This window comes from Streptomyces sp. NRRL B-24484, assembly GCF_000717715.1.
In the GTDB taxonomy this organism is placed as follows: Bacteria; Actinomycetota; Actinomycetes; order Streptomycetales; family Streptomycetaceae; genus Kitasatospora.
The window spans coordinates 1-55,744 of the sequence record NZ_JOAI01000049.1; the positions used below are offsets into that span (position 1 = coordinate 1).

52 protein-coding genes and 1 pseudogene (1 of these 53 cut by a window edge) are annotated in these 55,744 nt (G+C 75.7%); 31 read left to right on the plus strand and 22 right to left on the minus strand.

What is annotated here, in order from left to right; genetic code table 11:
* Nucleotides 1–165: 165 nt before the first annotated feature.
* Nucleotides 166–1,686 (minus strand): long-chain-fatty-acid--CoA ligase, encoded by a 1,521-nt coding sequence (locus tag IE98_RS0133760; protein WP_030275599.1) that lies wholly within the window; start codon nt 1,684–1,686, stop codon nt 166–168.
* A 38-nt stretch (nt 1,687–1,724) separates the two neighbouring features.
* Nucleotides 1,725–2,567, minus strand: coding sequence for an alpha/beta fold hydrolase (locus tag IE98_RS0133765; RefSeq protein WP_030275600.1), 843 nt, complete (start codon nt 2,565–2,567; stop codon nt 1,725–1,727).
* A 573-nt stretch (nt 2,568–3,140) separates the two neighbouring features.
* Between IE98_RS0133765 and IE98_RS0133770 the strand changes: the two genes are divergently transcribed.
* From IE98_RS0133770 to IE98_RS0133790, 5 genes are read left to right on the plus strand one after another with little or no spacing between them, the layout of a single operon-like run.
* Entirely contained in the window at nt 3,141–4,391 is a 1,251-nt protein-coding gene (locus IE98_RS0133770; RefSeq protein ID WP_030275601.1) for an ABC transporter substrate-binding protein, read from the plus strand.
* The gene (locus tag IE98_RS0133775) at nt 4,388–5,248 is read left to right on the plus strand and encodes a branched-chain amino acid ABC transporter permease (protein ID WP_030275602.1); all 861 of its coding nucleotides are present in this window, start codon (nt 4,388–4,390) and stop codon (nt 5,246–5,248) included. Before IE98_RS0133770 ends, IE98_RS0133775 begins: the two co-directional genes overlap by 4 nt.
* Nucleotides 5,249–6,193, plus strand: a complete 945-nt coding sequence (locus IE98_RS0133780) for a branched-chain amino acid ABC transporter permease (protein ID WP_052391341.1) — start codon at nt 5,249–5,251, stop codon at nt 6,191–6,193.
* Entirely contained in the window at nt 6,190–6,903 is a 714-nt protein-coding gene (locus IE98_RS0133785) for an ABC transporter ATP-binding protein (protein ID WP_030275604.1), read from the plus strand. The genes IE98_RS0133780 and IE98_RS0133785 overlap by 4 nt, the downstream gene beginning before the upstream one ends.
* Nucleotides 6,900–7,631, plus strand: coding sequence for an ABC transporter ATP-binding protein (locus IE98_RS0133790; RefSeq protein ID WP_043175775.1), 732 nt, complete (start codon nt 6,900–6,902; stop codon nt 7,629–7,631). Before IE98_RS0133785 ends, IE98_RS0133790 begins: the two co-directional genes overlap by 4 nt.
* Nucleotides 7,632–7,759: 128 nt before the next feature.
* On the opposite strand, the gene IE98_RS0133795 is transcribed toward IE98_RS0133790, so the two are convergent.
* Nucleotides 7,760–8,920: a helix-turn-helix domain-containing protein gene (locus tag IE98_RS0133795; protein WP_159401156.1), complete on the minus strand. Its 1,161-nt coding sequence runs from the start codon at nt 8,918–8,920 to the stop codon at nt 7,760–7,762.
* Between the two features lie 620 nt (nt 8,921–9,540).
* Nucleotides 9,541–10,380 carry an alpha/beta fold hydrolase gene (locus tag IE98_RS0133800; protein ID WP_030275606.1) on the minus strand — a complete coding sequence of 280 codons (840 nt, stop codon included), beginning with the start codon at nt 10,378–10,380 and terminating at the stop codon, nt 9,541–9,543.
* A gap of 212 nt (nt 10,381–10,592) precedes the next feature.
* Between IE98_RS0133800 and IE98_RS0133805 the strand changes: the two genes are divergently transcribed.
* On the plus strand, nt 10,593–11,795 hold the full coding sequence (locus tag IE98_RS0133805; protein WP_078661517.1) for a PucR family transcriptional regulator: 1,203 nt from the start codon (nt 10,593–10,595) through the stop codon (nt 11,793–11,795).
* Between the two features lie 46 nt (nt 11,796–11,841).
* Here IE98_RS0133805 and IE98_RS0133810 read toward each other — a convergent pair whose 3' ends face one another.
* Nucleotides 11,842–12,684, minus strand: a complete 843-nt coding sequence (locus tag IE98_RS0133810) for an alpha/beta fold hydrolase (RefSeq protein ID WP_030275608.1) — start codon at nt 12,682–12,684, stop codon at nt 11,842–11,844.
* Nucleotides 12,685–12,913: 229 nt separating this feature from the next.
* Here IE98_RS0133810 and IE98_RS0133815 point away from each other — a divergent pair, with 229 nt between their 5' ends.
* Together IE98_RS0133815 and IE98_RS0133820 are read left to right on the plus strand one after the other, a co-directional pair.
* On the plus strand, nt 12,914–13,558 hold the full coding sequence (locus IE98_RS0133815; RefSeq protein ID WP_030275609.1) for a LysE family translocator: 645 nt from the start codon (nt 12,914–12,916) through the stop codon (nt 13,556–13,558).
* Between the two features lie 189 nt (nt 13,559–13,747).
* A complete protein-coding gene (locus IE98_RS0133820; RefSeq protein ID WP_030275610.1) occupies nt 13,748–14,554 on the plus strand; it encodes a class I SAM-dependent methyltransferase in 807 nt (268 codons plus the stop codon).
* A 30-nt stretch (nt 14,555–14,584) separates the two neighbouring features.
* Here the strand turns inward: IE98_RS0133820 and IE98_RS0133825 are convergent, their stop codons facing one another.
* The 3 genes from IE98_RS0133825 to helR form a co-directional block, all read right to left on the minus strand.
* Nucleotides 14,585–15,448, minus strand: coding sequence for a carbohydrate-binding protein (locus IE98_RS0133825; RefSeq protein ID WP_030275611.1), 864 nt, complete (start codon nt 15,446–15,448; stop codon nt 14,585–14,587).
* Between the two features lie 109 nt (nt 15,449–15,557).
* Nucleotides 15,558–16,493: a helix-turn-helix domain-containing protein gene (locus IE98_RS0133830; protein WP_106976790.1), complete on the minus strand. Its 936-nt coding sequence runs from the start codon at nt 16,491–16,493 to the stop codon at nt 15,558–15,560.
* Between the two features lie 75 nt (nt 16,494–16,568).
* The gene (gene helR / locus IE98_RS0133835; RefSeq protein WP_030275613.1) at nt 16,569–18,737 is read right to left on the minus strand and encodes an RNA polymerase recycling motor ATPase HelR; all 2,169 of its coding nucleotides are present in this window, start codon (nt 18,735–18,737) and stop codon (nt 16,569–16,571) included.
* 379 nt (nt 18,738–19,116) lie between these two features.
* On the opposite strand from helR, the gene IE98_RS0133840 reads away from it, so the two are divergent.
* Nucleotides 19,117–19,839 carry a hypothetical protein gene (locus IE98_RS0133840; protein WP_030275614.1) on the plus strand — a complete coding sequence of 241 codons (723 nt, stop codon included), beginning with the start codon at nt 19,117–19,119 and terminating at the stop codon, nt 19,837–19,839.
* Nucleotides 19,840–19,894: 55 nt separating this feature from the next.
* Here the strand turns inward: IE98_RS0133840 and IE98_RS43485 are convergent.
* Nucleotides 19,895–20,514, minus strand: a pseudogene (locus IE98_RS43485) (DNA alkylation repair protein).
* 239 nt (nt 20,515–20,753) lie between these two features.
* Here IE98_RS43485 and IE98_RS45330 point away from each other — a divergent pair.
* Complete coding sequence (locus tag IE98_RS45330; protein ID WP_052391343.1) at nt 20,754–21,164, plus strand: hypothetical protein; 411 nt, start codon at nt 20,754–20,756, stop codon at nt 21,162–21,164.
* On the opposite strand, the gene IE98_RS0133855 is transcribed toward IE98_RS45330, so the two are convergent.
* The gene (locus IE98_RS0133855; RefSeq protein WP_030275616.1) at nt 21,143–21,622 is read right to left on the minus strand and encodes a hypothetical protein; all 480 of its coding nucleotides are present in this window, start codon (nt 21,620–21,622) and stop codon (nt 21,143–21,145) included. The two genes, IE98_RS45330 and IE98_RS0133855, sit on opposite strands and share 22 nt — an antisense overlap.
* Nucleotides 21,623–21,919: 297 nt before the next feature.
* Entirely contained in the window at nt 21,920–23,398 is a 1,479-nt protein-coding gene (locus IE98_RS0133860) for an MDR family MFS transporter (RefSeq protein ID WP_030275617.1), read from the minus strand.
* Nucleotides 23,399–23,490: 92 nt separating this feature from the next.
* Between IE98_RS0133860 and IE98_RS0133865 the strand changes: the two genes are divergently transcribed.
* From IE98_RS0133865 to IE98_RS0133875, 3 genes are all read left to right on the plus strand, one after another.
* Nucleotides 23,491–24,051 carry a TetR/AcrR family transcriptional regulator gene (locus tag IE98_RS0133865; protein WP_030275618.1) on the plus strand — a complete coding sequence of 187 codons (561 nt, stop codon included), beginning with the start codon at nt 23,491–23,493 and terminating at the stop codon, nt 24,049–24,051.
* Nucleotides 24,052–24,255: 204 nt separating this feature from the next.
* Entirely contained in the window at nt 24,256–24,900 is a 645-nt protein-coding gene (locus tag IE98_RS0133870; protein ID WP_030275619.1) for a GAP family protein, read from the plus strand.
* A gap of 91 nt (nt 24,901–24,991) precedes the next feature.
* Nucleotides 24,992–25,852: a hypothetical protein gene (locus IE98_RS0133875; RefSeq protein WP_030275620.1), complete on the plus strand. Its 861-nt coding sequence runs from the start codon at nt 24,992–24,994 to the stop codon at nt 25,850–25,852.
* A 9-nt stretch (nt 25,853–25,861) separates the two neighbouring features.
* Here IE98_RS0133875 and IE98_RS0133880 read toward each other — a convergent pair whose 3' ends face one another.
* Entirely contained in the window at nt 25,862–26,581 is a 720-nt protein-coding gene (locus IE98_RS0133880; protein ID WP_030275621.1) for a TetR/AcrR family transcriptional regulator, read from the minus strand.
* Nucleotides 26,582–26,865: 284 nt separating this feature from the next.
* Here IE98_RS0133880 and IE98_RS0133885 point away from each other — a divergent pair, with 284 nt between their 5' ends.
* From IE98_RS0133885 to IE98_RS0133895, 3 genes are all read left to right on the plus strand, one after another.
* Nucleotides 26,866–27,801, plus strand: a complete 936-nt coding sequence (locus IE98_RS0133885) for an NAD-dependent epimerase/dehydratase family protein (RefSeq protein WP_030275622.1) — start codon at nt 26,866–26,868, stop codon at nt 27,799–27,801.
* A 57-nt stretch (nt 27,802–27,858) separates the two neighbouring features.
* Nucleotides 27,859–28,491: an AAA family ATPase gene (locus IE98_RS0133890; protein WP_030275623.1), complete on the plus strand. Its 633-nt coding sequence runs from the start codon at nt 27,859–27,861 to the stop codon at nt 28,489–28,491.
* A gap of 165 nt (nt 28,492–28,656) precedes the next feature.
* A complete protein-coding gene (locus tag IE98_RS0133895) occupies nt 28,657–29,616 on the plus strand; it encodes a D-2-hydroxyacid dehydrogenase family protein (protein WP_030275624.1) in 960 nt (319 codons plus the stop codon).
* 43 nt (nt 29,617–29,659) lie between these two features.
* Here IE98_RS0133895 and IE98_RS45335 read toward each other — a convergent pair whose 3' ends face one another.
* Nucleotides 29,660–30,154: an STAS domain-containing protein gene (locus tag IE98_RS45335; RefSeq protein ID WP_052391344.1), complete on the minus strand. Its 495-nt coding sequence runs from the start codon at nt 30,152–30,154 to the stop codon at nt 29,660–29,662.
* Between the two features lie 122 nt (nt 30,155–30,276).
* Entirely contained in the window at nt 30,277–30,603 is a 327-nt protein-coding gene (locus IE98_RS0133905) for a hypothetical protein (protein WP_043175777.1), read from the minus strand.
* 64 nt (nt 30,604–30,667) lie between these two features.
* Here IE98_RS0133905 and IE98_RS0133910 point away from each other — a divergent pair, with 64 nt between their 5' ends.
* Nucleotides 30,668–31,063, plus strand: a complete 396-nt coding sequence (locus IE98_RS0133910; RefSeq protein WP_030275627.1) for a hypothetical protein — start codon at nt 30,668–30,670, stop codon at nt 31,061–31,063.
* Between the two features lie 16 nt (nt 31,064–31,079).
* Here IE98_RS0133910 and IE98_RS0133915 read toward each other — a convergent pair whose 3' ends face one another.
* Nucleotides 31,080–32,183: a Ku protein gene (locus tag IE98_RS0133915; protein ID WP_030275628.1), complete on the minus strand. Its 1,104-nt coding sequence runs from the start codon at nt 32,181–32,183 to the stop codon at nt 31,080–31,082.
* Nucleotides 32,184–32,387: 204 nt separating this feature from the next.
* Nucleotides 32,388–33,344, minus strand: a complete 957-nt coding sequence (locus IE98_RS0133920) for a hypothetical protein (protein ID WP_052391345.1) — start codon at nt 33,342–33,344, stop codon at nt 32,388–32,390.
* A 195-nt stretch (nt 33,345–33,539) separates the two neighbouring features.
* On the opposite strand from IE98_RS0133920, the gene IE98_RS0133925 reads away from it, so the two are divergent.
* The 5 genes from IE98_RS0133925 (at nt 33,540) to IE98_RS0133945 (ending at nt 37,356) form a co-directional block, all read left to right on the plus strand.
* Entirely contained in the window at nt 33,540–33,989 is a 450-nt protein-coding gene (locus IE98_RS0133925; protein ID WP_030275630.1) for a MarR family winged helix-turn-helix transcriptional regulator, read from the plus strand.
* Complete coding sequence (locus tag IE98_RS0133930; RefSeq protein WP_052391346.1) at nt 33,986–35,449, plus strand: MFS transporter; 1,464 nt, start codon at nt 33,986–33,988, stop codon at nt 35,447–35,449. Before IE98_RS0133925 ends, IE98_RS0133930 begins: the two co-directional genes overlap by 4 nt.
* A gap of 71 nt (nt 35,450–35,520) precedes the next feature.
* Nucleotides 35,521–36,072 carry a cysteine hydrolase family protein gene (locus IE98_RS0133935; protein WP_030275632.1) on the plus strand — a complete coding sequence of 184 codons (552 nt, stop codon included), beginning with the start codon at nt 35,521–35,523 and terminating at the stop codon, nt 36,070–36,072.
* 40 nt (nt 36,073–36,112) lie between these two features.
* Nucleotides 36,113–37,003, plus strand: a complete 891-nt coding sequence (locus tag IE98_RS0133940; protein ID WP_159401157.1) for a hypothetical protein — start codon at nt 36,113–36,115, stop codon at nt 37,001–37,003.
* A gap of 23 nt (nt 37,004–37,026) precedes the next feature.
* On the plus strand, nt 37,027–37,356 hold the full coding sequence (locus IE98_RS0133945) for a hypothetical protein (protein ID WP_030275634.1): 330 nt from the start codon (nt 37,027–37,029) through the stop codon (nt 37,354–37,356).
* 61 nt (nt 37,357–37,417) lie between these two features.
* On the opposite strand, the gene IE98_RS0133950 is transcribed toward IE98_RS0133945, so the two are convergent.
* The gene (locus IE98_RS0133950) at nt 37,418–37,750 is read right to left on the minus strand and encodes an FAD-dependent oxidoreductase (RefSeq protein ID WP_030275635.1); all 333 of its coding nucleotides are present in this window, start codon (nt 37,748–37,750) and stop codon (nt 37,418–37,420) included.
* Nucleotides 37,751–37,893: 143 nt separating this feature from the next.
* Here IE98_RS0133950 and IE98_RS0133955 point away from each other — a divergent pair, with 143 nt between their 5' ends.
* Complete coding sequence (locus IE98_RS0133955) at nt 37,894–38,166, plus strand: hypothetical protein (protein ID WP_030275636.1); 273 nt, start codon at nt 37,894–37,896, stop codon at nt 38,164–38,166.
* Nucleotides 38,167–38,238: 72 nt separating this feature from the next.
* Here IE98_RS0133955 and IE98_RS0133960 read toward each other — a convergent pair whose 3' ends face one another.
* The 3 genes from IE98_RS0133960 to IE98_RS0133970 form a co-directional block, all read right to left on the minus strand.
* Nucleotides 38,239–39,564, minus strand: a complete 1,326-nt coding sequence (locus tag IE98_RS0133960; RefSeq protein WP_234443782.1) for a cytochrome P450 — start codon at nt 39,562–39,564, stop codon at nt 38,239–38,241.
* A gap of 128 nt (nt 39,565–39,692) precedes the next feature.
* On the minus strand, nt 39,693–40,712 hold the full coding sequence (locus IE98_RS43490; RefSeq protein WP_052391348.1) for an ion transporter: 1,020 nt from the start codon (nt 40,710–40,712) through the stop codon (nt 39,693–39,695).
* Between the two features lie 135 nt (nt 40,713–40,847).
* Complete coding sequence (locus tag IE98_RS0133970) at nt 40,848–41,441, minus strand: helix-turn-helix domain-containing protein (RefSeq protein WP_030275639.1); 594 nt, start codon at nt 41,439–41,441, stop codon at nt 40,848–40,850.
* Between the two features lie 83 nt (nt 41,442–41,524).
* Here IE98_RS0133970 and IE98_RS52355 point away from each other — a divergent pair, with 83 nt between their 5' ends.
* On the plus strand, nt 41,525–43,408 hold the full coding sequence (locus IE98_RS52355; protein WP_030275640.1) for an FAD-dependent oxidoreductase: 1,884 nt from the start codon (nt 41,525–41,527) through the stop codon (nt 43,406–43,408).
* Between the two features lie 80 nt (nt 43,409–43,488).
* Here the strand turns inward: IE98_RS52355 and IE98_RS0133980 are convergent, their stop codons facing one another.
* Nucleotides 43,489–45,579 (minus strand): SpoIIE family protein phosphatase, encoded by a 2,091-nt coding sequence (locus IE98_RS0133980; protein WP_030275641.1) that lies wholly within the window; start codon nt 45,577–45,579, stop codon nt 43,489–43,491.
* 202 nt (nt 45,580–45,781) lie between these two features.
* Here IE98_RS0133980 and IE98_RS0133985 point away from each other — a divergent pair, with 202 nt between their 5' ends.
* From IE98_RS0133985 to IE98_RS0133995, 3 genes are all read left to right on the plus strand, one after another.
* The gene (locus tag IE98_RS0133985; RefSeq protein WP_052391349.1) at nt 45,782–47,650 is read left to right on the plus strand and encodes a tetratricopeptide repeat protein; all 1,869 of its coding nucleotides are present in this window, start codon (nt 45,782–45,784) and stop codon (nt 47,648–47,650) included.
* Between the two features lie 362 nt (nt 47,651–48,012).
* The gene (locus tag IE98_RS0133990) at nt 48,013–48,648 is read left to right on the plus strand and encodes a hypothetical protein (RefSeq protein ID WP_052391350.1); all 636 of its coding nucleotides are present in this window, start codon (nt 48,013–48,015) and stop codon (nt 48,646–48,648) included.
* Between the two features lie 4 nt (nt 48,649–48,652).
* Nucleotides 48,653–49,000, plus strand: coding sequence for a hypothetical protein (locus IE98_RS0133995; RefSeq protein ID WP_030275644.1), 348 nt, complete (start codon nt 48,653–48,655; stop codon nt 48,998–49,000).
* A gap of 48 nt (nt 49,001–49,048) precedes the next feature.
* Here the strand turns inward: IE98_RS0133995 and IE98_RS0134000 are convergent, their stop codons facing one another.
* A complete protein-coding gene (locus IE98_RS0134000) occupies nt 49,049–49,864 on the minus strand; it encodes a hypothetical protein (RefSeq protein WP_234443783.1) in 816 nt (271 codons plus the stop codon).
* A gap of 127 nt (nt 49,865–49,991) precedes the next feature.
* On the opposite strand from IE98_RS0134000, the gene IE98_RS0134005 reads away from it, so the two are divergent.
* From IE98_RS0134005 to IE98_RS0134025, 4 genes are all read left to right on the plus strand, one after another.
* The gene (locus IE98_RS0134005) at nt 49,992–51,263 is read left to right on the plus strand and encodes an MFS transporter (RefSeq protein ID WP_030275646.1); all 1,272 of its coding nucleotides are present in this window, start codon (nt 49,992–49,994) and stop codon (nt 51,261–51,263) included.
* A gap of 526 nt (nt 51,264–51,789) precedes the next feature.
* A complete protein-coding gene (fusA, locus tag IE98_RS0134015) occupies nt 51,790–53,835 on the plus strand; it encodes an elongation factor G (RefSeq protein ID WP_030275647.1) in 2,046 nt (681 codons plus the stop codon).
* Nucleotides 53,836–54,048: 213 nt separating this feature from the next.
* Nucleotides 54,049–55,110, plus strand: a complete 1,062-nt coding sequence (locus tag IE98_RS0134020; protein WP_030275648.1) for a TIGR03617 family F420-dependent LLM class oxidoreductase — start codon at nt 54,049–54,051, stop codon at nt 55,108–55,110.
* A gap of 71 nt (nt 55,111–55,181) precedes the next feature.
* Nucleotides 55,182–55,744, plus strand: the 5' portion of a protein-coding gene (locus tag IE98_RS0134025; RefSeq protein WP_030275649.1) for a TetR family transcriptional regulator. The gene runs 169 nt beyond the window's last position; 563 of the gene's 732 nt are visible here — the first part of the coding sequence; its start codon is at nt 55,182–55,184; the stop codon falls past the right edge of the window.

Consider the following 55,744-nt stretch of genomic DNA (forward strand, 5'->3'; position numbering starts at 1 on the left):
TCCAGTGGCACGACAAGCAGTTCGGCCTGGAGACCATGTGCGTCGGCGGCGGCCAGGGCATGGCCATGGTCATCGAACGACTCAGCTGAACCGCAGCGCGGCCGGACGTGGCGAGGGGCGCCGACGGAGACTCCGTCGGCGCCCCTCGCTGTCGCGCCCGGGTGGTCAGTCCCGGGTGCGCAGGGTGAAGGCGTGGCGCAGCTCGCGCTTGAGGACCTTCATGCTGGGGCCCAGGGGCAGCGACTCCACGATCTCCACCTGGCGGGGGTACTTGTGCCGGCCGACCTGGCCGGCCGCCCAGGCGACGAGCTCGGACGGCTCCGGCGGGGCGGCGGGGTCGGCCGGCACCACCACGGCGCAGACCTCCTCGCCGTGGGTGGGGTGGGGGAGGCCGATGACGGCGACCTGGGCGACGGCCGGGTGGCGGATCAGCGCCTCCTCGACCTCGCGCGGGTAGACGTTGTACCCGCCGCGGATGATGAGGTCCTTGGTGCGGTCGACGATGCGGACGAAGCCGGCCTCGTCCTGGATGCCGAGGTCGCCCGTCCGGAACCATCCGTCGGTGAAGGCCGCGGCGGTGGCCCCGGGGAGTCCGAGGTAGCCGCTGAACACGTTGTGGCCGCGGATCACGATCTCCCCGAGGTCGCCCGGCGGCAGCAGGCGGAGCCCGTCGGTCTCCTCGCCGTCGGTGGCCGGGGCGGCGACGGCGACGTCCACGCCCCACACCTGGTGGCCGACCGTGCCGGCGCGGGTGCCGAACACCGGCTGGTTGGAGGTGGCGACGGGGGAGGTCTCCGAGAGGCCGTACGCCTCCAGCACCGGTGCCAGCCGCTCCTGGACCTCGTCCAGGACGGCGACGGGGAGCGAGGCGCCGCCGGAGACGCACAGCCGCAGGGCCGACGGGCGGTCGGCGCCGGCGCGGAGCGCGTCCAGCAGGGCGATGTACATGGTCGGCACGCCGTGGAAGACGGTCACCCCGTGGCGCCGCATCAGATCGAGTGCGGTGTGCGGGTCGAAGCGCGGCTGCATCACCAGCGTCGCGCCGACCCGGAAGGTGGTGTTCATGGCGACCGTCTGCCCGAAGGTGTGGAACATCGGCAGGCAGCCGAGCACCACGTCCCGGCCGGTGACGCCGAAGGTGTCGAAGGCGCTGACGGTCGCGTTCATCACCAGGTTGAGCTGGGTGAGCACCGCGCCCTTGGGCCGTCCGGTGGTGCCGCTGGTGTAGAGGATCACCGCCGGGTCGTCGGCGCGGCGCGGGAGGTGGGAGGCGAGCGGGGCGGTGCCGTCGCGGGGGGCGCGGGTGCTCAGCACGGCGGCACCGGCGATCCCGGCGGCGGCCGTGCCCGTCCGCGCGGACGCCTCGTCGACGACCAGGAGCCGGGCTCCGCTGTCGGAGAGCACGTGCGCCACTTCCTGCGGGGTGAGCAGCAGGTGGACGGGGACGACCACGGCGCCGGCCGCGAGGACGGCGTAGTAGCAGCGCGGGAAGTCGGCGGTGTTCTGGGCCATCAGGGCGACGCGGTCGCCGGGCCGGACGCCGGCGGCGACCAGAAGGCCCGCGAAGTCGAGTGCTTCGGACCAGAGTTGGGCGTACGTCAGTTCCAGCGCGCCGTCGACGACGGCCGTGCGGGTGGGGTGCCTGCGGGCCGGCTCGGCCAGGACGCAGGCGAGGGAGAGGGTCATGCGGTCTCCTCGGGGGACGGCTGGGACGGTGGTGCGGGTCAGGCGGTGACGCGCTCGATCCACTCGACCAGGTCCGCCTCGACGGTCTCGCGGTCGGTCTCGTTGAGGATCTCGTGGCGCGCCCCCGGGTACACCCGGTAGGTGATGTCCTCGATGCCGGCCTCGCGGTAGCGCCGGACGACGAGGTCCGACAGCTCCAGGTCGCGGTTGAGCGGGTCGCGGTCGCCGACGGCCACGTAGACCGGCAGGTCGGGCCGGACGGTCGTGGGCGTGGCGAGCCGCTCGCCGGCCGCCGCGAGGTCGGACATGCCCTGGTCGTCCAGGGTGAAGCCGCAGAGCGGATCGGCGAGGTACGCGTCGACCTGCGCCTCGTCGCGACTGAGCCAGTCACCCGGCGTCCGGGCGGGCTCGAAGGCGGAGTTGAAGGCGTCCATGACGTCGCCGTCGGCCTCGGCGAGGTGGGCCATGAGCCGGTCCAGCGCCGCGGTGCCGGACAGTGCGACCCCGGCCAGCAGCTCGGAGTGCCCGAGCACGTACTGCTGGGCGGCGAACGAACCGAGGCTGTGGCCCACCAGGACGAGTGGCAGCCCCGGGTGCCGGCGCTCGATCAGTGCGGACAGCGCGACCATGTCGTCGACCAGCCGGTTCCACCCGTCGTCGCCGAGGTGGCCGGGGACGTGGCTGACGGTCAGCCCGTGGCCGCGGTGGTCGTCGGCGTACACGGCGTAGCCCCGCCGGGCCAGCGCCCGGGCGAAGTGGTCGTAGCGGGCCGCGTGTTCGCCCATGCCGTGGGAGATCTGGACCAGGCCGCGGGGCGGCCCGTCCGGTGCCCACTCGTGGACGTGGATCTGCAGGCCGTCTTCGCTTCTGAAGGTGAACATGTGACGGTTCCTCGGGGGCTGTCGTGGGTGGCGGCCGGCGGCGCGGGCGGCGCGGGGAGCGCGGAACGCGCGGCCGGGGGGAGAGCGGGGGATCTGCGGCGCGCGTCGGGCGGTGGGCGCCGAGCCGCGGGATCGGGGCGCGGCGGGCATGAATGGCCCGGGCTGCCGAATTGCGCAGGTTCTGTTCTGACGCTACCGCATTCGACAATGTCGAACAATGGCTGGCGAAGAGTTTTTCGCGCAGATCCCCGGCGGTGCGCCGAGGTGGCGCCCGTTGCCGATTCGAATCCGAATCCGGCTGGTGCTACCGGCGAGTAGCGAGGTACGGTCCTGAACCTGCCCGCAAAGCCGACCGGAATTCACACTCCGGGCGTTCTCACCACGCACGGCCCAGGCGGGCGGATTCCCCTGCGGATGGCAGTCCGCGCGCGTTCCTCCCCATTTCCGGCACGGCCCCGAGCGGCGGCCGGACGGAGGACCGACCCTCCCGAAACACCCACCGGACACCCCGGGCACCGCCTCCGTGCCCCACGTGCACCCGGCCATCCAGCAACCCCCACCCCGGAGGTACCCATGCGTGCATCGCGCGCCGCGGCCGTCGTCCTGGCCGCCACGACCGTCCTGTCCTCGGCCGCCTGCAGCTCAGGCTCCGGCTCCGCCGGAGCGGACGCGGACCGCGTGAGGATCGGCGCCCTGCTGTCGCTGTCCGGCGTCTACTCCACCCTCGGTCCGGCCGAGAAGAAGGCCATGACCATGGGCGTCGAGGAGCTCAACCGGCAGGGCTTCACCGTCGCCGGCCGGCGGCACACGCTGGAGATCGTCTACGCCGACGACAAGTCCGACCCGGCCACCACCGGTGTCACCGCGCTGCGGGAGATGACCCAGGCGCAGCGGCTGCCGGTCGTCGCCTACGGCCTGGGCTCGGCGACCTACGCCCCGCAGCTCAAGCGCAAGCCCGTCCCGATGATCAACGTCCTGGACAGCTCCTACCCGAGCATCCTGGACCTCGACCCCCACCTGTACCTCACCCGCGGGGGCTCGCACACCTACGTGCCGGGCTGCCTCGCCTACGCGAAGCAGAAGCTCGGCGCGAAGTCGCTCGGGGTGATCACCGCCAAGGGCGAGCCCTACGGGGAGGGCCTCACCGAGCTGGTCGGCCTGGCGGCCCGCGCCAACGGCATCCGGATCGCCGCCTCCGCCGGCTTCCCGCTCGGCGCGACCGACTACGGCAACGCCGTCGGCACGGTGCTCGCCGCCAAGCCCGACGCGATCTACCTCAGCAGCGTCACCGGCGTGATCCTGCCCGTCCTCAAGCAGCTGCGGCAGGCCGGCTGGACGGGTCCCGTGCTGCACAGCGCGGGCGTCGGCCCCGACCAGGCCCGGGCGATCCTCGGCGACCAGTTCAACACCCTGATGACCGACAACTACGACTGCGCCGGCACCCTGCCCGGCACCTCCGCCGACCCGGCCACCGTCGCCTTCGCCAAGGCCTACGAGGAGCGCTGGAAGGAGAACCCGCAGGACCTGACCATGTGGGCGCACGACTACCCGTTCATCGTCGCCGAGGCCATGTCCAGGGCCGGCAGCACCACCGACCCGGAGAAGATCAACAAGGCGCTGCCCGGCATCGGCGTCCCGAAGGGCACCGTCAGCGGCTGGCTGCCGACCTACACCGGCCAGCTCTTCGACGAGCGCGGCGCCCGCACCACCTCCGAAGTGACCGCGTGGTGCCCCGCCAAGCAGACCGTCGCCAGCGCCATGACCTTCGACACCAAGCGCGGCGAGCTGGTCGACCCCGTCTTCGCGAAGGACGCCTGCGCATGATCCAGACCCTCGTCAACGGGGCCTTCCTCGGCTGCCTGTTCGCCGTGATGGCGGTCGGCCTGACCCTCGTCTACGGCGTGATGGAAGTCCCCAACTTCGCGCACGCCGGGGTCGTCGTCCTCGCCGCCTGCACCACCTGGTCGGCGACCGCGGCCGGACTGCCCTTCGTCCTCGCCGCCCTGGCCGGCATCGCCTGCGGCGGACTGGTCTCGGTCCTCACCGAGACCGCCGCCTACCGGTGGATCGTCGACAAACCGGCCGCCGCACCCGCCGTCGCCCTCGGCCTGCTGCTGATCCTGCAGAACACCGCGCTCCGGCTCTACGGCGGTGAGGGCCGCTCCCTCGACACCCCGTACGACACCGTGCTGCTCCGCTTCGGCGGGATCTCCCTGCCCGGGGTGAAGGCGGCGCTGATGGTGCTGGCCGGGCTCTCGCTGGCCGCGCTCCACCTGCTGCTGGCCCGCACCTCGCTCGGACGCCGGATGCGCGCGGTGGCGCAGGACCGGGAGGCTGCGGCGATGCTCGGCATCCCGCTGCGCCGCCAGTACGCACTGGCCTTCCTGGTCGCGGGACTGCTCGCGGGCGTCGCCGCGATCGCCTACGCCCCCACCTACCAGGTGTCGCCGTACATGGCCGACGAGGTGCTGCTCAGCGCCTTCGTCGTGGTCGTCCTCGGCGGCCTGGGCAGCGTCTGGGGGGCCGTCGCAGGCGGGCTCGTCCTCGGGGTGGTCGAGAGCCTCGGAGCCGCCTACGTGAGCTCCGCCTACCAGAGCGCCTTCGGCTTCCTCATGCTCGTGATCGTCCTCGTGCTGCGGCCCACCGGGCTGCGCAGCACGAACTCCCGAAGGGTGGCGTGAATGCGCACCTCCCGTATCTCCCGGCACGCCGGGCCGCTCGCCGGCATCGCCGCCGTGAGCCTCCTCGCCCACGCCCTGCTCGGCTCGCTGCAGGGCGACCTCGGACAGGTCGCCCTGCTGACCGTCTCCTGGACGGTGGCCCTGACCGGCCTCAACCTCGTCCAGGGCCTCGGCGGCTACCCCAGCCTCGCCCACGCCTCCTTCTACGGCGGCGGGGCGTACGTCTCGGCCGTCCTGCTCGACCACGGCGTGCCGATGGGCCTCGCGGCGCTCGCCGCGGTCGGCGCCGCCGTCCTCGTGGCCCTGCTCGTGGCGCTCGTCTTCAGCCGGACCCGCGGGCAGTACTTCGCCATCGGCACGATGTTCTTCGGCGCCGTGACCACCCTGGTGTTCACCAACGCCGCCGACCTGACCGGCGGCCCCAACGGCCGGCCGGTCGAGCTCGGCCTCCCGCTGGACACGACGCTGCTGCTGCTGTCGGCCTCGCTCGGCCTGGCGCTGGCGGCCTTCCACTTCCTGTCCGTCGGCCGGTTCGGGGCGCGGCTGCAAGCCGTCCGCGAGGACGAGGACCTGGCCGAGCACCTGGGCGTGCCCACGGCCCGGGTCAAGCTGCTGGCGATGGTCCTCTCCTCGGTCTTCGGGGCCTGGGCCGGGGTGCTGTTCGCCCAGTACAACGGTGTCGTCGCCCCGTCGCAGTTCACCTTCGTGCAGGGGTTCCTGATGTTCGTGGCGATCGGCATCGGCGGCGCGGGCCGGCTGTACGCGCCGCTGGTCGGCAGCCTCGTCGTGATCGGCTTCACCCAGCTGATCAAGCTCGGGCCGGGCGTCAGCCAGATCGCCCTGGGCGTGCTGTTCATCGCGGTGACCCTGCTCGTACCGCAGGGCGTGCTCGGCGGCCTGGCCGCCCTCCGCCGCCGGGTGCGCCCGAGGGGAGCCGTCGCATGAGCGCGCTGTTGCAGGCCAGGGGCCTGGTCAAGCGGTTCGGCGGCGTGACCGCCGTGGACGGGGTCTCCTTCGAGCTCGACGGCGGGCAGGTACTGGGCCTGATCGGCCCCAACGGCTCCGGCAAGACCACCCTGCTCGGGATGCTCGCCGGCACCCACCCGCCCACCGGGGGCGCCGTCCTCCTCGGCGGACGGCTTGTTCGCGGCCGGGGCGCCCACCGCAGCGTCCGCGCCGGGATCGCCCGCACCTTCCAGACCACCCGGCTGTTCCCCACCCGGACCCTGCGGGAGAGCCTGGCGCTGACCCGCGGCGAGTGCCGCGGCCGGCCCGCCGGCCCGGGCGACGGGGACCTCGCCGCGCTGATCGGCCTGGACGGTCAGCTGGACCGGCCCGCCGAGCAGCTGACCGGCGCCGCCCAGCGGCTCGGGATGATCGCGCTCGCGCTGGCCACCGGCCCGCGTGTGCTGCTGCTCGACGAGCCGGCCGTCGGCATGGACGGCGCGGAGGCCGACACCCTGGCCGCGGCCGTCCGCGGCGCCGCCGAACAGCTGGGCGTCGCGGTGGTGGTCGTGGACCACAACATGCAGTTCCTGATGCCGCTCGCCGACCGCGTCCTGGTGATGGCGGCCGGCGCCGTCCTGGCCGAGGGCACCCCCGAGCGGATCCGCACCGACGAGGCGGTCGTCGCCTCCTACCTGGGAGGGGCGTGACCGTGCTCACCGTCGAGAACCTCACCGTCGCCTTCGGCCCGGCCGTCGCCGTCCGCGACATCAGCCTGCACGCCGAGCGCGGCACCGTCACCGGCATCCTCGGTGCGAACGGCGCGGGCAAGACCACCACCCTGCTGGGCATCCACGGGCGGGTCCGCCGCAGCAGCGGGCGCATCCTGCTCGACGGGCAGGACGTCACCGGCCACGACACCGCCGCCCTGGTGCGCGCGGGCGTCGCGCTCTGCCCGGAGAACCGCCGGCTGTTCCCCGCCATGACGATCGAGGACAACCTGCTGCTCGGGGCGGACGGCCACGGCCGCCGGGAGCAGCGCCGCCGCCTCGCCGGCACCTACGAGCGGTTCGGATGGGTGGCCGAGCGCCGGGCCGAACCGGCCGGCCGCCTCAGCGGCGGCCAGCAGCAGACCGTGGCCATCGCCCGGGCCCTGATGTCGAAGCCGCGGCTCGTCCTGCTGGACGAGCCCTCCAGCGGGCTCTCCCCGGTGGCCGTCGAGGAGGTCGGCGACCTGCTGGAGACGATCACCCTGGACGGGACCGCCGTCCTGCTGGTGGAGCAGAACGTCCACCTGGTGCGACGGCTCTGCCGCACCGCGTGGGTGCTCGCCCACGGCGAGGTCACGGCGGGCGGGCCCGTCGCCGACCTCGTCCGCACCGGCGCCGTCTCGGACGCCTACCTGGGGAGGTCCGCCGCGAGCCGGGAGCGACCGTGAGGGCGGTCGGGCGGACCGGGGAAGGGCCGCCACGTACTCCCGTTCGGCCGTCGGGGCCGGCGCCGGCCGTGCGCCGGGGCCGGCCCCGACGGTGCTTCCCGCCGGTGTCCCGCGGGCTCAGGCAGGGCTCAGGCCGGGCCGTCCGCCGCCCGCAGCCGGCCCCGCAGGGCGACCTCGAGCTCGAAGCGGGCATCGGGGTCGTGCAGGGCCGGCCCGAACAGCTCGTGGACGCGGCGCAGTCGCTTGCGCGCCGTCTGCGGGTGGATGCCGAGGCGGGCGGCGACGTCCGGGGCCCCGCCCCGGGTCTGCAGGGTGGCGAGCAGCGTGCTCGCCACCCTGGCGGCCTGCTTGGCGGTCAGCGCCTCCAGCGGCGCCAGCCTGCGCCCGGCGACCAGGTGGACCAGCGGTTCGTCCGCCCAGAGCAGCAGATCGGGAAGGCGGGCGTCGCACTCCACCGGCTGCCCCTGCGGACCGGTCAGCCGGTCGCGGACCGTCCGGGCCCAGCGCAGCGAGTCGGCCGCCGAACCGACCGGCACGACAGGGCCGATCACCGCCCCGGGCCGGTCCAGCAGCCGGCGCACCCGGCCGTCGTCCCTGACCTCCGCGGGGTCGGGCAGCAGGAGGCAGGGGTACGGCGGGCGCAGGTCGCAGAGCACGTCCGCCGGCAGGCCGAGCCGCGTGCCGGCCAGGTCCTCGCCCGGGGCGAGCAGGGCGAAGGCGACGGTCGCGGGCAGCCGCCACTGCGCCAGCTCGGCGGCCGCGACCAGCCGGGGGCCGGGCGCGCCGGCGGCCAGCAGGCCGAGCAGCCGCCTGCGGTGGCCCGCAAGGCCGTCGCCGGCCTCCGCCGGTCGCCGGTGGCCCTGCAGCGCGGTCGCGGTGACCTCGTCGACGTGGGCGAACACCGCCTCCGCGAGGGCCGCGGTCGCGTCCGGTCCGACGCCGGTGCGGCGGGCCACCGCCGCCAGGCGTCGCCAGGCCGCGCGGCCTCCGGCGCGGCAGGCGGCCTGCACGGCGTCGGGCGAGCGGCCGGCCGCCGCATGCCTGTGCCCGAAGGCCGCGCAGTCCTCCGGCCGGGCGGCCGTCCGCCGTCCCGCCACCAGGTCCAGGAAGTGCGCCAGGGCCGACTCCACGGCGCTGCGCAGCGCCGGGTCCGGCCGCCCGGCGGGCGGACCGCCGGGTGCGGGCAGCCGCAGGGCCATTTCGGCGGAGACCTCCGCGGCCATGGCCGCGAGGCCTTTGCGCGCCTCCGCCTCGAATGCGGGCGGAAGGTCCAGGCGTGAAATCGGCACATCGACTCCCTGCTCGCCTTTCCGGCTGCGGCCGGAACGACTTGATTGATATCGGAAAACAACTCACCCGGATGACACGGATCGGGTTCCGGTGAATGCTGGAAATGTCGCGACGGGACGTTTTTTCGGTGGGCGTCCGGAATTCATTGACGCCGTCCGTCCGCGGCCCGTAGCGTTCCGGTCAATTCCGCACCGTCGCCTCGACCGAATCCTCGGCGAGGACCCGCCGGACACGCCGGCCGGGAATGTCGACGACCGGAACGGGACCGGAGGCGAGCCGCATGACGACAGGGATGCCGGAGTCGGGCCGCACCCCGTTCCCGAGCCTGCGTCACATCGGCGCGGACGCCCGCCGGGACCACGGCGCTCCCGATCCCGCCGACCGTGTCGGGAGCGCCCTCGGCCCGGTCGCGTCGACCGACGCGACCGGCTACAGCCACCGGGGACAGAGCCCTGCCAGGCCGCGTCTCCGGTTCCCGGCCCGCTGCGCGGGCCGGGGGTTCCGCCGCCTCGGAGGTGCTAGGTGGGAGGCGGACGGTCCGGGAATGCCGTCGGGAGGTGGTGAGACCTCCCGGCGGCGCAACCCGGGCCGCGGTGGAGCGGGACGGGCGGACGCGCCGTCAGACGACCCGGTCGAGCCACTCGACCAGGTCCGCGACCACGTCGGTGCGGTTGGTCTCGTTGAAGAGCTCGTGCCGTGCGCCCGGGTACGGGCGGTAGGTGATGTCCATCAGTCCGGCCTTGCCGTACCGCTCGACGAGCAGGTCGCTGAGTGCGAGTCCGGCGTTGAGCGGGTCCCGGTCGCCGACCATGACGTACAGCGGCAGCCCGGCCGGGATCCCGGCCGGCTCGGTGAGGCGCGCGGCGGCCGCCGCGAGTTCGCCCATGGCCCGGTCGTCCAGCGTGAAGCCGCACATCGGGTCCGCGAGGTACGCGTCGACCTGCGCCTCGTCGCGGCTGAGCCAGTCCGCCGCGGTGCGGGCCGGCTCGAACGGCCGGTTGAACGCGGCCATCACGTCCGGCCCCTGGGTCGCCAGGTGGGCGAAGAGCCCGTCGAGGGCGGTCGTCCCGCACAGCACGGCCGCGTCGACGAGCCGGACGTGGTCGAGCAGGTACTGCTGGGCGGCGAAGGAGCCGAGACTGTGGCCGAGCAGGACGAGCGGCACGTACGGATGGGCGGCCCGGGCGTGGGCGGAGACCATGGCGAGGTCGTCCACCAGCCGGTTCCAGCCGTCCTCGCCGAGCACGCCGGGGCCGGCGTGCATGCTCAGGCCGTGGCCGCGGTGGTCGTCGGCGACGACCGCGAAGCCCCGGGCGGCCAGCGCCTCGGCGAGCGGCGCGTAGCGCCGGGCGTGCTCTCCCATGCCGTGGGCGATCTGCACGACGGCCCGGGGTGCGACCGGGGGCGACCAGGTGTGCAGGTGGATGCGGACGCCGTCGGCGCTCGTGAGGGTGGTCATGACAACTCCTGGAGGGGGAGGCGGCTCGGAGGGGGAGGCGAGGGGCCCGGGCGGCGGGCCGCGGGAGCCCGGCGCCCGAGGGCCGGTGCAACGCGCCGTTCACGCTGTCGTCATCGTGGCGCGAGCCGCCTGCGAATCGAATGGGTGGCCGGACAAGGCGCGCCCGGCCGCGTTGTGGCCGGCCACAACCGCACCCCGCATAGGCTGGGGGAATGAGCCGCCCAGCACCCCCGCCGGAGATCGTCGAGGTGGCCGCGACCCTGTTGCCGCACCACCGCGAGATCGGCGAGCGCCTGGCCCGGCGGATGCGCGCGGAGATCGAGTCCTACCGCAACGAGGACCTCATCCCCTTCCACACCATCCGGGCCTCGTGCATCCGCAACATCGAGCTCATGATCCGGCACTTCGTCCACACCGGTCCCGCCGACCTCGGGCCGCCCCAGGCGACCGGCCGGATGCGCGCCGAGCAGGGCGTCCCGCTGCCCGAGACGCTGCACGCCTACCGGATCGGATTCGAGTTCCTCTGGGCCGAGTTCGTGGCCGAGGCCCGACGCCACCCGGCGGTCACCGACGCCATGCTCGTCGACCTGGCCGCACAGGTCTGGCAGCTCGCGGGCGAGTACTCCGACGCCGTCGCCCGGGCCTACCGCGAGACCACCGCCGCGCTCGTCCTGCAGCGCGAACGCGAACGGTCCGCCCTCGTGGAGGCGCTCCTCACCGGCGCCATCAGCGAGATCGGGCCGGTCGAGGAGGCCGGGCGGACACTGGGGCTGGGCTCCCACGGGCCGTACGCGGTGATCGCCGCCGACGTGCCGGCGCCCGGCCGCGAGGCGCTGCCCGGCATCGAGAACGCCCTGCGGGCGGTCCGCGTCCGCTCCGCCTGGCGGCTGCTGCCGGACCAGCAGATCGGCGTCGCCTCGCTGCCCGACCCCGACGACGAGGAGACACTGCTGCGGCTGCTGCGCCGCCACCCCGCACGGGTCGGGGTCAGTCCCTCGTACCCGTCGCTGCGCGACACCCCGCAGGCGCTGCGCTTCGCCCGGCTGGCCCTGGACGGGCTGCGCGGCAAGCCCCGCGGGACGGTCCGGTTCGACGACCGTCCGCTCGCCATGCTGGTGGCGGCCGCGCCCGCGGAGGCGGCCCGGTTGGCCCGGCTGGTGCTCGGCCCGCTGCTCGACCTCCCCCGGGAGGAACGCGAGCGGCTGACCGACACCCTGGAGCAGTGGTTCGCCGCCGCCGGCAGCACCGAGGGCGCGGCCGAGCGGCTCTACGTGCACGCCAACACCGTCCGCTACCGGCTGCGCCGCATCGAGGCGCTCACCGGTCGCGCGCTCCAGGACCCCCGGCACCTGGCCGACATCGGATCCGCCCTGCTCGCGCTGCGGCTGCTGCCCGGCGAGGCGGCCGGCGGCTGAGCCGTGTGACTGCCGCCCGCCGGTCGGCCGGTAGTCGGTCGGCCGGTCAGCCCGTCACGCAGAGGATCCAGGCGACGAGCTCCGCCGCGACCTCGACCCGGTTGGTCTCGTGCAGGATCTCGTGCCGGGCCCCGCGGTAGGTGCGGTACGTGACGTCGGTGAGGCCGGCCCGGCGGTACCGCTCCACCACCACGTCCGAGAGCGTGAGCTCGGCGTTCATCGGGTCGCGGTCGCCGACCGCCACGTAGACCGGCAGGTCCCGGCGGACGGTCTCGGGCCGGGCCAGCCGGTGCGCGGCCGCGGCCAGGTCGTCCCAGCCGCGGGCGTCCAGTGCGAAGCCGCAGAGCGGGTCGGCGAGGTAGGCGTCGACCTGCGCCTCGTCCCGGCTGCGCCAGTCGTGTCCGGTGCGGGCCGGCTCGAACGGTGCGTTGAAGGCCGCCGCCGCGTCCCCGCCGGCCGCGGCCAGGGCGGTGAGCAGCCGGTCCAGCGCGGTGGTGCCGGAGAGCGCCACGCCGGCCAGCCGTTCCGAGTGGTCGAGGACGTACTGCTGGGAGGCGAACGAGCCCAGGCTGTGGCCGACCAGGACCAGCGGCAGCCCGGGGTGGCGCCGGTGGGCGAGGTCCGAGAGCGCCACCATGTCCTGGACGAGCCGGTTCCAGCCGTCCTCGCCGAGGTGGCCGGGGGTGGCGCCGATGCTCCGGCCGTGGCCGCGGTGGTCGGCGGCGTAGACGGCGTACCCCTGGCCGGTGAGCGATGCGGCGAGGTGGGCGTAGCGGCGGGCGTGCTCGCCGGTACCGTGGGCGAGCTGGACGATGCCGCGTGGCGCGCCGACCGGCTGCCACTCGTGGACGTGGATCTCCAACCCGTCGCTGCTGGTGAAAGTGAACATCCGGCGGCTCCTCGGCAGGTGGTGCGTGGGCCGCGGGCAGGGCGGGCGGCCCGGGGGCCGCCGGTGGCCTGGGCGTGCAGTCGTCTCCATGCGCGCCGGGTGAGGCGGCCCGTTCGTGAAGACGCTACGTCATTCGACAATGTCGAACAATGGTCGTGGGGTCTCGGATCGGCATCGGGCCGGCAGGGCGGTCGAACACCTGATCGGTGTGTCGGGATAGGCTCACCGGGTGATCAGTGCGAGTGCCATCGGCGGAATCGCCGCAGTCTCGTTCGGCATGGTGATGACCCCCGGGCCGAACATGATCTACTGCGTGTCGCGGTCCGTCAGCCAGGGCCGCCGCGCCGGACTGATCTCGCTCGGCGGCGTGGTCCTCGGCTTCCTGGTCTACCTGACCGCAGCGGTGGCCGGGATCTCCGCCCTCTTCGCCCTCGTCCCGACCGCCTACCTGGCGCTCAAGCTCGCCGGCGCCGGCTACCTGCTGTGGCTCGCCTGGAAGGCCTTCCGCTCCCCGGCGCACTCGCCCTTCCGGGCGGCCGAGATGCCCCACGAGCGGCCACTGAAGCTGTTCGGCATGGGAGCCCTCACCTGCCTGCTCAACCCCAAGCTGGCCGTCCTGTACATCACTCTGCTCCCGCAGTTCGTCCGGCCGGAGGAGGGGCAGGTGGCCCTGCAGAGCGCCCTGCTCGGCCTCACCCAGATCGCCGTCGGCACCCTCGGCAACGCCGCCTTCGTCCTCACCGCGGGCGCGCTGGCCGGCTTCCTCGCCCGCCGCCCCCTGCTGCAGCGCCTGCACGGCTGGGCCACCGGCACCCTGCTCGCCGCCTTCGCCCTGCGCATCGCCACCGAGCGCAGCCGCGCCACCGTGGCCTGAGGGACCGCTTCAGGGGGCGTCCGCGCCCCGTGCGGTGCGCGCACGGCTGGACCCGCAGTGGCCCCGGAGGCGCCGAATCCGCTGCTCACGGCCGCGCCGGCGTGCCACACTCGCAGCAACGGCGGTCCGAGCGCAGCCGCGGCCGGGCCCGCCGGACCCACGGTCGCCCCACCACGGGAGGCAGACGGCATGGCCTTGGACGGCTCGATCCCCGGCGTGTACCAGGAGTACCTGGTGCCGATCCTCGTCCGCCCCTATGCCCGGGACCTCGCCGCCCGGGCCGTGACCCACCGGCCGGCCCGGGTGCTGGAGACGGCCGCCGGCACCGGCGCCGTCACCCGGGAGCTCGCCGCGGTGCTGCCCGGATCCACCGGGATCGTGGCCACCGACCTGAGCGCGCCGATGCTCGGGCTCGCCTCCTCCTCGCACACCGGCCGGCCGGTGGACTTCCGGCAGGCCGACGCCCTCGACCTGCCCTTCCCCGACGACTCCTTCGACGTCGTGGTCTGCCAGTTCGGCGCCATGTTCTTCCCGGACAAGCCGCGGGCCTTCGCCGAGGCGCGGCGGGTGCTGCGGCCCGGCGGCGTGCTGCTGTTCAACGTGTGGGACCACATCGCCGCCAACGAGTTCGCCGCCGTCGCGGCGGCGGCCGTGGCCGCCCTGGTGCCCGAGGACCCGCCCGACTTCATGGCCCGGGTCCTGCACGGCTACCACGACCACGTGGCCATCGCGCGGGACGTCGAGGCCGGCGGGTTCGAGGCGCCCCGGATCGAGACCGTCGACGCCCGCAGCCGGGCCGGGTCCGCGGTCGAGGTGGCGACCGCCTACTGCCAGGGCACGCCGATGCGCAACGAGATCGAGGCCCGGCCCGGGATCTCGCTCGCCGAGGCGACCGACGCGGTCGCCTCGGCGGTCGGGGAGCGGTTCGGTGACGGTCCCGTCGAGGGCGCGATGCGCGCCCACGTGGTCACCGCCACCGCTGCCGTCGGCGTCTGAGCGGAGCGACCGGGCGGGGCTCGCCTCCGGTCAGACCCGCCGCCACAGTGCCGGCACGTTCGGCGGCTCCCAGCCGACGAAGGCCGTGTGCGCCTGGATGCAGACGTACCCGACGCCGTTGTAGGTGACCGCGTCACCGGCCCGGTACGCCGTGCCGGCCCGCCAGGTGCCGCCCGGCGTCGGTCCGGTCGGGGTCGGGGTCGGCCCGGTGGGCGACGGGGACGGGGACGGCGACTGCGGCACGTCCAGGACGAAGTCGAAGGACGCCTCCCGTCCCGGCCCGGACTGCCGGACGGTCATCACCAGCCGCGGGTCGAAGATGGTGTCCGTCGAGTTCCGCGGCTCGCCGGGGAAGTACAGCTGGGTGGTCAGCACCGGGCGGCCGGGGGCCTGCAGCTTCACGTGCAGGTGCCGGGTCCGGCCCGGGTACAGCCCGGGCACCACCGTGGTCAGGGTGAACCGGCCCTGGTCGTCGCTGAACTGGTGGCCGCGGAAGCCGTAGCCGGAGTTGTCGTACGCCCCGGCGGTGTCAGCCTGCCAGAAGTCCAGCAGCACGCCCGCCACCGGCCGGCAGGCCCGGCCGAAGACGTAGCCGCTCACCGTCAGCGGTGTGCCCGGGCCGGTCAGCACGGTGCGCAGCGGGGAGCCCGGCTTGAAGTACGGGCCCTCGATCTGTTCGGTGGTCGGCTCGTCGCCGTCGTGGCAGTCCGGGGTCAGGCCGACCGGACCGCTGCCGCCGCCGTCACGGGCCAGTGCCGCGCCGCCGCCGAGCAGCACGGGGGCGGCGCCGGCCAGCACGGCGGCCTTGAGCAGGTTCTTGCGGGTGATCCCGGGCTCGCCGGACCGCCGGGGCTGCGGCTCGTCCTGCGGCTGCGGTGGGGGCGGAGTGGGCATGGCGGATCGCTCCGTTCGGGGGTGGGGCGCAGGACCGTGGGGGTGTCCTGCGCATGACAGGCAACGTCCGGCGGCGGTGCGGGAGCGACCCGCCCGCCGTGCACCGACGCTACGGCCGGGCCGTCCGCGGGTCGATGGACTCGACGCCGGGGCCGTGGTGCTTTCCTCCGCCCGTGCCCGCGCGGAACTCCCCGGGCGTCAGCCCGACCTCGCGGCGGAAGAAGCGGCAGAAGTACGCCGGGTCGGCGAAGCCCGCCGCCGCCGCGACCTGCCGGACGGTCAGGTCCGTGGCGCTCAGCAGCCGTTTCGCCTCCAGGGTCTGCTGCTGGCGGATCATCCGCGCGGGCGTGCGGCCCGTCTCCTCCCGGACGAGCTCGTGCAGCCGCCCGGTCGACACGCCCAGCTCGCGGGCGTACGACCTGACGGTGCGGTCCGCGCGGCCGGGCTCGGCGATCAGCCGGCCGAACCGGTCGACCAACGGATGCGGCCGCGGCGCCACCGACTCCGCGGCCGGCGGGGCCTGCGGCCGGTGGCCGGGCAGCGCCCGCACGGCCCGCACCAGCAGCACGTGGAGCAGTGCCTGCAGCACGCCCGGGTGGCCCGCCCCGGCCGCCCGGTACTCGCCGTCCAGGTCCGCGAGCAGGCCGGCCAGCCGGCCCGCCTCCGCGCGGTCGGGCCGCAGCGGCGGTGCGCCGGCCAGCTCCCGGGCCAGCGCCGCGTCCTCGGGATGGCGCAGCAGGAAGTCCTCCTCGAACAGCAGCACCCAGCCGTCCAGCCCGGCGGCCCCGGCCCAGTGGTGGACCTGGCCCGGCGCGATCGCGCAGAGCTGGGGCGGCCGCAGCGGCTGCTCCGCGAGGTCGAGGACGTGGCTGCCGCGGCCGCCGGTGACGTACGCCAGCTCGTAGAAGGAGTGCCGGTGCGGGAAGCCGGCCCGGGACAGCGGCCCGATGGTGTCGAAGGTGCCGACGGCGAACGGCAGCCGGCCCCGGTCCGGCACCGCCAGTCGGTGCAACTCGATCTCGGGTGTGGCGTGTTGACGACTCATCGGAGCAGTCTCCCGAGCCGGCCCGGGCCCGTCCAGTGGTCCAGACCATGGCTGCCGTCCGGTCCGTCGGCGCCGTCAGCCGCCGGTGAGGACCACCAGCTGCCGGGTCGCCCGGGTCATCGCGACGTAGCGGTCGACCGCCCCCTCGACCCCGTCGCCGAACCCTTCCGGGTCGACGAGCACGACCAGGTCGAACTCCAGCCCCTTCGACAGCTCCGGGGTCAGCGAGCGGACCCGGCCCGTCCCCCGGAACGCGGGGGCGCCGATCACGCAGGCGGTGCCGTCCGGCGACGCGGCGGCCCAGTCGCCGAGCACGGTGTCCAGGTCGGCGACGGACCCGTGGAAGACCGGGATCCCGCTGCTGCGCACCGAGACGGGCACGTTGGCGTCCGGCAGCACCGCCCGGACGACCGGCTCGGCCTCCGCCATCACCTCCTGCGGCGTGCGGTAGTTGATGCCCAGCGAGGCCAGCTCGATCCGGTCCAGCCCGACCCGCTCCAGCCGCTCCCGCCAGGACTCGGTGAAGCCCTGCCGCGCCTGGGCGCGGTCCCCGACGATCGTGAAGCTCCGGGACGGGCAGCGCAGCAGCAGCATCTGCCACTCCGCGTCGGTCAGCTCCTGGGCCTCGTCCACGACGATGTGCGCGAACGGCCCGGCCAGCCGGTCCGGGTCGGCGGCGGGCAGCGCGGTCTCGTCGACCAGGCTGTCCCGCAGGTCCCGTCCGAGCAGCATGGTGACCGCGCCCTCGCCGTCGTCGTCGGCCCGGAGCAGGTTGTCGATCACCCCGGCCATCCGCTCGCGCTCGGCGGCGACCGTGGCCTCCCGTCGACGCCGGAGCCGGGCCGCCTCCGGGTCGCCGAGTCGCTGCCGCGCCGCGTCCAGCAGCGGCAGGTCGGACACCGTCCACGCCCGGGCGTCCGCGCGCTGCAGCAGCCGGACCTCGTCGCGGCCCAGCCAGGGGGCGCACAGCCGCAGGTAGGCGGGCACCGACCACAGGTCGCCGACCAGGTCGGACGCCTCGATCGTCGGCCACGCCCGGTGCAGCGCCGTGACCAGGTCCCGGTCCTGCAGCAGCGACCTGCGGAACAGCTCGCGCGGCGGCGTCTCCTCGTCCCCGTGCTCGTCCTCGTGCTTGGCCAGCAGGATCGTGACCAGTTCCTCCCACACCTGGTCGCGCGCCTCGTTGTGCGGGGTGCCCGGCTCCGGCGCCCCGAAGGCCTCGGCCCAGTCCTCGGCACTCAGCCACAGGTCCGACCAGTGGGTCGACACCGCGACCCCCTCGGCCGGCGGCTCCTCGTAGATCCGCACCGCCGCCTCGATCGCCCGCACCATGTCCGCCGAGGACTTCAGCCGCGCCGCCTCCGGGTCGGGCTCGACCACGGCGCCGGCACCCTCGGCGACCAGGTCCCGCAGGGTGCAGGTCCGCACGCCGTCCTCGCCGAGGCTCGGCAGCACGTCGGCGACGTACGCCAGGTACGGCTGGTGCGGGCCGACGAACAGCACGCCGCCCCGGCGGTGGCCGAGCCGCGGGTCGGAGTGCAGCAGGTACGCCGAGCGGTGCAGGGCGACGACCGTCTTGCCGGTGCCCGGGCCGCCGTCGACCACCAGCGCGCCGCGGGAGCCCGCGCGGACGATCGCGTCCTGGTCGGCCTGGATGGTGCCGAGGACGTCCCGCATCCGGGCCGACCGGCTGCTGCCCAGGCTCGCGATGAAGGCCGACTGGTCGTCGAGCGCGGCGTGCCCCTCCAGGCCGTCCGCGGTGAACACCTCGTCCCAGTAGTCGCCGATCCGGCCGCGCGTCCAGCGGTACCGGCGGCGGCTCGCCAGGCCCATCGGGTCGGCGTGCGTCGCGGCGAAGAACGGCTCGGCCGCGGGGGTGCGCCAGTCGATCAGCAGCCTGCGGCCGCTCCCGTCGGTCAGGCCGAGCCGCCCGATGTACACCGGCTCGGAGCCGTCCGCGCCGACGATCCGGCCGAGGCACAGGTCCAGCCCGAAGCGGCGCAGTGCGCGCAGCCGGGCGGTCAGCCGGTGGATCTCCGAGTCGCGGTCCATCGCCGCGCGGCCCGGACCGCCGGGCGCCCTGCGCATCTCGTCGAGGCGGTCGGAGAGTTCGGCCACCTCCCGGTCGAGGGTTTCCGCGACGGTCGTGAAGTGCCGCTCGTCGGCGGCGATCAGCGCCGGGTCCGCCTTGGCGGCGAGCCGCCCGGGCAGGTCGAAGGCGCTGGTCGTCGAAAGGTCGCCCATCTCACGCACCCCGTTCCGTGGCCGCACCCGCACCGTCCCGCACCTCGTGAACGGACATACCTGAACACACGTCGTGAATCTCCCGAATCCTCAGTTTCCGACTCAGGTGAGCGATTCTGCGGTACCACCGGGGCCTTGCCGCAAGACCCCCAGTGCGCTATACGTTGAGAGTGGCAAGGGACGGGTTCACTCCCCTGCCTTCGTCGTCCGTCCGACCGGACGACCCTCCTCGCAGCCCTCCCCGACACCAGGCCCACCGCGCACGGCAGGTGCCCGCGCACGCCGTCGCCCAGGCCGGCGCACTGCCCCGCTGCGGACACCGTACGCACCCGTTGCCCCGTCGCTCGGGCGGGCCGTGGCCGGAGGTAGGGTCTGCGGCATGCCCGACACCGCCGACGTGTCCGCCGCCCTGCGGGGCGGAGCACCCACCCGCGACCGGGCCTTCGCCTTCCTCCGGTGGTTCGCCGAGTCCTGGACGGACCGGCCGCTGCGACCGGAGGACGGCAGCTCGGCCGACGAGCTGGACGCCGCAGAGGCCCGGCTCGGCTGCGCACTCCCCGCCGCACTGCGCGAGGGCTACGCCCTCCTCGGCCGCCGGGACGACCTGACCCGCCACCAGGACCCGCTCGTCCCACCGGCAGGGCTCTGCATCGACGAGGCCCTCGGCGGCCTGCTGGTCTTCCGCCGCGAGAACCAGGACTGCGCCGCCTGGGCGGTCCCGCTCGACCACGCCGACCCGGACGACCCGCCGGTGCTGGTGGAGTCCCACCGCGGCTGGATCCCCTTCCTCGACCGGATGTCCCTCGCCTGGGTCGAACTCGTGCTCAGCGAGTCGCTGTTCGCCCCGGGCAGCCGCTACGACGCCTGCGAACTGCCGGACGCCCTCCTCCCGCGGCTGCACGCCCGGTACACCCGCCTCGACCTGCCCGACCACCCGATGTGGGCCTGCGACGAGGACTCGCCCGTGCGCTGGTACGCCGCCCCCGGCCGCCTGCTGCGCCGCGACGGCGTGCAGGACCGGTCCTGGATCCACGCGCGTGGCCGGACGGCAGCCGACCTCGACGCCCTGCGTGCGGAGCTGCCCGGCCCCTGGGTCTGCTGACGGCCGGACGCGCGGTGACGGTCGACGCCGGTCACCGCCGTGCGGGTCGGGTCGGTCAGGATGCCGGTGTCGCCTTGCGGCGGCCGACCGTCTCGGCGATCCGGGCGGGAGGGAACGGCGAGGTGCAGCCCGGCGGGGTCGGGTAGTCCTAGAGGACCTGCAGGCGTTCGCCGATGTCGATCGCGCGGGCACGGTGCCCGGCGCTCTCGATCCCGATCCCGGCCAGGAGTGGTTCACCGCCCACTGCAGGCGGTCGGGGGCGTCGCCCATTTCCGCCTCGATCACGTCGAGCAGCGCATCGAGGTCGAGGCCCTCGGGCTTCTTCGCGACGCGCTCGGTGGTGAGCGCCCGGCCGGCGCTCGCGACCACCGGGTCCGGGTCGGCCGACCAGGCCACCCGCAGCTCCTCGGCGTGCAAGCTCTTCTTGACCACGTGGCCGACGAGCCAGTCCTGCACCTTCGGCGCGCGGGCCTCGCGCAGCATCGTGTCCAACTCGTCCCGTCCGAAAGCCTTCGGACGGCAGATCAGGGCGGCCGGCAGCCGCGCCGCCGAGTCGCCCGTCGCCCGGAGCCCGCGGGCGAGGTCCTGCTGCGTCTTCAGCCGCTTCGCCAGCGTGCGCAGCTCGCCGAGGTTCACGCCGTGGTCGTCGCCGTGCCGCGCGTTCACCTCGCGCATCCTCGGGTCCTCCGGGGCGGCCAGCTCGGCCGTCACCGCGGCCACGTCCGTGTCGGTCGGCGTCGTCCCGGTCACTTCGGTCTCCCGTCCCTCGCGTCCGCCCGATCCAGGCGGTCTCCCTCGGCAGGAGGCGGAACCGGAGCTGCTTGCCCCCGGCGTCCTCCTCGTACCCCCGGCTCTCGCCGAGGGGGGTGACGAGGTCGAGTCCCCGGCCGCCCTCGCCCGGGTAGGGTGCCGCCATGCCCGATCCGGTCGACTTCCCGCTCCTGCCGCTGCGCTCCGTGCGGTACCGCAAGCACGGCGTCGGAAGCTGCGGCCCGTTCGTCGACGTCACCCTGGACTTCGAGCCCGCCGGGGACGGTGTGGTCTTCGAGGTGGCGCCGGGCGTGCTGGCCGACTGGGAGTGGCCGGAGGACCTGCCGGTCTTCTTCGCGGCCTGCGAGCACGGCGTCCGCGAGGAACTCGCCGCGGCGGCGCCCGGTGTCCGGGCCGCCGTCCGCGTCGTGCTGGCCGGTGCCCGCGCCCACCCGGTCGACTCCAGCGCGTACGCCTTCCTGCTCGGCGGCCGGCACGCGACCCGCGAGGGCCTGGCGCGGGCCGCGGCCCGGGGCCCGGCGCCGGACGGGGATCAGTCCTCCGCGCCCAGGTAGACGGCCAGGCCCTCCTGCTGCATCCGCCGGTCGACGAAGGGTCGCGCGGCCGCGACCACCGCACCCCCGACCGCGCCCAGCAGCGCCGCGGAGGCGCCCTCGTCGCTGCCCACACTGCCGAGGCCCGCGCACGCGCCGAGCACCGCGCCCACCAGCACCGGTCCGCGTTCGTCCTGGCCGGCGTGTTCGACGATGTCCGCGAGGGCCACCGCGAGGCGGCTCGCCCCGGCCCGGTCCCTGATCCGCCGCGTGCACCCGGCGATGTCGGAGCTGCGGAAGGCCAGCCGGCCGAGCTCGCCCAGGTCCTCGGCCTCGTCCCGGGAGAGGCCGACCGTGGTGAGCCGCAGCAGGTGGTGGCGGAGCCGTCCCAGCGCGGCGTCCTCGACGACGAAGTCCCGGGCGATGCGGAACGCGCCGCCCGGCCCGGGGCAGAGATCCTGGGCACGGCTCGTGGCCACGGTGGGGTCCCTTCCTGGAGGCGCCGGCGTCCGCCGGGCGGTGTGGGCATGCGCCGGGTCATTCCTGCCCGTGGCAGCCCCCGCCCGACCCCCCGTCCGCCCGATCTGCCCCGACCGGGCGAGCGTCCGGGCGGCGCCTGCCACCGTTCGGGTGGCCGGGGGAGTGCGGCACCCCGGCCGGCGGGTGCCGGGAGATCACCTGAACGGACGTCGTGCCGTCCTCCCGAAACACGGGTTGGACGGCGGTCGCTCCGGTCCGGTGAGGAGCCGCGGCGGCCGGATCGTCCGCCCGGGACGTCACCGGGCCCGCGGCGCCGACCCGGTTGCGGTGCGGGGCGAGGGCGCCGGGCGGCCGGGCAGGAGCAGGCAGAGCGGCACGGCGAGGGCCGTGAGGGCGACCGACCACCCGAAGGCGTCGCCGAAGCCGCCGGCCAGGGCCTCCGGGGTGCGGGCGCCGCCGGTGGTGTGCTGGAGGACGACGGCGAGCAGGGCCGTGCCCACCGAGCCGCCGACCTGCTGGGCGACCCGGGTGATGATGCTGGCGTCGGGGATCTGGTGGTGCGCCAGGCCCGTGTACGCGGCGCCGCTGAGCGGGATCATGACGGCGCCCAGCCCGATCCCGCGCACCAGCAGCGCGGCCATCAGCGGCACCTGGCCGGTGCCGGCGGTGGCGAGGGCGAACGGCAGGGTGGCCGCGGTGGTGAGCACGAAGCCGGCGAGGGCCACCGGGCGCGGGCCGAGGCGGTCGGTGAGGCCGCCGGCCAGGGTGCGGGCGAGGAGTGCGCCGATGCCCTGCGGGACGAGCAGCAGTCCGGCGCCGAGCGCGTCCTCACCGCGGACGCGCTGCCAGTACAGCGGCAGCAGCAGCATCGCCCCGTACAGGGCGATGCCGGCCAGGAAGCCCAGGACGGAGGCGCCGGCCAGCGCCCGGTGGCGCAGGAGCCGCAGGTCGACGAGGGCGCCGGCGCGGGTCAGCGCCCGGGCGGTGAAGACGCCGACCAGGACGAGCCCGCCGGCCAGCGGCACCAGCACCGCCGGGCTCGCGAAGCCCGCGCTGCCCTCGACCCGGGACAGCCCGTACACGACGGCCGCGACGCCCGGCGAGAGCAGCAGCAGGCCGGCGGTGTCCAGGCGCGGGCGTGCCCGGTCGGCCGTCGGTCGGTCGTCGGGCAGGTTGCGGTGGGCGAGCCAGGCGCCGACGGCGCAGAAGGGGACGTTGACGAGGAAGAGCCACCGCCAGTCGGCGAGGCTCAGGACGAGGCCGCCCAGGACGGGTCCGAGGACGGGTCCGAGTGCGGTGGGCAGGGTGACGGCGGCCATCACCCGGCCGATGTTGCGGCCGCGGGCCGCCTGGACGACCAGCGTGACCATGAGCGGCATCATGATGCCGCCGCCGATCCCCTGCACGACGCGGAAGGCGATCAGTGCGGTCGCGTTCCAGGCCAGGGCGCTCAGCACCGACCCCAGCAGGAACACGCCGAGGGCGGCGATCCACAGCCGCTTGCCGCCGAGCCGGGACTGCGCCCAGCCGGCGACCGGGACGGTGGCGAACACGGCGAGCAGGTAGCCGGTGCTGACCCACTGGACGGTGGAGATCGGTGCGCCGAGCTCCCGGGCCAGGTCGTCGAGGGCGACGGTGACGACGGTGGTGTCGAAGACGACGGCGAGGGCGCCGACGACCACGCTGAACGCGGTGCGCCAGACGGCGGGATCGATGCGGTCGGGGTCGGGTGCCGCTGTTGCGGCACCGGCCCCGGTGATCTCGGGGATGCTCACGGGCAACCGCCTTAAGATATAGAATCCTATCTTGCGGCGCCCAGCGTAGGGCGGCGCAATAAGATAGGCAAGTCTTTCTAATGGAGGTGCGGATGCCCGAGCGGCGCCGCGGGGCGGCACTGGAGAAGGCACTCCTCGACGCGGCCTGGGACGAACTCACGGCCAACGGCTACGCCAGGTTCACCATGGACGCCGTCGGCCGGCGGGCCGGCACCAGCCCCCCGGTGCTCTACCGCCGCTGGGCCGACCGCGACGAACTCGTCCGCGCGGCGATCGCCCACGTCCTGGAGCGGTCCAGGATCGAGGCGCCCGACACCGGGAGCCTGCGTGAGGACGTGCTCACCCTGATGCGGACGATCAACGCCACCCGCGTCCAGCTCGTCACCGTCATGAGCGTGCACCTCGCCGGCTACTACCAGGAGACCGGCACCGGCCCCGGCGACCTCCTCGCCGGCGGCCACGAACCCACCGGCGACGTGCTCTTCGAACGCGCCGCCGCCCGCGGCGAGATCGACCCCGACCGCCTCACCGACCGCATCAAGGCCCTGCCCTTCGACCTGCTGCGCCTGGAGATCCTCACCACCTACGCCCCCGTGCCGGACCACGTACTTGAGGAGATCGTCGACACGGTCTTCCTCCCGCTGCTGCGCTGACGTCCGCCGAGCCGGGGCACGGAGCCCTGCGGGGTCCGCCCGGTGGGCGGCATTCCGGGCGGTGTCGGCGTGGCCCGCTTGACCGGTGCGGCGGCGGGCCGGAGAGTCGGGGTGCGGCGCCGCGCGGGTGCCGCCCGCCCGTGCCGACCGGCCCGCCCGTCCGGAGACGACAGGCGGCCCCGACCTGCGGGAGCGGCAGAGGCGATGGTGCTCGACCTGCTCGTGATCGGCACGGCCATCACCCTCGGGCCCCTGCACAACAGCGCCTTCATCCTGCTGCTCTCCTCGCAGCGCGGTGCCCGCAAGGGTCTGGCCTTCGTGCTGTCCTGGCTCGCCAACCTGGTCGCGGTGGTGGTCTGCGTGCTGCTGCTGACCGGCGGGACGCCGCCCGCGCGCCACAGCACACCGTCGACCGTGGCCGACGCCGCCGAGCTGGCGATCGGCGTCGGTCTGGTGGGCTACGGCGTGTACCGCCGCAGGCGGTCGCCCCGGCCGCACGGCCCGCCGCGGTGGGAGGGCCGGGTCGACAACGCCTCGCTCGGCACCGCGGCCGGCCTCGCCTGGCTGCTGCAACCCTGGGCCCTGGTCGGGGCCGGTGCGGCCGTCGTCGTCGACGCCGACCTCTCGTCGCTCACCGACTGGATCGCCCTGATCGTCTACTGCCTGCTGGCCACGCTCAGCCTGGCCGTGATGGAGGTCTACGCCCTCCGCTCACCGGCCGCCGCGGACGCCCGGCTGAGCGGTCTGCGGACCTGGCTGGCGCAGCACCAGGAGCGGTTGATCGTCACGCTGTCGCTGGTGGCGGGCGTGTACCTGACCGCCAGGGGCATCTACCAGCTGGTCGCCTGACGTTCCGTCAACCGGTTCGGTCATTCCGCTCCGACGGGAGGGTGCCCCCGCTATCGTCTGCCGGAATGCAACGGCGGCACCGGGGGTGGCGATGTCAGGGCACTACGGCGGTCCCGGGGGCGGACGGGCGGGCGGGGGCGGCTGCGGATGCGCCTTCTTCCTGCTGTTCCCCGGCTGGTTCGTCGCCGGGTACCTGCTCGCGCTGCCGGCGGTGCTGCCCTGGGTGATGGCCGCCTCCACCACGTCGCAGCCGCCGCTGCAGGCCCCCCAGCTGGCCGTGCTGTGGGCCATCGCCGTGGCCACCGCCCTGCTGCTGGGCTGGATGGCCGGCGGTCGGGGCAGGCCGGCGCCGGTCGCGCTGCTCGTCCGCACGGCCCTGATCGGTGCCGCGGCCGGCGCCGGCGCGCTCTCCGCCCCGGTGGCCGTCCGCGCCGCCCTGGCGGGCCGGTCGCTCGGCGACCCCGCGACGCAGGCGGCCGGCGAGCACGTGCTCGCGGCCACGCTCGGCACCGTGGCCTCCGCCGTCGCCACCGCGGTCTGCTACTACGTCGTGCGCTGGTGGGTGCGGCGCAGCGCGGCGCCGGCCGCACCGGCACGGCCGGTGCGGGTCCCCGTCCGTCCGCGCACCACCGTCCGCCGGCCTGCCCCCGGCGAGGTCTGGCTGGCCGAGATCCCGCTGCGCGAGGACGACAGCCAGGTGCTGCGGCACTACTGCGTCGTCGTGGAGAGCCACGCCTCGCACGCCACCGTCCTGCAGATCACCAGCCAGTCGAAGGACCACCGCGACGACTTCGTGAAGATGCCCAACGACGGCTGGGACCTGGTCTCCGGCAAGGACCACTGGCTGGAGCTGCGGCGCCGTGACGTGCCGTACCGGCAGTTCCTCAAGAGCACCCCGCAGGGGCTCTGCCCGTCGGACACCTGGCAGGAGATCGTCCGGGCAGGCGCCTGAGGACCGGCCTCAGGCGGACGGCGGGACGATGCCCAGCAGGGTGCCGATCCGCCGGACCTCGTGGTCGAAGTACGCCCGCGGGTCGGCGACGATCGCCGCACGGTGGCCGAACACCTCGAAGGAGACCGCGCCGCACAGGTACGTCCAGGCCGACACGCCCGCGACGACGAGGTCGGCCGGGGTCCCGCCGGGCAGCCGGTCGAGCAGCGGCCGCAGGGACCGCCGCGCCTCCTCGGGCGCCGCGGGTGACGGGCCCGGGCGGTAGCCGCCGGCCGCCGCGGCCTCGGCGAACAGGGCGCCGATCAGGAACGGCAGCCGGGTGCCGGGGGCGGTGGTGTCCTCCGGTGCGGTGTAGCCGGGCACGGGGGAGCCGTAGATCAGCGCGTACTCGTGCGGGTGCGCCACGGCCCAGTCGCGGACGGCGTGGCACAGGGCGATCCAGCGCCCCGCCGGGTCCCGGTCCGCCGCCGCGGTGACGGCCGCGCCGGCGGCGTCGCCCAGCGCGTCGTAGCTGTCGGTGATGAGCGCGGTCAGCAGTGCGTCGCGCCCGGGGAAGTACCGGTAGAGCGCGGAGGCGGAGACCAGGCCGATGTCCCGGGCGACCCCGCGCAGCGAGAGGCCGTCCGGGCCGTGCTCGGCGAGCTGGCGGCGGGCCGCCTCCTTGATGTCCCGGGTGAACTCGATGCGGGCGCGTTCGCGGGCGGTGAGCGGCTTCGGGGAGGCGGGCATGGCCACCATCCTGGCAGCCGCCGAGAACGGTGGCAACGGTCGAGCGCGGCGTGCTCGGACGAGAACGCCGTTCATGATCGAGAACACTGTTCTTGACAGCGGCGCCTGCGTCCGCCAGGCTCGTGGTCGAGCGAGAACGGTGTTCTCGCACCGCACCGCACCGCACCGCACCGCACCGCACCGCACCGCACCGCACCGCACCGCACCGCGCTGAACTGCACGCCACTGCACCAGCACCGCACCGCCACCGTCCGTCCGCCCGACCCGTCCTGGGGGAGTCCACCGTGAGCAAGCACCTGATCGTCGGCGCCGGCCCCGTCGGCACCGCCGCCGCCCGACTGCTCGCCGAGCGCGGCGAGGAGGTCACCGTGGTGACCCGCTCCGGCCGCACGGCCGAACCGCTGACCGGCGTGCGCCACCTGCGCCTCGACGCCGCCGACGCCGATGCCCTGGGCGCGGCCGCCGCCGGCGCCGCCGTGCTCTACAACTGCGCCAACCCCGCCTACCACCGGTGGGCGACCGACTGGCCGCCGCTCGCCGCCTCGCTGCTCCGGGCCGCCGAGAGCTCCGGCGCCGTCCTCGCCACGGTCGGCAACCTGTACGGCTACGGCGCCGTCGACGGGCCGATGACCGAGGACACCCCGCTGGCACCCAACAGCGTCAAGGGCGGGGTCCGGGCCCGGATGTGGCAGGACGCCGAGGCCCTGCACCGGGCCGGGCGGATCCGCGCGACCGAGGTCCGCGGCTCCGACTACGTCGGCCCCGGCGCCGAGAGCGTCCTCGGCGAGCGCGTCGTGCCCCGGGTGCTCGCCGGCCGCGGGGTCCAGGTCCTCGGCGACCCCGACACCGCGCACAGCTGGACGTACACCCGCGACGCCGCCCGGCTGCTGGTGGCAGTCGGCAGCGACGAACGCGCCTGGGGCCGCCCCTGGCACGTCCCGAGCAACCCGCCGCGCAGCCAGCGCGAGGCCGTCGCCGACCTGGCCCGCGCCGCCGGACTGCCCCCGGTGCCGGTCAGCCGGATCCCCGGCCCGGTGCTCGCCCTGCTCGGCCTGGTGAACCCCACCGTCCGGGCCCTCCGCGAGACCTCCTACCAGATGGAGCGGCCCTTCGTGATGGACTCCACCGCGGCCGAGCGGACCTTCGGCCTCGCCCCCACCCCATGGCCGGAGGTGCTGACCGCGGTCGTCGAGGCCCACCGCGGTTCGCGGCCGGCATGAGCAGCAGGCCCGGCCCGCACGACCCGCGGGCCCGGCCGGTCGGCGTAGGGTCGGGCCGTGCTCCTGTGGATCAACGGCCCCTTCGGCGGCGGCAAGACGCAGACCGCGTACGAGCTGCGGCGCCGGCTGCCCGGCAGCGTGGTCTGCGACCCCGAACACCTCGGCTTCGGCCTGCACCGGATGCTGCCGCCCGCGCTGCGCGGCGACTTCCAGGACCTGCCCGCCTGGCGCGACGGCGTGTTCGAGGTCCTCGACCTGGTGCTCGCCCGGCACGCCGGGCCCGTCCTCGTGCCGATGACCGTCGTCGACCCGCGGTACTTCCGGGAGACCGTCGGCCGGCTGCGCGAACGAGGCCACGACGTACGGCACTTCGCCCTGCTCGCGGAGCGGGGCACGGTGCTCCGCAGGCTGCGCGGCCGCGGCCTCGGCCACGCCCTGCGGGCCGCCGCGGGCAAGGACGCGCCGCTGCGCCGCGAGAGCTTCGCGGTGTCCAGGCTCGACCTGTGTCTGGAGCGCCTGCAGGGCGAGGAGTTCGCCGAACACCTGTGGACGGACCGGCTGACCGTCGCCCGGGTCGCCGAGCGGATCGCCGACTCCGCCGGGCTCGCCCTCGCCCCCGACACCGACGGCCCGCTGCGCGGCGCCCTCCGGCGGACCTGGACGAGCGTCCGGCACATCCGCTTCGACTGACGGCGGCCCACCTGGCGGTGATTCACCTGGTGGCTCACCTGAGGGTGGTTCGACCGAAGCCCGGTCCGGCCGCTGCCGGGGCGGGATAGTCTGCCCGTGATCACCAGTGACCGCCGACGACCGGCCGGGCCCGCCGCGGCCGCCCGGCCCCGGGAGGACCGCAGGATGCAGCTGCGCTGTGCCGTGCTCGACGACTTCCAGGGCGTCGCGACGACGGTGGCGGACTGGTCCCGGCTGGACGGCCGGGTCGAGGTCGTCGGCTTCCGCGAGCACGTCGCCGACGAGGACGCGCTCGCCGCCGCACTCGCCGACTTCGACATCGTGGTGACGCTGCGCGAGCGGGTGCCCTTCCCGGGCACGCTGCTGCGCCGGCTGCCGAGGCTGCGGTTGCTCGTCGCCTCCGGCATGCGGAACGCCGTCATCGACCGGGCGGCCGCCGCCGAGCTCGGCGTCACCGTCTGCGGCACCCAGAGCCTCTCCACCCCGCCCGTCGAACTCACCTGGGCGCTGATCCTCGGCCTCGCCCGCGGGCTGGTGACCGAGTCGACCGCCCTGCGGCAGGGCGGCCCGTGGCAGAGCACCGTCGGCGCGGACCTGCACGGCCGCAGGCTCGGCCTGCTCGGCCTCGGCAAGATCGGCAGCCGGGTGGCGCAGGTCGGCCTGGCCTTCGGCATGGACGTCGTCGCCTGGAGCAGCAACCTCACGGCGGAGCGGGCCGACGAGGTCGGCGTCGCCCTCGCGCCGTCCAAGGAGGACCTGCTCGCCAGCAGCGACGTGGTCTCCGTGCACCTCGCCCTCGGTGAGCGCACCCGCGGGCTGCTGGGCGCGCCGGAACTCGCCCTGATGAAGCCCACGGCCTACCTGGTCAACACCTCCCGGGCCGCGATCGTCGACCAGGAGGCCCTGCTCGCCGCCCTGCACGACGGCCGGATCGCGGGCGCCGGCGCCGACGTCTTCGACACCGAGCCGCTGCCGGCCGACCACCCGATGCGCACCGCGCCCCGGCTGCTCGCCACCCCGCACCTCGGCTACGTCACGCGCGGCAACTACGAGACGTACTACGGCCAGGCGGTCGAGGACATCGAGGCATACCTGGCCGGTGCGCCGGTCCGTCTGCTCGGCTGACGGTCGGCGCCGCCGCCCGTCGGGCCCCGGGCCCGACTGCCGCTCAGGGGCGCGGGCGCTGCTCCGGGAGCTTCGCGTACAGGGCCGGGCCCTCGGCCTCCCCGGTCTCGGCGGTGGCCTCCCCGGTCTTGGCGGCGGCGGCCTCGACGAGGTCCTCCAGGGCCGCCGTCATCGCTTCCTCGACCGAGTCGTAGACGGCGAGGACGGCCGGGCGGCCGGTCTCGTCCAGGACGCGGCTGACCGCGGGGCTGGCCGCCGACAGCCGGAGCCGGACCCCGACGGCCCGGGCGTCCTCGTCGAACTGCAGCAGGTAGTCCAGGGCGGAGGCGTCGCACACCAGGACGCGCGCCAGGTCGAGCACCAGCAGTCGCCGCCCGGTCCGGAGGGCGAGGTCGAGGCCCTGTCCGGCCTGGAGCAGGCTGGCCGCGGTCAGTGTGCCGGTCACCCGGCACAGCGCGCCGTCGTCGCCGACCGCGTCGCACACCGTCTCCAGTGCGGCCGGATCCCTCAGTGGTGCACCGTGCAGGTCGTCGGTCATCGTTCCGCACCTCCCTGCGGCTGCCGGACGGAGACGGGCGCCGTCGCTCCCGACTTCTCCTGCCCGCTCCTGCCCGGTTCGGACAGTAAGCACGGCAACCTACGCGATCGACCCGGTGCCCGTCACATCCCGGCAGCCCGGCGCCGCATCGGCGGCCGGTCCAGCACCTCGACGTAGACGATCCGGTCGTCGACGACGTCGAGGACGAGCAGTCCCGCGTCGGCGAGCAGCGGAACGGTGCGGTGGCCCGGGCCGTACGCCCGGCCCGGAGGGTGCTCCGAGGTGCGGATGCTCTGGCAGGAGGCCTCGGCGCAGTCGCACTCGGCCACCAGCCGCAGCTCCCGGACGCCGGTGGCCAGCCCGAGTTCGCCCTCCTCCAGCAGGAGGGCGGTCAGTTCGCCGGCGAGGTCGGGGAGGACCTCGCGGACCAGCGGGCGGGTCCGATCCATGGCGGGAGAGTAGTGCCCACGGCCGCCCGTTGCCAGATGGGAACATGTGTTCGATGATGGAGGGGTGACCGCCGATGTGCCGTTCTCGCGTGCGGTGCGGCCGCCCACCGTGCCGGGCGACGTGGTGTTCGCCCCGAAGGACCTGATGAACGGGCCGGGGCCGTGCCGCGACGTGGCACCGCGCTGGCGCTGGGTGCAGATCCGGCTCGGCGGCGGCTGGCGGGCCGCCGAACTCACCACCTGGCGCCGGCACCACGGCAGTACCGCGTGGGTCGCCCTCGTCCGGTGGGGGAGCGGCGGGGCCGACCGGGGCTGGGTGCTCTACGACCCGGCCGTGCTGCAGCCGGCGCCGGAACCCGCCGCACCCTGGCCCGGCCGCGCCCGGGTGCGGCCCGGCCCGCAGGGCCTGCGGCCGGACGGTGCCGTGCAGCGGCCCGGTTCGACGTCCGGGCGGCCCTGACCGGCGGTCGGAACGCTCAGGAGACCGCGCGCAGTCCGCGGCCGGCCTTCTCCACGGCCGTCTGCAACTCGTCGCGGTTCATCGTCGAGCGGTGCGGGACGGCGAGCGCCGCGGCCCGTTCGTACAGCTCGGACTTGGTCATCTTCGACAGGTCCTCGGCCGCCTTCGACGCACCGACGCGCTTCTTCTTCGCGGGCTCCGCACCGCCGCCGCGGCCGGCCGCCGACGAGGTGCTCTTCTTGCCGCCCGCGGCCTTCGGCGTCCGCCCGGCCTTCGCCGGCGGGGCGGAGCCGGCCGCCCCGGTGTCCCCGTCCGAGCCGCGCTTCGCGGACCCGCCGCGGGCGTCGTCCAGGCTGCGCCGCAGGACGTCCATCAGGTCGACCACGTTGGTGGCCTCGGCCGGCGGGCCCTCCGAGATCACCGTCTCGCGGCCGGCCTGCTTGTCGTCGATCAGCTGCCGGACCTGCTCCTCGAAGGTGTCCTGGTACTCGTCCGGGTCCCAGTCGACGGCCAGCGTGTCGATCAGCTGCTCCGCCGTCCGCAGCTCGGCGCCGCTGAACTCCTCCCGGCCGCCCGGCAGGTCGTCGATCTCCCGGTGCGGGTCCCGCACCTCGTCGGCGAAGTGCATGGTGTGGAGCTCCAGCAGGCCGTTCTCCGCGCGGACGGCGGTCAGGTACTCCTTGCCGCGCATCGAGAACATCGCCAGGCCGGCCCGGTTCGACCGCTCCAGGACCTTGGTCAGCAGGGCGTAGACCTTGCCGTACTCCTTGCCCTTCGGGCCCAGGTAGTACGTCTTGTCGAAGTAGATCGGCTCGATCTCGGCGAGGTCGACGAAGCCGGAGACGTCGATCGTCCGCGACCGGCCGGGCGAGATCTGCTCCAGCTCCTCCGGCTCCACCACGACGTACTCGCCGTCGCCGATCTCGTAGCCCTTCACGATGTCGCCGAACGCGACCTCCTCGCCGGTGCGCTCGTTGACCCGGCGGTTGCGCACCCGGTCCGAGGTGCCGCGCTCCAGCTGGTGGAAGCGGACGGTGTGGTTCTCCGTCGCGGTGTACAGCGCCACCGGCACGGTCACGAGGCCGAACGTCAGCACACCGGTCCACACGGGCCTGGCCATCGCCGCTCCTCTCAGCGGGCGCCGCGCACCCCACCCGGGCGGGTCCGCCAGCCGCGTACCGCAGCGGTCCTGGGCCGGTCGCCCGCCCGACGGTGCACGTGTTCACACCGGCTTCCAGGGTACGGACCGGGCGCCCCGGCGGCTCGGCGGCACCACCGCCGACCAGCGGTTTCGGCACCAGGGCGGGATCGGGGGGTCGGGGGCTCAGCTGTCGGGCAGCCCGGCGAGTCGGGCGCGGGCCCGTTCCGTTCGGGCGTGGGCCGCGGCGGTGTGTTCGGCGGCCTCGGTGGCCTGTTGCCGGGCCTCGCTCAGGGCGTGGCGGGCCTCCTCCTGTTCGGTCTCCGCGGCGCGCAGGGTCGCGCGGGCCTGCTCGGTGCGGTCGGTGGCCTTCCGTTCGGCGGCGGCGAGCCGGTCGGCCGCCCGCGCGAGGCGGGTCCGCTCGCGCCCGGCGGCCCGTTCCTCCTGCTCGGCCTCCACGAGGGCGCGTTCCGCCTCCGTGCGCTGCCGCCGGGCCTCCTGCTCCGCAGCACGGGCCGCCTCGGCCGCCTTGTTCTCGGCCGTCTTCCCGGCGCTGCCTGCCGTGCGCCTGGTCGTCCTGGGCTTCGCGTCGGTGCGGGCGGCTGTCGGCCGGTGCGGCGCGGTGGGTTCCGGCGGGGGCGGGCCCCATCCGGTGGGCAGGTCGCCGGTCGGCAGGGCGCCGTCCTCCCGGAGCGGGCCGGTCATCCGTCCGGCGGCGAAGGCCTCGGCGGCGGTCCCGCTCGCCAGCGCGGCGCGCAGCGACTGCTCGACCTCACGCAGCGGAGCCTCACCGAGCGGTTCGCCGGCCGCGGCGGCGGCGTCCCGGACCTGCGCGGTGAGCGTCGCGACCAGGCGTCGGCGCTCGGCCGACAGCTCGCGCAGGGCGGGGCCGGCGAGTTCGGCCTGGGCGCGGCGCAGCGAGGCGCCGAGGTCCAGCAGCGCCCGCGCGTCCGCGGGCCGGGTGTGCACCAGCAGGTTCACCGCCCAGGCGCTCCGGGTGGGCCGCCGCAGCGCGCCGATCCGGCCGGCGAGCGCCCGGTCGCCGGCCCGCCTGGCCTCGGCGGCGGCCTCCGTCCGGGCGGCCGTGAAGCCGGTCGGCGGCAGCGAGTACAGCCGGTCGGCGACGGCGTCGAAGCCCTCCACGGCACCCTCCCTGCGGCCCGGCGGACGCCCGCCGCCCGTCGCACCTCGATTCGCTCACCGCCGGGCCGCCTCCGCACCCCGGGAACGGCCCGCCGCACTCCGGAACGGGCCAACACGGCCGGGCCCGGTGATTCGACAGTCCAAGCTGTACAGCAGAGCTGGACAGTTCGGCCTGAAGGTCCTAGCGTGGGCACCATGGAAGAGCCCACCGCCGTCGTCACCCCCTCCGCCGTCCGTGCGGCGCGGGAGCTCCGCGTGGTCTTCAGTCGGCTGCGCCGCCGCCTCAAGGAGACGTACGACACGGACGGGCTCACCCCCACCCAGACCTCCGTGCTCAGCCGGTTGAGCAAGGACGGCCCGGCCTCCGCCAGCGACCTCGCCGCCGCCGAGCGGGTCCGCCCGCAGTCGATGGCCGCCACGCTCGCCGTCCTCGACGAGCGGGGCCTGGTGCTGCGCCGCCCCGACCCCGGGGACGGCCGCCGCCAGCTGGTCTCGCTCAGCGAGCCGGGCCTGGCCTTCCTGGAGGACTGCCGGCGCGCCGGCGAGGAGTGGCTCGCCCGCTCCCTGCAGGCGCACTTCACCGAGCAGGAGCGGCAGACCGTCGTCGAGGCGCTGGCCCTGCTGGACAGGCTGTCCGACGCATGAACCTCCGCACCGTCCGATCGGCCCTCCGCACCCGCCGCACGGGTGCACCGAAGGACGCCTTCGACCGCCGGCTGCTCGCGCCGATGATGCTCGGCGCGATCCTCAACCCGGTGAACTCGGCGATCCTCGCCGTCTCCCTGGTGCCGATCGGCGCCGCCTTCGGCGCCCCGCCCGCCGCCACCGCCTGGCTGGTCTCCGCGCTCTACCTCGCCACCGCCATCGGCCAGCCCGTGGTCGGCCGGCTGATCGACCTGCAGGGGCCGCGCCGGCTGTTCCTGGCCGGCACCGCGCTGACCGGCGTGGCCGGCGTGGTCGGGACGCTGGCCCCGAACCTCGGCGTGCTGATCGCCGCCCGGGTCCTGCTCGGTCTCGGCACCTGCGCCGGCTACCCGGCCGCCATGTACCTCGTCCGCAGCGAGGCCGACCGCACCGGCCGGGACAGCCCCGCCGCCGTGCTCACCGCGCTGGCCGTCACCACCCAGACCGTCGCCGTCATCGGCCCCTCGCTCGGCGGCCTGCTGATCGGCCTCGGCGGCTGGCGCACCACCCTCGCCGTCAACATCCCGCTCTCCCTCGCCGGACTGTACCTCGGCGCCCGCCGACTGCCCCGCACCGCGCCGCCGCAGCGCACCCGCGGCAGCCTCGCCACCACCCTGGACCTCGCGGGGATGGCGCTCTTCGCCGCCGCGCTCGTCCCGCTGCTGCTCTTCCTGATGCACCCTTCGGCCGCGGACTGGTACCTGCCGGCCACCGCCGTCCTCGCGGCCGGCTGCTTCGCCCTCCGGGAGCGCCGCGCCGCCAGTCCCTTCATCGACCTGCGCGTGCTCGGCGGCAACCTGCCGCTGATCGCCACCTACACCCGTGCCCTGCTCGCCTACACCGTGGCCTACGCCTTCCTCTACGGCTGCACCCAGTGGATGCAGGAGGGCCGCGGCCTGACCGCGCCGCAGGCCGGCCTCGTCCAACTGCCGCTCTTCGGCACGGCGATCGTCGTCTCCGCGGTCACCGGCCGCCGCCGGCAGATCCGCGGCAAACTGCTCGCCGGCGCGCTGGGCCAGATCGTCGCCTGCACCCTGGTGCTGCTGCTCGGCCCGCACTCGCCGATCTGGCTGCTGCTGGTGGTCGCGTTCGCCTTCGGCATCCCGCAGGGCCTCAACGGACTCGCCCTGCAGAGCGCCGTCTACCACCAGGCGCACCCCGAGCGGATCGGCTCCTCGGCCGGACTGCTGCGCACCTTCAGTTACCTCGGCGCGATCGTCGCCGCCGCGGCCACCGGCGCCTTCCTCGGGCACGGCGCCGACACCGCGGGCCTGCACGAGCTGGCCCGGTTCATGCTGGCCGCCGCCGTCCTCCACCTGCTGGTCACCGTCGCCGACCGCTCACTGCGCCGGGTCGGCGCCCCGCAGCAGGACACCCCCGCACCACCCGCGGCGGCCGCCGCACCGAGCCGCGGACGGTAGCCGCGCGCGACCACCGGCCCGGGCCACCCGCCCACGCCGCCCCCACCATCCGTACCGAAGGAGACCCCGCCGTGACCGGCACCGCCCTGCTCGTGATGGACATCCAGGTCGGCATCGTGAGCCGCATCGACGAACCCGACTACCTGCCCCGGCTCGCGCGCGCCGTCGACGCCGCCCGGGCCGCGGACGTCCCCGTGGTGTACGTCGTGCTCGGATTCCGGCCCGGCCACCCCGAGGTCGCCGCGCGGAACAAGAGCTTCGGCGCCCTGCCGCCCGGCGCGTTCACCCCCGCGGACCCCGGCGCCGCCGTCCACCCCGAACTCGCACCCCGCGGGGGCGACCTCGTGGTCACCAAGAAGCGGATCAGCGCCTTCGCCGGCAGCGACCTCGACCTCGTCCTGCGCGGCTCCGGAATCGACCACCTGGTGCTCACCGGCATCGCGACCAGCGGCGTGGTGCTCTCCACCGTCCGCCAGGCCGCCGACCTCGACTACCGTCTCACCGTCCTCTCCGACGGCTGCGCCGACGCCGACCCCGAGGTCCACCGGGTCCTCACCGGCAAGGTGTTCCCCCGTCAGGCCGAGGTCACCACGGTCGAGGAGTGGCTGACCACGCTGAAATGAGGGCGATCGCGCCGCAGCGGCACCCTGCTAGATTCCGATCATGGACACCGGGGTGGGCGGACGCGAGCTGTACGAGGGCCTGATGGAGGTCGCCGGGCCGGGCGCCCACCGGGAGGTCGCCCTCCCGTGGCTGGCCGAGACGGGCAGCGCCTACCGCGACCGGCTGCACACCGCGGCCGCGTGCAGCGGCTGGTGGCAGCACCGCCGCACCGACCACCGGGTCGGCGTGCTGTACGGGGAGCTGTACGCGCTCGGCCGGGTGAGCGACCTCCTGCTGCTCGCCCGGCAGACGCCCGCCGGCCCGTGGGACCCGGGCGTCGAGGGGCTCGCGTTCTCCGACGAGGAGTACCTCGACCTGTTCACCGGCCTCGGCATGACCCCGTTCCGCGGGGGCGGCTTCGACCCCTTCCTGCACGAGATCGTCGAGGTCGAGCAGGCCGAGGACCCGGCGGCGCCGATCGAGGTCACCGAGGTGCTCTGGCCCGGCCTGATGCTCGGCGAACTGCTCTTCTCCCGGGCCGGCGTCCGCGTCCGGGCCGGTGCCGCGCACGCCCGGCGCGGCGTCGCGGACCGCTCGCCGCTGTACTGGTCCTTCCGGCGCCGCCACCGGCGGACGGTCGACCTCTCCCAGGGCTGGGGCGGCAACTCGCAGTGGTCGACGGACCTGCGGCTCGACTACCGCACCCCGTCCGGCGACCACCTGAACGTCGACGGCGACCGCCCGATCGACGGCAGCACCACCCTGCCCGCCGACCACCCGGAGAACCTGAGCCCCCGGGAACGGCTGCTGACACCCCGGGAGCGGCGCGACCTGCTCCGCCACCGCTGCCTGCTGCGGACGCCCGAGGCCGTTGCCGAACTCGACCGGGACGCGCCGTGGGACCTCGAGTTCCTGCCCTTCGACTGGCGGCTCCCGACCGCCGGGGAGTGACCCGGCGGCGCCGCGAAAACGCCTTGCCGCCCACCCCGGGCGGCGTCCTCGGCATCGAACGCGACGGCGAGTGGGTCCGGCCCCGGCTGGGCGTCGCGGTCGCCGAACTCCTCGCCGCACGGACCGAGGAGGACCGGCCGCTGCCCGCGGGGTGGACGCTGGCGGACGTCCGGCGCCTCACCGGCAGTCCGGACGCCCGCATCCTCGACACCCTGGGCCGGGTCACCCTGCACGGCGCACCGATCACCGCCGACCTCGCCGTCGGGTGGGACGGCCTCTGTGTGGTCCGCGACACCGAGGCGCGACACCGAGGGCGGCTGGTACTTCGGCGACCTGGTCTCCGACGCCGGTGACGTGTCGTGCTGGGGGAGCTCCGGGCCGGACCTGGTGACCGCCCTGCGCTTCGTCTGACCGTCAGGCGTCCGGGGTGCCCCCGCCGTCGGGCCGGAAGAACCTGAGCAGCCCGGCCGCGCCGTCCTCGGACATCAGCATCGCCATGATCCGGGCCGACTCGCGGGCCGCGACGGCGCTGCGTTCGAACATGGCGGTCTCGTAGCGGCGGACGGCCCCGGCGAGGTCGTCCGGCGCGGCGGCGATCTCCCGGGCGAGTTCGGCGGCGTCCAGCATGGCGGTGTTGGCACCGAGGCCGACCGGGGGCATCAGGTGGGCGGCGTCGCCGAGCAGCGTCACGCCGGGCACGGCGGGCCAGGTCAGCCCCACCGGCAGCGCGCTGAGCGGGCGCGGCACGAACGGCTCGTCGCAGGCCTCGCCGGGCTCGACATCGTCCTCGACGGCATCGCCGCCGGACTCGCGCCCACCGGCTGACCGCGGCGCGTCCCGGGGGCGCGCCGCGGCGGGGCGCTGTCGGTGGCGGCTGCCATCCTGCCGTCATGGACGAGCACCTGATGCGCGGCCGGGTCTACGGCGCCGACTACGACGATCCCGACCCGGGGCCGCAGCCCGGGCACGCCTACCGCGAACTGGTCGCCGGCCCGCTCGACGGGCTGCTGCTCGACGTGACGGGCTGGACGGCGGACCACCTCGCCGAGGGCGCCGCGCTGCCCACCGAGATCGGGTCCCACGGGCCCGGCGGCCGCGCCCTGTACGCACCGCGCCCCGGTGACCCCCGGCACTGGGACTGGCGCGGCGACACCCCGCCCTGACACTCCCCGCCCTGACACCCGCCACCGGCCGGCGGTCCGCGGGGTGCGCGACGGTGCGCCCGGCCGCGGCGGTCAGCCGGCCCGGGTGAGCACCGCGGGCACCGGCCCGCCCGGCCGCACCACCATCCCGAAGGACGGCTCCGGGGCCGGCCCGACCGTCGCGGCCTCGAAGGCCGGCAGCAGCAGCTCCAGCAGCGCGACCGTCTCCCGCAGCGCGAACTGCAGGCCCAGGCAGGCCCGCGCGCCGAGGCCGAACGGCAGGTAGGCGCCCGGATCGGACGGCCGCCGACCGGGCTCGCTGAACCGCCGCGGGTCGAAGGCCTCCGGCTCCGGCCACAGCCCCGGGTCGCGGTGCACCAGGTACGGGCAGACCAGCACCTCGCTGCCGGCCTCGACCCGGAAGCCCGCCAGCAGGTCGTCCTCCGCCGCGTGCCGGGGCAGGAGCCAGGCCGACGGGTAGAGCCGCAGCGTCTCGCTGACCAGTGCCTGCAGGGCGGCGCGGCGCTCGGGCGAACCGGCCGGCCCGGCCGCCAGCGTCCGTGCCCGGACCTCCGGCTCCTCGGCCAGGAACAGGTACAGCCAGGTCAGCGTGGTCGCCGTGGTCTCGTGCCCGGCCACCATCAGGGTCACGAACTCGTCCCGGATCAACCGGTCGGTGTACTCGGGGCGGTTCTCCGCCGCGTCCAGCAGCACGTGCAGCAGGCCCGGACCGTGCGGGCCGGGCGGCGCCGACCGGGCCGCCGCGATCGCGCCGTGCACCACCGCGTCGATCCGCGCCAGCTCCCCGGCCACGGCCGAGCGGGCGTCCTCGGCGTTCGCCGGCAGCACCGGCAGGACGGCCACCACGGCCTCCAGCGCGCCGAGTTCGGCCACCGTCCGGTCCTCCAGCGGATGGCCCGTCAGCGAACGCCAGATGGTGTCCAGGGCGAAGCGGTGCATCTCCGCGCGCAGGTCCACCACCCGGCCCGCGTCCGCGTGTTCGGCCCACCGGGCGGCGGCGGCCCGGGCGGCCGCGGCGATCCGCTGCTCCCAGCGGCGCATCCCGGCGCCGGTGAACTGGCACTGCAACAGCCGCCGTTGCGCCCGCCAGGCCTCGCCGGAGGCGGAGAGCACGCCGTCGCCGAGCAGGATCCGGCCGCGGTGCGAGCGCTTCACGTAGCGGTCGGGGTGGCGGCCCAGCACGTGCTGGACGGCCTCCGGGCCGGTGACCAGCACGGTCGGCCGCCCGTCCGGTCGACCGTCGGGCCGGACACCCGCCACCGGGCCCAACCAGGCCACCCGGCGGAGCAGTTCGGGCATGCCCAGGCCCGCAGTGCGCCACCGCTCCACCTCGGCGGACGGCAGCTCCGGCAGCGCGGCTCCCGCGACGGGAGGGGGCGGGGGGATCTGGGTGGCCACGGGCTACTCCTGCTCGGATCGCCGCCCCGGGGCAGCTCGGACCTGCCGGCGCTGCGTATGCTACCGAACGCGCACCGTCGCCGAGCCGGGTTCGGTGAGGACGTCCAGCCGCGGGCCGGCCGCGCCGGTCAGGCCACCGTGTCCACGCTCGCGGCGGTCACCGCGGCACCTGCGCCGGCGCCGACCGCCGCCCCGGCCGGCCGCCCGGACGATCCGTCAGGCCCGGCCTGCCCCGCCGCCGCGCCCAGTCCCGCCTCCAGTTCGGCGAGGGCGAGCCGGACGGCGGTGATCCGCCCGCGCAACTCCTCGGCGTCCGCCGCACTGCCGGGAAGCCCGACGCCCGGCGCCGCCGGCACCGGGTCGGGCCGCACCGGGTCGGACCGCACCGGGTCCGACTGCCGGGCGGTCTCCTCGGCCTCCAGGGCGCGGGCCTCGTCCAGCGAGTTGAGCACCACGCCGATCAGCACGTTCACCAGCACGAACGAGGCCAGCAGGACGTACGAGGCGTAGAAGAGGACGCTCAGCCGGGAGATCTCCAGGCCGGCGTGGACGGCCTCGCCGAGCCCGTCGAGGGTCATCAGCAGGAAGAGCGTGAGCAGGGCCCGGCCGATCGAGCCGTAGTGCCCGGGGTCGCTGTCCGCGAAGCAGACCCAGCCGACCATGGCGTAGACGTAGAGCACCAGGGCGCCGACGAACAGGAAGCTCACCGTGCCCGGCAGGCTGCGGCCGACCGCGACCAGCAGCACCCGCAGCTGCGGCAGGAAGCGCGCCGTCCGCAGCACCCGGGCGAGCCGCAGCAGCCGCAGCACGGTGGTGTTCTCGCGGACCAGCGGCAGGAAGGCCGAGGCGAGGACGGCCAGGTCGAAGAGGTTCCACGGGTCGCGCAGGAACCGCCCCGGCCGGTCCGCGTGCGCGCCCAGCCGCAGCAGCATCTCCACGGTGAACACCCCGAGGCAGGCCCGCTCGGCCAGCTGCAGCGCGTGCTGGTACTCGGCGGCCAGGCCGCTGTACGTCTCCACACCGAGCAGCGCGGCGTTGACCAGGATCGCGGCGAACACGGCGAGCGAGAAGGCCGGCGCCTCCGTCACCGTGCGGCAGCGCGCCGCGAGCCGGGCCCGCCCGGCCGGTGAACCCCAACCGCTCTCCACGCCAACCCCTCCACGGCCGATCCCGGACGCACGCGGCCGCCGCGCGCCGACGGCACCCGGTCGAGCCGCGCGCCATGCCCCTCAACGACCACCGGCCCCACGGGTCACTCCCGGCACACCCGTCCCGGTCGCCGCTCAGTCCCCGGACGGTCGGGCCCGGACGTGCATCCGCTCGCCCTGCGCGCCGAACAGCGAGAGGAACTCCACCGGCCGGTCGCCGGCGTTGGCGAACCCGTGCGGGGCGCGGGTGTCGAACTCGGCCGCCTCGCCGGACGCGAGGACGAGGTCGGTGTCGCCGAGTGCCAGCCAGAGCCGCCCGGACAGCACGTACAGCCACTCGTAGCCCTCGTGCGTGCCGAGGCTCGGCCGGGTGCCCTCGGGCAGCGGGCGGACGGGCAGGATCTGCTTGTAGGCGTGCAGGCCGCCCAGGTGCCTGGTGAGCGGCACGAAGGTCTGGCCGTGCCGGGTGAACGGCTGCGGGTGGATCCGCGGGTCGCCGGTCGGCGGAGCGCCCACCAGCTCGTCCAACTGCACCCCGTACGCCTTGGCGAGCGGCAGCAGCAGCTCCAGCGTCGGCCGGCGCTGCCCGGACTCCAGCCGGGAGAGGGTGCTCAGCGAGATGCCCGTCTCCTCGGCCACCTCGGCGAGGGTCGTGCCCCGCTTCTGCCGCAGTGCCCGTAGCCGGGGTCCCACACCTGCCAGTACACCGCTGATGTCGTCGTCCGCCATGCCTCTATTTGCTGGTTCGGCAAGAATGTTTGTCAAGCCGGCGAAGGTCCGCCGACGATCGAGGAGAACGGAGGTACACCCCCATGACGACAGACACCCCGCACCCTTCCGGCCCGCCCGCGGACGCCGAGCCGCAGTACGACACCGTGGTGGTCGGCGGCGGCGCCGCCGGACTCGCCGGTGCCCTCACCCTCGCCCGGGCCCGACGCTCGGTGCTCGTGGTCGACGACGGCCGGCCCCGCAACGCCCCCGCCGCCGCAGTGCACGGCTACCCGACCCGGGACGGCGTCCCCCCGCAGGAGCTGCTGGCCGCGAGCCGCGCCGAGGCGGAGGGCTACGGGGCGGCGTTCCGGGCCGGCACCGTCCTCGGCGCCGAGCGCCTCGACGGCGGCGGCTTCCGGCTCGCGCTGGCCGACGGGACGGCCGTCCGCGCCGCACGGCTGCTGGTCGCCACCGGCCTGGTCGACGAGCTGCCCGAGGTGCCCGGGCTCGCCGAACGCTGGGGCCGCGACGTGCTGCACTGCCCGTACTGCCACGGCTGGGAGGCCCGCGGCCTGCCGGTCGCCGTGCTGGCCACCGGCCCGCTCGCCGTGCACCAGGCGCAGCTGTGGCGGCAGTGGACGGACGACGTGACGCTGATCCTGCACACCGCCGGGGAGCCGACCGGCGAGGAGGCCGCCGGCCTCGCCGCCCGCGGCATCGCCGTCGTGCCCGGCGAGGCGGTCGGGCTGGAGACCGCCGACGGCGCGCTGACCGGTGTGCGGCTCGCGGACGGCCGGACGGTCGACTGCCGGGCCCTGGTGGTCGCGCCGCGCTTCACCGCCCGCGGCGGCGTGCCGGCCGCCCTCGGCCTGGAGCCCGTCGACCTGCTGAAGGACGGCCTGGTGATCGGCAGCCGGGTCGAGGCGGACGCCACGGGTGCCACGGCCGTCCCCGGCCTGTGGGTGGCGGGCAATGCGGCCGACCCGTCCGAGCAGGTGGTCGGCGCCGCGGCCGCCGGCGTCAGGGCCGCCGCCGCGATCAACGCCGACCTGGTCGCCGAGGAGGTCCGCCGGGCCGTCGCCGCCCGCCGCGACCCGTTCGGGGCCGCCGGTGAGCAGGAGGTGTGCGAGCGCGTCCTCGGCGAGCGCCGGCACGGACTCGACGACCCGGCCGGGGCCGCGGGCGAGCAGCCGGACGGCGCCACCGCAGTGTTCTGGGACTCGCTCTACGGCGAGCGCGAGCGGATCTGGAGCGGCCGGGCGAACGGGGCGCTCGTCCGCGAGGTGACCGGCGAACGGCCCGGCCGCGCCCTCGACCTGGGCTGCGGCGAGGGCGCCGACGCCGTCTGGCTGGCCGAGCAGGGCTGGCGGGTCACCGCCGTCGACATCTCCGCCGTCGCGCTCGGCCGGGCCGCCGAGCACGCCCGGGAGGCCGGTGTCGCCGGGCGGATCGAGTTCCGCCGCGCGGACCTGGCCGAGGCCTTCCCCGAGGGCAGCTGGGACCTGGTCTGCGCGCAGTACCTGCACTCCGAGGTCGAGCTGCCGCGGGACGCGATCCTGCGCAGGGCCGCCGCGGCGGTCGCTCCGGGCGGCACGCTGCTGGTGGTCGGCCACGCAGGTCCGCCGTCCTGGCAGCAGCCGGGCGCCGACGGCGACCCCGGCCACGGCCACCGGCACGGTCACGCCGGGCACGGCCACGCCGGAGGCCCGAAGGACGGCCACGGGAACGGGCACCACGCGGACGGGCACCACGGGAACGGGCACCACGCGGACGGGCACCACGGCGGTCAGCGGGACGGGGAGCACCGGACCGGGCACGGCGCACCGCTGCCCACGCCCGCCGAGGTCCACGAGGCGCTGGGGCTGCCCGCGGGGGAGTGGGAGCTGCTGACCAGCGAGGAGTACCAGCAGCCGATGACCGGCCCCGACGGGCGTCCGGCCGCCCGGTCGGACAACACGCTCAAGCTGCGCCGGCTGCCCGTCTGACGGGGCGTCCGCCGCCGCGGCCGACCCGGCCGCGGCGGCTCCGGCACCGGAGGGCCCGCCGGGTCGAAGCCGAAGACGGGTCAGAGCGGTCCGGCCTGGAGGAGCAGCGTGGCGATGTCGTCCCACCGGCGGCCCGCCCGGCGGGACCGGGCGACCAGTTCACGGACCGTCACGTCGAGGTCGCCGGAGAGCGAGCGGTCCAGCTGCCCGGCGAGCGCGGCGATCGCCCGGCCCAGGTCGGTGCCGGGCGCCTCCACCAGCCCGTCGGTGTACAGCAGCAGCAGGGCGCCCGGCTCGAACGGCGCCTCGGTGATGGGGTAGACGGCGTCCGGGTCGATGCCCATCGGCGGGCCCGGCGGGATGTCCAGCACCCGCGACGGACCGCCCGGCGGCCGGAGCACCGGCGGCGGGTGTCCGGCGCTCACCAGGTACGCCCGGCCCGCGGCGAGGTCGAGGTGCGCGTACAGGCAGGTGGTGAACAGGCCCGGATCGAGGTCGCACAGCAGCCGGTTGGTGCGCACCAGCACCTCCTCCGGCGAGGCGCCCGCGGCGGCGTGCACGGCCGTGCGGACCTGGCCCATCAGCGCCGCCGCGGGGAAGCTGTGCCCCTGGACGTCGCCGATCACCGCCGCGGCGGCCTGCGGGCCCAGCCGGATCAGGTCGTAGAAGTCGCCGCCGACGTCCATCCCGCGGGTGGTCGGCAGGTAGTGCGCCGCCACCCGCAGGCCGTGCACGGTGGGCAGGGTGTGGGGGAGCAGCGCCTGCTGCAGGTCGTGCGCCAGCTGGTTCTTGGTGTCGTACAGGTGCGCCCGGTCGAGGGCCTGGGCGATCAGGCCGGCCAGTGAGGTGAGCACCGTCCGCTCGTCCGCGGCGAAGGGGTGCGGCCGGTCGTAGGAGAGCAGCAGGCAGCCGACCGGACGGCCGGAGGTGATCAGCGGCAGCACCGCCCAGGCCTGCTTCCCGGTCACCTGCGGGACGTCGGGGTAGGCCTCCGCCAGCTCCGCCGAGCTGCCGTAGAAGCCGGGGATCCCGGTGGTGAGCGCCCGCACCGTCGGGGTGTCCCGGACCTTCAGCGGGATGTCCTCGAACCGGGCCATCGCGTCGTCGGTGTAGCCCCGGTAGCCGGTCACCAGCAGCCGGCCGTGCTCGGCGGTGAGCAGCGCCAGCCCGTCCGCACCGAACGAGGGCAGCACCTGCTCGGCGACCAGCGAGACCACGTCGTCCACCGACACCGCCTCGGTGAGGGCGGCCGCGAGGTGCATGATCTGGTAGATCTGCCCGGCCCGGGAGACCGGCACCGGCCGGGACGGCGGCACCGGCTCCGGGCCGTGGTCGGCCGGGGTGATCCGCACGCTGATGCCGTCGCCGGACGGGTACAGCCGGAAGGCCAGCCACCGGTCGGGCGGCCGCAGCGCGGTGAACGCGGCGGGCTCCCTGCTGATGATGGCGGCCCGGTACCGGTCCTCGTACGACGGGTCGTCCAGCCACGGCAGCGCCTGCCAGGGCAGGGCACCGAGCAGCTTCTCCGGGCCGGCGCCGAGCAGCGCGCAGGCCGAGTCGGTGAGGAAGACGATCCGCCCGTTGAGGTCCATCCCGCAGCTGCCGCCCGGCAGCCGCTCGGCGAAGCCCCGCGCGGGGGTCTCGGGCAGCTTCGCCGCGGCCAGCCGCAGCGGCAGCACCCGCGGCCGGACGGGCACCGCGGGCGCGGCCTCCGCCAGCAGTTCGCCGAGGCGCGCGCAGCCCGCGGTGACGACCGCCCGCTCCGCCTCGCCCAGGTACTGGGGGTGGGCGCTCGGCCACAGCAGCAGCAGCGCGCCGACGCACCGGCCGTCCGCCTCCACCGGCGCCGCGGCCAGCGCGAAGTGGTACGGCATGGTCACCGCGGACCGCGGGTACTCCCGGGCGAAGTCCTGCTGGCTCCCGGCCCACACCAGGGACCGCAGCCGGACGGCGTCGGCGACCGGCACGGGCGCCGTCACCGCGACCCGCGTCCACGGTGCGACGAACTCGGCCGGCAGGCCCCGCACCACCGCGAGGTGCAGCACCTCCTCGTCGGCCGGCAGCAGGTACAGGCACCCGGACGAGGCTCCGCACAGCTCCACGACACCGGTCAGCGCGCCGTCGATCCGCCTGTCCCAGCCGACCGGCCCCCGGTCAGCGGCGGCCGGCACGGGGGGCTCCCCGCAGGCCCGGAACGCCTGGTGGCCGGGAGGACCGCGCAGGCCACAGCATCAACCGGACAACGCCCATACCAGCGACGCTACGCCCGCCGCCCCGGCCGGGCACCCCGGCACCGCCGCGCCCCCGCCGCCCGGGCCCCACCGGACCGGCGGATACGCTCGGCAGGTTGTGGACGGAGACGGAAGGCGGAGCATGGGCCACCCGGAACACGGTGACGGGTCGCTGGAGGCCCGGGGCGAGGTGGCACTCGCCCGGCTCGCCCTCGACGCCGGCGACCTCGCGCACGCCGCCGGACACCTCGCCGAGGCGGTCGTCCACGACCCGCAGCAGCCCGACGTGCACGAGGCGCTCGCCGAACTCTGCGCCCGGGCCGGCGGCGCCGCGGCCGCCCGCGCGCACTTCCCGCTCGACGGCCAGGTGTACCTGGGCGCCCTGGTCTGCCGGGCGCACGTCGAGGCCGCCGCCGGCGACTGGGACAACGCCGTCGGCCTGCTCGCCGCCGCGATCGGCTTCGAACCGGCCCGGCCCTGGGCGCACGCCGCCTGGCTGGCCCGCGAGGACCTGCCCGACCTGGTCGACCCGCAGAGCGCCGCCGAGGCCGTGCCACGCGCGCTCGGCGGCCTCCCCGACCCGCTGCCCGAGGAGATCCGCGAGGCCGTCCGGCCGTTCGACGCCTTCGTCCGGGCCGCCGCACGCCGCCACCCCGACCACGCCCTGCTGCTCGCCCTCGCCTCCGGGCTCGTCCGCCGTACCGGTGACACCGCGGAGGCCGTCCGGCTCGCCGAGCGCGCCCACCGGCTGGCACCCGGCCACGTCGCCGCCGTGATGCTCGGGAACGCCCTGCGCGCCCACGGCCGGCCCGACCGCGCCCTCGCCGTCTGGGAGGCCGAACTCGCCCGCGACCCGTCCGACAGCCACCTCGCGGTCGACGTCGCCGAGCTCTACGGGGCCACCGGCCGCCCCGCCGAGGGCCTGCGGTGGCTGGACGGCGTGCTCGCCGCCGAACCCGACCACCCCAAGGCGGCCCCGGCCCGGCACGGGCTGCGGCACCGGATCGACGGCGGCACCGCGCACCTGCTCGCCCTCGCCGACCACCACCGGGACCACCCCGACCACCCGTACGCCGCCGACCTGCTCGCCCACCTCACCCGGCAGCTGCCGTGGCTCGGGGCGGTGCCGGGCGGCGGCGAGGCCACCGTGAACGTGCTGCGCCGCCTCCTGGAGTCGTCGCCCCCCGGCCCGGACGGCGCGCCGGTGTTCGCCGTCTCCCACCTGGAGGCGCCCAGCGCGGTGGCGGCCGTCCGGCTGGCCCTCCCCACCGCCCGGGTGGCCTTCAGGGAGGTGCCCGAGCCGGACCCGCGGCTGCCGCTGCGGCCGGTCGCCACCCGGGTGTGGACCTGGCGGGGCGCGGAGCCGTCGCCGGCCGTCCCGCCGCCCTCGGCCGCGGCCGCCGAACTCGTCCGGGACACCGCCGAGATCGTCTGGCCCTCGCCGCCCGCCGCCTACGACCACGCCGTCCGGCTCGCCGGCCTCGACCCCGAGGACCTGGTCGCCGTCCTCGCCCACCCGCCCGCACCCCGCGCCGACGACCTCGGCCGCGCCCTGCTCGCCCACCAGCCGGAGCTGTGGGTGCGCGCCGTGCAGTCCTTCGCCTGTCTGGGCCTCGCCCACCACCGCACCGACCAGCCCTGGGAGGGTTCGCGGCGCCGCGCGATCCTGCTCGACCTGCTGCTCGGCCCCGAGGACTGGACGGTGGAGGCCGCCGGCTTCGCCCTGGTCGCCGTCGCCTGGACGCACCCCGGGGCCCGCACCGACATCGCCGAACGGCTGGTCGAACGCCTGCACCACGCGGCGGCGGCCGCCCGGAGCCGCGAGGTGGCGATGCTGCCCTCGCTCTGCGCCCTCGTCCTCGCCTGTCCCTGGGCCGACCCCGCCGCCCTCGACCTGGCCCGCCGCCTCACCGCGGCCGCCCCCGCCCCCGCCGCGGCCCCGGTCGCCGAGGGGACCGGGGCGACGGCACCCCGGCGGGGCCTGCTGCGGAGGCTGTTCGGCCGGCGCTGAGACCCCGGCGGCCCGGACGGTCCGGACCCGGGACGCGACCGCCCCCGGCCACTTCCGGGCTCGACTCCGGTCGCTCGCAACCGGTCTGACCTGCCGACATGTTCGGCTTGTTGGCATGTTCCAGCTGCATCAGGACGGGCACATACCGTCCGACAGGACGTCGGGAACGCCCGCGGAGGCCCACCGCCGCGCGAGGCCGCCGGCGTCGAGCACGACCCCTGCCGAACGACGACCGGGCGGCGCGCGCCAGCCGCGCGCCGATCCCCGCACGCCACCCCCAAGGCCCCCAGGGCCGTCGCAGCCGCCCCCCGGGGCGGTGCCGAACCGTGCCGCGACGCCCGCCGCACCACGAAGGGGTACCGATGGCCGACCTCTACCTGCCCGGCGCCGAACGGCGCCAACTCGACGACGCCCCGATGGCCGGCGACGGCGGATCCCGCACCATCTGGCACATCACCTGGGACCGCAACGCCACCGCCGACGCCCCCGCCGACCTGGTCCCGTTCGACACCCTCGCCGACTACTTCGCGGGCTCCGGCTCCGGCGCGGCCCCGCACCTGCTCTGGGACCCGTTCACCGGCCGGTGCGTGCAGTTCTTCGCCGCCACCTCCCGCAGCAAGTCCGTCGTCAACGCCGCCGGCGGCGTCGAGACCAATCGCAAGGGCACCGTCTGCGTCCAGATCGAGAGCCTCTTCTTCCCGTACTGCCGGGTCGGCGGCAAGGTCTACCCGACCCTCGCCGACGCGCCCTGCACCGGCCTCGACCGGATCGTCCCCTGGCTGCGCTCCTGGGGCGTCCCCGACGTCTGGCCGATGGGGCCACCCACCTGGTCCGCCAACCGCTCCGCCACCGTCTGGGACACCCGCAGCGGCCACTACGGCCACTCCCAGGTGCCGGAGAACGACCACACCGACCCCGGCCCGATGCCCGACCTCTTCGGCAGCGCGCCCACCACCACCCCCGCCGACCGGCGGCGACTCGACGAAGAAGTGAGGTGACACCGTGGCACTCGTGATCGGCCGGATCGAGCCCGGCTTCCTGGACGGCCACCCCGAGAACGGCACCCTCGTCCCGCTGCCGCCGCAGAACGGCGGCGCGGTCGGCTGGGGCCAGGTCTACCTGTCCTTCGGCTGCGACTTCGGCGACGCCCAGCTGCGCATCGCCGTCTGGAACGACACCTCCCGCTCCTGGCGGGTCTCCACGCTCGCCGTCACCGCCGCCGGCGGCCGGGTCGGCGTTCCCGTCCAGGACGGCGACTCCAAGGTCTCCGTCGGCCGGGTCAAGGCCTCCGCCACCGACACCGGCCTCTGCCCGGTCGGCTACCTGATCGAGGTGGTCCTCCGCGCCTGACCCCGCCCTTTTCCGCCGGATCCGCCGGGCTTGGGCTCCGGCCGGGGCTCAGGCACGGGGCCGGAGCTGGTGCAGCGTGTAGCCGCGGCCCGCCGGGTCCAGCCGACGGGTCGCCGTGGTGAACAGCTCGGCGGCCCGCCGGTAGGAGAGCCGGCTGCGACCGGTGTACGGGCAGCGGTCGGCCGCGGGGGTGCCGGCCGTCGCCCGGCGCTCGGTCAGCAGCAGCGGCCCGTCCGAACGGCCCGCGATCAGCAGCGGCAGCAGCCGTGCACTGGACGCCCGCCAGTGCACGACCGGCCGGCCCGGGTACGGCCGGCTGCGCCGGTGCAGCAGGTCGAGGTCGTCCACGTTCAGCGCCAGCACCGTCTCCACGCCGGCGCCGCTCTCGTTCAGCAGCCGCCAGGTCAGTTTCTCCCGCAGCGGCACCCGCAGCGCCAGCACCGCGCGCAGCTCCTCCGGGCCCAGTGCCGCCCCCGACGGGTCCGGCAGCTGCGGCGGCCGCAGCCCGGCCGCCGGATCGGCGGCGAGCCACCCCTGCCCCCGCCACCAGCCGAGCGCACCGCGCAGGATCGACAGCTCCCGGTTGAGGGTGCGCGGATCGGCCTCCGCCGCGCGCCGTTCCAGCGCCGCCCGCAGCAGCTCCGCCGCATCCGCCCCGTCCAGCACGGCGAGCGGCAGCACCGGCGGCACGGCACCCCGCCGCGCCGACCCCGCCGGGACCGGCCGACCGGCCAGCAGCCAGGACCAGTTGGCCAGTGCGATCCGGTACACCCGCCGCGAGCCCTCGCCGAGCGGCGCCGCGGCGAGATAGCCCTCCACGGCGACGGCGTACTCCACCGGTGTGTGGCTGTCGCAGTAAATCACCCCGTCATTAGAACACTGCAATCGCTCTCAACCTCCGCGGGGGTCGTTTACTGCGGAACCCGATCGTTGCGCCGCCAAGGCTCAAGAATGCTTGTGCGGAACGGCTCAGCACCGCGAGACTCCCGATGTGATCCCGAAGACCTCCGGACGCCCGTCCCTGCTGCGCGAACCCGCCTTCCGCCGCTACTGGCTCGGCCGCACCACCTCGCTGCTCGGCTCTGCCATGGCCTCGGTCGCCGTCGCCTTCGCCGTCCTCGGAAGCGGCGGCGACGGCACCGCACTCGGCGCGGTGATGGCCGCGCGGATCCTCCCCGTCGTCCTCGTGCTGCCGGTCGGCGGCATCGTCGCCGACCGCCTCGGCGCCCGCCGGACGGCCCTCGCCGCCGATGCACTGCGCTGCGCCGTCCAGGCCGCCCTCGCCGCCCTGCTGATCACGGACCGGCCGCCGGTCTGGGGCACGGCCGCGCTGGTCGCCCTCTGGGGGATCGGCGAGGGATTCTCGCTGCCCGCGCTCGCAGCCCTCGTCCCCGCCCTCGTCCGCGACCCGGCCCGCCTCGCCGACGCCAACAGCCTGCTCGGGCTCGCCCGTTCGACCACCACCGTGGCCGGACCGGCGCTCGCCGGACTGCTGGTGGCGGCCACCGGACCCGCCGCCGTGCTCACCCTCGACGCCGCCTCCTACGCGGTCGGCGCGCTCGCCCTCGCCACGGTCGGCGTGCCGGCCGTCCCCCGCGGCGCGCCCGACACGCTCCTCGACGACCTGCGGAACGGCTGGACGGAGTTCCGCTCCCGGACCTGGCTCTGGCTGACGACCGTCCAGGCGGGCCTGTTCAACCTGCTGGTCTGGGCGCCGTTCCTCGTCCTCGGCCCGCTGATCGCCCAGCAGCGGCTCGGCGGCGCCGCCGCCTGGGGCACCGTGATGGCCGCGTACGGCGCCGGTGCCGTCCTCGGCGGACTGCTCGTGCTCGGACGCCGCCCCCGCCGGCCGCTGGCCGTCGCCACCGTCACCGCCCTCGGATGGGCGCTGCCCTCCGCCGCGCTCGCCGCCGGCGCCGGCACCGCCTGGACCGCCCTCGGCGCGCTGGGCGCCGGCGTCAGCACCGCCGTCTGCGACACCCTGTTCACCACCGCCACCCAGCAGCACGTACCCGCCGAGGCCCTCGGCCGCGTCCACTCCTTCGAGGCGCTCGGCGCCTTCGTCCTCGGCCCGATCGGCCTCGCCGGCGCCGGCCCGCTCGCCGCCCGCCTCGGCGCCGGGCACGTGCTCGCCCTGGGCGCCCTCTGGCAGGTCGCCGCCTGCGCCGCCGTGCTCGCCGTCCCCGCCGTCCGCACCCTGCGCGCTCCCACCGCCGCGGAATCCCGACCGGCCGTCAGGCAGACCGTCCCGTCGCCCGACTGACCGGACGTCGCGCGGCCGCCGAAAATCGCGTGCCCTCCGACCGCCGCCGTCCCTAGACTCGCCGCGAACCGCGCGCCACAGGTCAGGTGCGCGCCACGACGAGTCGAGGGGAGCCGAGCCGTGCGCAACCGCACCGCCGTCGTCGTCCCCTCCTCGCGCTACGAGGTGATCCTGGTGTCTTCGTCGACCCGGTGCAGGCTGCGCGGCCCGCACCGGAGGTCCGTGACGAACGCCTGAGCCCCGCCCCTGCCTGCACCGACCCCCACCGGACCCCCGGCGGGGGCCGGCACCACCGCGGCCGATGCCGCGCCGGCAGGCAGCCGCCCGTCCAGGGCCGGGGGCCGCTCCGCGCGCGTCTCCGGAAATCGCGCGCCCAACCTCCCGAACCACCGAAAGGCACCGGGCCGTGCGCACCGACCTGACCCGACCCACCGTCACCACGTCCACCGGCAGCACGTCCACGGGCAGCACGTCCACGGGCACTGCTCGCACGGGAACCGATCCCGGCGGCACCCGCCCCGCCGGGCTGCCGGCACACGTCCGCAACCTGGGCATCCTCGCCCACGTCGACGCCGGCAAGACCACCGTCACCGAGCGGGTGCTCTACCTCACCGGCGCCGTCCACCGGCGCGGCGAGGTCCACGAGGGCACCACCGTCACCGACTTCGACCCGCAGGAACGCGACCGCGGCATCACCATCTTCGCCGCCGCGGTCAGCTGCTCCTGGGACGGCCACCGGATCAACCTGATCGACACACCCGGCCACGTCGACTTCTTCGACGAGGTCGAACGCTCGCTGCGCGTCCTCGACGGCGCCGTCGCCGTCTTCGACGCCGTGGCCGGTGTCGAACCGCAGAGCGAGGCCGTGTGGCGGCAGGCCGACCGGCACGGCGTGCCCCGGATCGCCTTCGTCAACAAACTGGACCGGGCCGGCGCCGACCTCGACACGGCGGTCGCCTCCGTCCGGGACCGGCTCCACCCGGCCCCGCTGGCGGTGCAGCTGCCGATCGGCCGCGAGGACGGCTTCACCGGCGTCGTCGACCTGCTCCGGATGCGCGCCCTGGTGTGGACCGACGGCCGCGACGGCTGCGAGGAGGGCCCCGTGCCCGAGGCGCTCCGCGACGAGGCCGGGCGGCGCCGCCGTGCGCTGGAGGAGGCCGTCGCCGAACTCCACCCGGCCGCCCTGGAGGAGTTCTGCACCCGCGGCACGCTCTCCGCCGAGAGCCTCGCCGCGGCGCTGCGCGACCTCACCCGCACCGGTGAGGCCGTCGTGGTGCTGTGCGGCTCCGCCTACCGCAACCGCGGCATCGAACCGCTGCTCCAGGCCGTCGTCGACTACCTGCCGTCCCCGCTGGACGTGCCGGCCGTCCGCGGCACCCTGGACGGCACCGAACAGCACCGGCCCGCCGACCCGGCCGCGCCGTTCGCCGCCCTCGCCTTCAAGGTCAACGCCACGGCCACCGGCCGACTCACCTACCTCCGCGTCTACTCCGGAACCGTCACGAAGGGGGACACCGTGCTCGACACCGCAACCGGCCGCACCGAGCGGATCGCCCGCATCGTTCGGGTCCAGGCCGACCGGCACGCCGAGACCGACCGCGCCGCCGCCGGCGACATCGTCGCCGTCGTCGGCCCGAAGACGACCCGGGCCGGGTCCACCCTCTGCGCCGCCGCGGCACCGCTCGTCCTCGAACCCCCGACCACCGCCGACCCGGTCGTCTCGGTGGCCGTCGAGGCCCGCCGCACCACCGACACCGAACGGCTGGCCACGGCCCTCGCCCGGCTCGTCGAGGAGGACCCGTCCCTCACCGTCCGCACCGACCCCGAGACCGGACAGATCCTGCTGTCCGGCATGGGGGAGCTCCACCTGGAGGTCGCCGTGGAGAAGATCCGCCGCACCAACGGCCTGGAGGTCGCCGTCGGCCGCCCCAGGGTCTCCTACCGGGAGACCGTCACCGAGGGCGTCACCGGGCTGGTCTACCGGCACGTCAAGCAGGACGGCGGCGCCGGCCAGTTCGCCCACCTCGTGCTGGACGTGGAACCGCTGGAGCCGGACCCGCAGTCCGGTCCCGGCGGTGGCACCGGGGCCGTCCGCTTCGAGTTCCGGTCCACCGTCACCGGCGGACGCGTCCCGCGCGAGTACGTCCAGGCGGTCGAGGCCGGCTGCCGCGACGCCCTCGCCGAGGGGCCGCTCGGCGGCCACCAGGTCACCGGCCTGCGGGTCACGCTCACCGACGGCGCCACGCACGTCAAGGACTCCTCCGAGACGGCGTTCCGCACCGCCGGGCGGCTCGGCCTGCGGGAGGCGCTGCGCGCCGCCCGGATGACCCTGCTGGAACCGGTGGTCGAGGTCACCGCCACCGCACCCGACGACGCCGTCGGCGCGGTGATCGGCGACCTCGCGGCCCGCCGCGGACGCGTCACCGGACAGACCGCCCGGGCGGGCACGGCCCAGGTCACCGCCACCGTCCCGCTGGCCGAACTCTTCGGCTACGCGACCCGCCTCCGCAGCCGCACCCAGGGCCGCGGAACCTTCACCACCCGCCCCGCCGGCTACGCTCCCGCCCCCTGAGGCCGGGGCAGGGCCGGACCAAGGGGCGCGGGGAGTGCGCAATCGGGATGGGGTGCGGTACGGACCAGGGCTCGGCCCTGATGCGCAGCGACACCCACCCCCGGACCGTGCAGTTCTCCCGCGCCCCCGGGGTGACTCCTCAGCCCGTCATGATGGACACCGGCCGGTCGCGATCACGTGCGGCCGGCCGGTGTCCCGACGGAGGAGAAGCCCATGTCCGAGACCGCAGCCCCGCTCCGCCTGGAGGCGACCTCCGTCGGTCGGCCGGCCGGCATCCCGGCCGCGGCCGTGGAGGCCGAGCGCCGCGGCATCGACCGCTTCACCCTCTCCGAGACCTCCTACGACCCCTTCCTCCAGCTGGCCCGCGCAGCCGACCGCACGGAGGAGATCGAACTCGCCACCGGCGTGGCCATCGCCTTCGCCCGCACCCCGATGACCCTCGCCTACGAGGCCTGGGGCGTGCACGAGGCCTCCGGCGGCCGTGCCGTGGTGGGCCTCGGCTCGCAGGTGAAGCCGCACGTGGTGCGCCGCTTCGGCATGCCCTGGGGCAGCCCGGCCGCCCGGATGACCGAGTACGTGGCCGCCGTCCGGGCGATCTGGCACAGCTGGCAGACCGGCGAACGCCTCGCCTTCCGCGGCGACTTCTACAGCCACACCCTGATGACCCCGGTGTTCGCGCCGGAGCCGGTCGAGACCGGTACGCCGCCGATCCTGCTGGCCGGTGTCGGCCCGCTGATGGTCCGGGCGGCGGGCGCCGTCGCGGACGGCCTGATCTGCCACCCCTTCAGCTCGGTGCAGCACCTCGCCGACACGGTGCTGCCCGCGGTGCGCGGGGCCCGCGCAGGGGCGGAGGCCGCTGCCGAGCCGTGGACGGCCCGCCCGTTCGAGGTGGTCGGCTCGGTGCTCACCGCCACCGGCCGCACCGAGGAGGAACTGGCCGCCAACGTCCGCGGAGTGCGCGAGCGGATCGCCTTCTACGCCTCGACCCCGGCCTACCGCCCGGTGCTGGAGGCGCACGGCTGGGGCGGACTGCACGAGGAGCTTCACCCGCTCTCCGTCCGCGGCCGCTGGCAGGAGATGGGGGAGCTGATCGACGACAAGGTGTTCGAGGCGTTCGCCGTCGCGGGCGAACCGGCCGAGGCGGCCCGGGAGATCCACCGCCGGTACTCGGGCCTGGTCACCCGGCTCTCCGTGCACGCCCCGGACGGCGCCGACCCCGACCTGATGCTGGACGTCCTCGGTGAAGTCCGGCGGATCGACGACGCCTCGGAGTGATGTGCAACACCGAGTACCGCCATAGCAGTGCACTGAGTGCCCTGTCGCGTGATTGGTGCTAGGTTCACGGCATGAGCAACCCGCAGAAGACCGAGGGGGAGGCCGCGGCCGCCACCGGGAAGCCCGCGATGCGCGACTCCCTGATCGCGGCCGCCTTCCAGCTCTTCCTCGACCGGGGTTACGAGCAGACCACCATCGACGACATCGTCGGCCTGGCCGGCGTCGGCCGCCGCTCGTTCTTCCGCTACTTCCCCTCCAAGGAGGACGTGGTCTTCCCCGACCACGAGCAGTGCCTGGCCGACATGACGGCCTTCCTGCAGGACAGTGCGGACAGCGACGACCCCGTCCTCAAGGTCTGCGACGCCGCCCGGCTCGTCCTGCGGATGTACGCCGAGAACCCGACCTTCTCGGTGCAGCGCTACCGCCTCACCCGGAAGGTCCCGGGCCTGCGCGCCTACGAACTCTCCGTGGTCTGGCGCTACGAGCGCACCCTCGCCGACTACCTGCGCGGCCGGTTCGCCGCCCGCAAGGACGGCACGCTGCGCGCCGACGTGGTCGCCGCGGCCGTGGTCGCCGCGCACAACCACGGCCTGCGCTCCTGGCTGCGCGCCAACGGCCAGGGCGACGCCGAGGC

Bases quoted from the DNA above. Each gene is read 5' to 3' on its own strand.
- IE98_RS0133985 (WP_052391349.1), top strand. From the start codon at position 45,782: ATGGGCCACCCGGAACACGGTGACGGGTCGCTGGAGGCCCGGGGCGAG.
- IE98_RS0133780 (WP_052391341.1), top strand. From the start codon at position 5,249: ATGCGCACCTCCCGTATCTCCCGGCACGCCGGGCCGCTCGCCGGCATC.
- IE98_RS0133915 (WP_030275628.1), bottom strand. From the start codon at position 32,183: ATGGCCAGGCCCGTGTGGACCGGTGTGCTGACGTTCGGCCTCGTGACC.
- IE98_RS0133800 (WP_030275606.1), bottom strand. From the start codon at position 10,380: ATGACCACCCTCACGAGCGCCGACGGCGTCCGCATCCACCTGCACACC.
- IE98_RS0133830 (WP_106976790.1), bottom strand. From the start codon at position 16,493: ATGAGTCGTCAACACGCCACACCCGAGATCGAGTTGCACCGACTGGCG.
- IE98_RS0133820 (WP_030275610.1), top strand. From the start codon at position 13,748: ATGGCCTTGGACGGCTCGATCCCCGGCGTGTACCAGGAGTACCTGGTG.
- IE98_RS0133940 (WP_159401157.1), top strand. From the start codon at position 36,113: ATGGACACCGGGGTGGGCGGACGCGAGCTGTACGAGGGCCTGATGGAG.
- IE98_RS52355 (WP_030275640.1), top strand. From the start codon at position 41,525: ATGACGACAGACACCCCGCACCCTTCCGGCCCGCCCGCGGACGCCGAG.
- IE98_RS0133825 (WP_030275611.1), bottom strand. From the start codon at position 15,448: ATGCCCACTCCGCCCCCACCGCAGCCGCAGGACGAGCCGCAGCCCCGG.
- IE98_RS0133805 (WP_078661517.1), top strand. From the start codon at position 10,593: ATGAGCCGCCCAGCACCCCCGCCGGAGATCGTCGAGGTGGCCGCGACC.
- IE98_RS0133955 (WP_030275636.1), top strand. From the start codon at position 37,894: ATGGACGAGCACCTGATGCGCGGCCGGGTCTACGGCGCCGACTACGAC.
- IE98_RS0133770 (WP_030275601.1), top strand. From the start codon at position 3,141: ATGCGTGCATCGCGCGCCGCGGCCGTCGTCCTGGCCGCCACGACCGTC.
- IE98_RS0134020 (WP_030275648.1), top strand. From the start codon at position 54,049: ATGTCCGAGACCGCAGCCCCGCTCCGCCTGGAGGCGACCTCCGTCGGT.
- IE98_RS0133775 (WP_030275602.1), top strand. From the start codon at position 4,388: ATGATCCAGACCCTCGTCAACGGGGCCTTCCTCGGCTGCCTGTTCGCC.
- IE98_RS0133905 (WP_043175777.1), bottom strand. From the start codon at position 30,603: ATGGATCGGACCCGCCCGCTGGTCCGCGAGGTCCTCCCCGACCTCGCC.
- IE98_RS0133760 (WP_030275599.1), bottom strand. From the start codon at position 1,686: ATGACCCTCTCCCTCGCCTGCGTCCTGGCCGAGCCGGCCCGCAGGCAC.
- IE98_RS0133925 (WP_030275630.1), top strand. From the start codon at position 33,540: ATGGAAGAGCCCACCGCCGTCGTCACCCCCTCCGCCGTCCGTGCGGCG.
- IE98_RS0133785 (WP_030275604.1), top strand. From the start codon at position 6,190: ATGAGCGCGCTGTTGCAGGCCAGGGGCCTGGTCAAGCGGTTCGGCGGC.
- IE98_RS0133765 (WP_030275600.1), bottom strand. From the start codon at position 2,567: ATGTTCACCTTCAGAAGCGAAGACGGCCTGCAGATCCACGTCCACGAG.
- IE98_RS0133810 (WP_030275608.1), bottom strand. From the start codon at position 12,684: ATGTTCACTTTCACCAGCAGCGACGGGTTGGAGATCCACGTCCACGAG.
- IE98_RS0133970 (WP_030275639.1), bottom strand. From the start codon at position 41,441: ATGGCGGACGACGACATCAGCGGTGTACTGGCAGGTGTGGGACCCCGG.
- IE98_RS0133870 (WP_030275619.1), top strand. From the start codon at position 24,256: ATGGTGCTCGACCTGCTCGTGATCGGCACGGCCATCACCCTCGGGCCC.
- IE98_RS0133990 (WP_052391350.1), top strand. From the start codon at position 48,013: ATGGCCGACCTCTACCTGCCCGGCGCCGAACGGCGCCAACTCGACGAC.
- helR (WP_030275613.1), bottom strand. From the start codon at position 18,737: ATGGGCGACCTTTCGACGACCAGCGCCTTCGACCTGCCCGGGCGGCTC.
- IE98_RS0133865 (WP_030275618.1), top strand. From the start codon at position 23,491: ATGCCCGAGCGGCGCCGCGGGGCGGCACTGGAGAAGGCACTCCTCGAC.
- IE98_RS0133895 (WP_030275624.1), top strand. From the start codon at position 28,657: ATGCAGCTGCGCTGTGCCGTGCTCGACGACTTCCAGGGCGTCGCGACG.
- IE98_RS0133875 (WP_030275620.1), top strand. From the start codon at position 24,992: ATGTCAGGGCACTACGGCGGTCCCGGGGGCGGACGGGCGGGCGGGGGC.
- IE98_RS0133880 (WP_030275621.1), bottom strand. From the start codon at position 26,581: ATGCCCGCCTCCCCGAAGCCGCTCACCGCCCGCGAACGCGCCCGCATC.
- IE98_RS45330 (WP_052391343.1), top strand. From the start codon at position 20,754: ATGCCCGATCCGGTCGACTTCCCGCTCCTGCCGCTGCGCTCCGTGCGG.
- IE98_RS45335 (WP_052391344.1), bottom strand. From the start codon at position 30,154: ATGACCGACGACCTGCACGGTGCACCACTGAGGGATCCGGCCGCACTG.
- IE98_RS0133840 (WP_030275614.1), top strand. From the start codon at position 19,117: ATGCCCGACACCGCCGACGTGTCCGCCGCCCTGCGGGGCGGAGCACCC.
- IE98_RS0133930 (WP_052391346.1), top strand. From the start codon at position 33,986: ATGAACCTCCGCACCGTCCGATCGGCCCTCCGCACCCGCCGCACGGGT.